Raw genomic sequence first — 56,381 nt, forward strand, 5'->3', positions numbered from 1 at the left:
GCGAGTGCTGGCGCGCTGGATCGTCGGTATTGCGACCATGGTGATGCTGGTGGCGATTGTCAGCGGGGTGATCACCCACAAAAAAATCTTTAAGGAGTTCTTCACTTTTCGTCCACGCAAGGGACAACGCTCATGGCTGGACGCGCACAATGCCACTGCAGTGCTGGCCCTGCCGTTTCACTTGATGATCACTTACAGCGGTTTGTTGCTGCTGATGTTTATGTTGATGCCCTGGGGCGTTGAAAGCGCCTATCGCGGTGATACCCAAAAGTTCTTCAACGAAAGCGGCGGACGCGGTGCCCGTACTGCGCCAGCAATGGGTGCAGGCGATCAGCCATTGGGCGAGCAGGTGCCACTGACGGACGTTGCCCCCCTGCTGGCCCAGGCCGAGCAGCGCTGGCCCCGAGGAGTCAGCAGCATCAGCGTGACCCGGCCCGGCACATCGGATGCCGTCATCGAGCTGCGTGAACGCGGTGGCGACAGCCTGATCGACCGGGGCAACAGCGAACGGCTGCGTTTTGACGGTGTGAGTGGTGCTTTGTTGAACAGCCCACCCGCCCCTGCGATCAGCACGCCCAACGCGATCTATAACGTGTTTTCCAGCCTGCACCTGATCCGCTTTGCCGGTGCTCCGCTGCGCTGGTTTTTCTTTATCAGCGGGGTCGTGGGTACGGCAATGATTGCCACCGGGCTGGTGCTATGGGTGGTCAAACGCCTGCCGGAACGGCAGAAACTGGGGCGCACACCCATCGGCCATCGTCTGGTCGAGGTGCTCAATGTCGGCACTGTTGCGGGTCTGCCGCTGGCCATTGCCGCCTATTTTTGGGCTAATCGGTTATTACCCGTGGACATGACCCAGCGCAGCGCCTGGGAAATTCGCAGCTTCTTTATCATCTGGTTGCTGTGCCTGGTTCATCCACTGCTGCGCAGCCACAAACGAGCCTGGCTTGAACAGCTCTGGGTAGCTGCAGGGTTATTTGCAGCCTTGCCGCTGTTCAGTTTCGGCCTTGCACACAGCCATCTGCTGGCCAGCCTTGCACAGGGCCAATGGTTGCTGGCGGGCATGGACCTGACCTTGCTCGCCAGTGCAGCGCTGCTTGGCTACGCGGCCTGGAAACTCAACCGCCATCAACCGCTGCAACGGCCACAGCGCCAACCGCGTACGGTCAACACCCGACAAGAGAGCGCAGCATGATCTGGATATGCCTGGCGTTGAGTTTCAGTGGTTTCAGCGCACTCAGCCTGAGTACCGAGCGCCATCATGGGCAGGTGTTTGCAGACAAAGGCAGCCCGTTCAAGCGCCAGCTATTGCGCCTGCTGGGCTGGCTGCTGCTGGTTGGCGCGGTGATCCCCGGCGTTATCGAACTGGGCCCGTCAGTGGGTATCGCCTTGTGGGCGGCAGTGCTCAGCGTTGCGGCTGGCGGGCTGGTGATATTGCTGACATACCGGCCGCGCCTGATCGTGCCGCTGGCCGTTGCAGGGCCTTCAATGGCATTGGCGGTTTGGGTATTTTAGAACGCGTTATTTGTGCGCGAAGTTTTCTATTTTTACCTGACCATCCGGGAAAGTCGCGATGATTTCCAGCTCGCCACCCATGGCTTGAATGTAATTACGCAACGTACTGATATACATGTCAGTGCGCCGCTCCATTTTGGAAACTGCCGCCTGGTTGATATTCAGCGCTTTGGCCAGTGTCTCCTGGCTCAGCGCCTGAGCTTTGCGCAACTCGTGCAAAGGCATTTCCTGCAAATGCTGATGGTATAAAGCCTGGGTTTGCTCACGCGCCTCTGGGGACATGCGCGCTTCAAGCTCGGCAAATTTTTTAGCCATTTTCCTGGCCCTCTTCAATCAGTGTCTGCAAATGGACTTCGTAGAGAATTTCCGCCAAAGGGACATTCTCTTCATACCATCGGTCGTGACCGGTCTTGTGACCGCCCGTCAACAGCAAGGCGCAGCGGCGTGGGTCAAAGGCATAAGCACCCGGTAGGGGTGACCTCCATGCTGCACGTGTAGTTCGCGAAGGTTACCGTAGCGCGCCCCCTTGATATCGCTGCAATGGGGGAAGCGCAGGGCCGGACCGAGCAGCTCTAGCAATTTGACACTGGCCGCCACGCTGACCTGTTCCTTTTCACTGAGCGTTTCCCACCATAGGCCAAATTCGTCGGTGTACTCAACGTTCCATGTCATGCTCAAAATATGCCACCAAAGGAATATAATCTCAAGGGAATAATCTTAAACACTTCCGATAATGGCCAACTAGTTCTCGGTCCAACCCAAGTGTGAGTGATGGTTTCATCCGGATGCGTTCCTCACGCCGCGGTTAATCGCGGCCAAAAAAAACGCCCCGAACCAGTCGGGGCGTTTTTATTCAGATGTCCAACCTGTTCAACAGGTCGGTAGCATCAGAAAATGCTGATCGGGTAATCAACAAATACACGTACTTCGTTGCCGCCCACGTTGTACTCGCTGGCGTTGTTCGATACGCGCAACCACGAGCCACGCAGACGCACGCTCAGGTCTTTGACCGGGCCGCTTTGTACGACGTACTTGGCCTGGTTGAAGATTTCGCGCTCGGTACCACGGCCACGGTCGGAACCGTCGTCGATGTTGGTGCCGCGCACGTAGGCGATGTTGTAGGTCAGACCCGGAATACCAACGGCACCGAAGTCGAAGCCATAACCCAGCTGCCACGAACGTTCGTCCTTGGCATTGAAGTCGGACCAGTAGGAGTTGGCCAGCAGGATGGTGTTGCCACCGTCGCCCACGCCGCCTGCGTTGCGATAGCCGCCGTACGGGTAGCCGATTTCGCCGGTGCTGCTCTGGTACGCCAGGGTCACCGTGTGCGCGCCGAAAGCGTAGGTGCTTGCCAGGCTCCAGATCTTGTTGTCCTGGCCGTCAACCTTCAGCACGTCACGGGCGTAGTCTTCTTTTACGTGAGTACGGTAGCCGTTGAAATCAAACGTCAGGGACTGTTTGTCTTGCAGCGGGATTGCGTAGGTTACGCCCACGTATTGCTTGTTCAGCTCGTCTTCCATCTCGGAGCCGTACAGGGACGCCGACAGGTTGTCGGTGAACTTGTAGCTACCGCCGAACACGTTGATGCTTTTCAAGTCACCGCTGTCGCGTGCTTCAGCACTTTTACGCGACTCTGCAGTGAAGCGACCGACGTTGATTTCCAGACCGTTGATCTCCTTGGAGGTCAACAGGGTACCGGTGAAGCTTTCCGGCATCAGACGCGAGTTGTCATACATCAACACCGGCAGCGCAGGCATTTGATCGCCGTACTTGAGCACAGTGTTGGACACGCGAACCTTCACCGCAGCGCCAGCCTTGGCGATGTCGTCAGCCGCTTTACCGCTGGCGCCCTGCTTGAAGAAATCGATACCGCCCGCGCCGCTGTTGCCGCGACCGCCATCCAGACGCAGTGCGTAGATGCCGAAAGCATCCACACCCACACCTACGGTGCCCTGGGTGAAGCCCGAAGTGAATGTGCCGAGGAAACCCTGGCCCCATTCAGCTTTGTCTTGTTGGTGGTTTTTGTAGTCACGGCTGATGTAGGCGTTGCGCGCCAGTACATTGAGGTGGCTGTCTTCTACAAAACCTTTTGCGTCAGCTTGATCGTTAGCCATAGCCTGGGTAGCACTGAGTACGCCCAGAGCGAGAAGACCTATCCGTTTGTTCAACATATTATTTTCCTTATTTCTGAATAGAAGCGCGCTGTGGGGTTCAAGCTGAAACATTGAGTGGTGGTTGCTTCACATAAACAAAAAGACCCGCACGAAGACTGTGTGCAGGTCTTTCGAAAAGTTGGTGTATGGCTTATCGCCACAGGCGTTGGCAGGGATCCTAGCTGCCGTGAAGGCGAGGTGTCAATTTCGTGAAAAATTTGTTAATTGCCAAGGCTTTTCAAAGCTTTGACCGAAGTGTCAGAAATTGTTACTGACAACCATCCAGGCCACAGGCTGGCGCTGAAACGATTGTGTCTGTACCGGTGACGCCAGCGCACTGGCGCAACCAGGCAGCAAAAGCTTCAGGCTTGCCCAAATACTCCCCAAGGTCGATCACCTGATACTGGCCGGACTGCTCCAGTACAACAGTCGGAAAGCCCTGCCCAGCAACCCGGGACAACAATGCCCGGCTGGCCTTGAAGTGGGCCTGCGTTACATCGCCGCTCATCGCAGCGTAAGCGGCGCGGAATGCATCGACATCCAGGCCCATTTCGGTCGCCACTGCCAGCAATACGTCTTTATCGGCAATCCGCCGCCCTTCTGCGTAATGCGCCGTTTGCAGGCGCCCCAACAGCTCCAGGCCGCGCCCGGCCAATTGTTCGGCAACCAGCACGGCGGTGGTCGGCGGCGCCGAATCGAATACTGCCGTGGTGTCGCGCAGCAAGCCTTCGAAGTACCCCTCGCCAAAGGGTTGCCCGGTGCATTGGGCAATGCGCTGGTCATGGGGCATCACGTAATCGCGCAGTTGCGCCGACACAGCTCGGCGATGTGCGCCTGCCATCATCCCGCCACCGTGGGCCACGACCGGCAAAATATCGCGCGCGGCGTCGATCAGCGGCTTGGCGCCATAGCACCAGCCGCACAGGGGGTCGTAGATGTAATGCAGGACAGGTGTAGCGGTCATGTAGGGCTCCGGGTCATCACTAAAACAGAACGCCAGCCTAGTCTTGCAGGGCCAAGGGAAAAACATCGGTATGCCTTTTAGTGTGTTGCGCGAACCGGGCGAATCAGGTGCTGTAAGGGCTGCAGGGCAGAGAAACAAACAGAAACATATTTGCAGGGCGCGCTATTGGTAATTCTTAACATAAGGCAACAAGAACCATTACCATTCACGCCCTAAAAATATAACGACCCTCTCAACCGCCCGGACACCCCTCAACCATGCTCTCCCCCTGCCGTTTAACACCCTTGAATCTGGGGCTGTGTGCCTTGCTGTACGCCGGATTCAGTAACGCCACCACTGTGCTCCCGGAGCTGTCGATCAGCGCCAGCGAAGCTGAGGCCGATGACCCACGGGTCAAGGATGTCACCACCGCGACTCGCACCTCGACTCCGGCGCGTTATGTGCCGCAAGCCATCGACTCGGTAAAAACCAGCAACGTCCTTGATTACGGCATCAACAGCATCGGCGAAGCCCTGAGCGGGATTCCCAACGTCAGCAGCACTGCCGATACCCGTTTTGACAGCCTGCGCATCCGCGGCTTTGACGCCAGCAACGACTTTTATCTGGACGGTATTCGCGACGACAGCCAATACGTACGCGACCTGCACAATATCGAACGTATTGAAGTGCTCAAGGGCCCGGCGGCCGTGCTGTATGGCCGTGGCAGCCAGGGCGGGATCATCAACCGCGTCAGCAAGATGCCCCAGTCCGGCCGCCAGTCGAGCATTCAGGCCCAGGGCGGCAGCGAGGATTTGCGCAGCCTGTATGCCGACCTTAGCGCTGACCCGAGTGACACCGTGAGCCTGCGCCTGAACATGGGCAACGAAGACAAAAACAGCTTTCGCGATCACGTCAGCGGTAACCGTCAGCTGTTCGCGCCATCGATAAGCTGGCAAATTACCCCCGACCTGAACTGGCTGGTGCAATACGAATACAACCGCTACAACCGTACCCCGGATCGCGGCATTCCGAGCATCGACGGGCGCCCGGCGGATGTCAGCCGTGGCACCACCTACGGCGGGCAAAACGATTTTATCGACGATAAAGTCCAGAACCTGCGCTCGCGCCTCAGCTATGAACTGAGCGACAACTGGCAACTGCGCCATACCCTGGGCGTGTTCAAGCTCGACAGCCAGTTCGAAAACACCTACCTGACCGGCTACGACCCGAAAATCAACAAGGTGAACCGCCAGAGCTGGCAGCAGGACATGACCACCCGCAATATTTTCAACAACCTCGAAATCGAAGGCGGCTTTGACACCTTTGGCCTGGAGCACCGCCTGCTGACCGGGCTGGAACTCGGCAGCCAGCGCCGCGACCCCAAACTCTACAAAGCCGGGGGCGTACCGCCAGTAGATGTGTACAACCCCGATCGTAGCCTGCGCCCGACCGGGCCGATGGTAATTTCCAGCGACAACCACACCGAAGTCGAGAGCCAGGGCCTGTATGTCCAGGACCAGCTTCGCCTCAACGATCAATGGCAGGTACTGGCCGGCTTGCGTTACGACCGCTTTAACGTCGAGACCACCAACCATCTCAGGCCCTTGATCCCGACCGAAGAACGCCAAAGCCACAGCACCAGCCCGCGCCTTGGCGTGGTCTGGACGCCGCTGCAAAACCACTCGTTCTACGCCTCGTGGACCAAGACCTTCTCACCGGTGGGCGGCGGCCTGATCGGCATCACCCCCGGTGCTGCAGGCAACACCAACGACCTGAGTCCGGAGCTGACCAAGCAAAAGGAAATCGGCGTCAAAAGCGACTGGCTGGATGACCGTCTGAGCACCACCCTGGCGGTGTATGAGCTGGAACTCTACAACCGCCGCACCAAGGATCCGGACGACCCGACCATCACCCTGCTCTCCGGCCTGCAACGCTCACGCGGCATCGAACTGACCGCCAGCGGCAAGCTGGGCGGCAACTGGTACATGCGCGGCGGCGTGGGTGTGCAGGATGCAACGGTGGTCAAGGACAACAACGGGCTTGAGGGCAAACGCATCAATGGCGTGGCCAAGCACAATGGCAGCCTGTTTATTACCTGGAAGCCGGAGATGGGCTGGTACGCCGAAACGGGCCTGACCCTGGTGGGCCAGCGTTATGCCGATAACCAGAACACCGTGGTATTGCCGGGCTACGGGCGCTGGGATGCGTTGGCGGGGTATCGCGAAAAAGACTGGGATGTGAGCGGTGCGCTGACCAACCTGACCGACCGTTACTACTATGCGTCGGCCACCAGCGCCGCGCAGATCATGCCGGGCGAGCCGCGCAGCCTGGTGATGACGGGGACGTACAAGTTCTGAATAAGTACTGACCCTGTGGGAGCGGGCTTGCTCGCGATTGAATCACTGCGGTATGTCAGACAGACCGCAGCGCATTTATCGCGGGCAAGCCCGCTCCCACATCCCTCAGATTTTGTACGGCGCAGGCTGCTGCTGGGTCAGGCAATGGATATTGCCACCACCCAGCAGCAACTCACGACCCGGCACCATCACCACTTCGTGCTGCGGGAAAATTTTCTGCAGAATGTCTTTTGCCTGCGCATCCATAGGGTCATTAAAGCTCGGTGCGATGATGCCACCGTTGACGATCAGAAAGTTCACATAGGAACCGGCCAGACGCTCAGTCGGATTACGGTCCTGGCTGCCAGCCACTTTATCAACACCGTCACACTCTTCCTGGGTCGCGTACATCGGCCCCGGGATCGGCATTTTGTGCACCACAAACGGCCGCCCCTTGGCGTCAGTGCTGGTCGCCAACACCTTCATCGCCGCATGGCAGCGCACGTAGTTAGGGTCACGCTCGTCGTCAGTCCAGGCCAGCAATACCTCACCCGGAGCAACGTAGCAGCAGAAGTTATCCACATGGCCGTCGGTTTCGTCGTTGAACAGGCCGTCCGGCAGCCAGATGATCTTGTCCACAGCCAGATGCGAGCGCAGCACGTCTTCGATTTCTTCACGTGACAGATGCGGGTTGCGGTTGCGGTTCATCAGGCATTCGGCCGTGGTGATCAGCGTGCCTTCACCATCGACGTGGATTGAGCCGCCTTCAAGCACAAAACCTTCGGTGTAGTAACGCGGGCAGCGTTCGATTTCCAGTACCTTGCTGCCCACTTGCTGGTCACGGTTCCACGGGAAGTACAAACCACCGTCGAAGCCGCCCCAAGCGTTGAAATCCCAGTTTACGCCGCGCACTTCGCCACTGCGGTTGATCACGAAGGTCGGACCGCTGTCGCGTACCCAGGCATCGTCGCTGGATATTTCGACCACACGAATATTCGGCACATCGAGCTGAGCGCGGGCGTTTTCGTACTGGGCTGCCGACACCCCGACGGTCACCGGTTCAAAACGCGCAATGGCCTTGGCCACAGCCGCGTGCGCCGCCTGTGCCGGCTTGCCGCCCAGGCGCCAGTTGTCCGGACGTTCAGGCCAGATCATCCACGTCTGGGTCTGCGCAGCCCATTCGGCAGGCATGTAAAAGCCGTCAGCGCGCGGCGAACTGTGCAAAGTGGTCATCTGGACTCCTGGAAAACGTCTTGGGTTTTGAGTGCGAAACAAACAGGACAGTGGACGCAGCTCAGCTTTGCGTCAACGGCGAGCACACTTATAGCCGATAAATATCGGCAACAAAAACACTTTATAAGTTTTAACGCTTATTTAAACCGTGAATAAACAGATATTAATCTGCATTTTTATCCCTACCGCTATTTTCCCGACAGCTCCCACTTGCACCCCCCGCCGCATCCCCACAAGCTATACCTCATACGTTTAAGTGCCTTCAGGGAATAAGGAATCACCACATGCGCATTTTAGTCACCGGCGGCGCCGGTTTTATTGGTTCAGCGTTGATCCGTCATCTGATCAAAAATACCGGGCATGAAGTGCTCAACCTCGACAAGCTGACCTACGCCGGTAACCTGGAATCGCTGCAAAGCATTGCCACCGATACCCGCTACGAATTCGTGCAGGCCGATATCGTCGATCAGGCAGCGGTCAGCGCGATCATTGCGCGTTTCCAGCCGCAGGCGATCATGCACCTGGCGGCCGAGTCCCACGTTGACCGCTCCATCGATGGCCCGTCGGACTTTATCCAGACCAATATCGTCGGTACCTACAGCCTGCTGGAAGCCACCCGCGCTTACTGGTTGACCTTGCCTGAGCCGGAAAAAAGCGCATTTCGCTTCCACCATATATCCACCGACGAAGTGTATGGCGACCTGCACGGCGTCGACGATCTGTTCACCGAGACTACCCCCTACGCGCCAAGCTCGCCGTACTCGGCCAGCAAGGCGGCGTCCGACCATCTGGTCCGCGCCTGGAACCGTACCTACGGTTTGCCGGTGTTGCTGACCAACTGCTCGAACAACTACGGGCCGTTCCACTTCCCGGAAAAACTGATCCCGCTGGTGATCCTCAACGCCCTCGCCGGCAAGCCGCTGCCGGTGTATGGCAATGGCCTGCAAGTGCGTGACTGGCTGTTCGTCGAGGATCACGCCCGCGCCCTGCTGAAAGTCGTGACCGAAGGTGTCGTAGGCGAGACCTACAACATCGGCGGGCATAACGAGCAAAAGAACATCGACGTGGTGCGCAGCATATGCGCCCTGCTCGAAGAACTGGCGCCCGAGCGTCCGGCGGGCGTCGCGCAGTTTGCCGACCTGATCACCTTCGTCCAGGACCGCCCGGGCCACGACCAGCGCTACGCGATCGACGCCGGCAAAATTGAACGCGAGCTGGGCTGGGTGCCCGAAGAAACTTTCGCAACCGGCCTGCGCAAAACCGTGCAGTGGTACCTGGACCATCTGGAGTGGTGCCAGCGCGTGCAAGACGGCAGCTATCAGGGCCAGCGCCTGGGCTTCACCGAGCCCAGGGACCTGATCGCGTGAATGACCTTAAAACCCCGCTGAAAATCCTTATCAGCGGCAAAACCGGCCAGGTTGCCGTTGAGTTGCAAAAGCACCTTGCCGGTCTGGGCAACCTGATTGTGCTGGGCCGCGATGTACTCGATCTGAGCCAGCCCGAGCAAATCCGTGCCCAGGTGCGGGCGCACAAGCCGGACTTGATCATCATTGCCGCAGCTCACACTGCCGTGGATCAGGCTGAAAGCGAGCCGGAACTGGCCTTTGCCATCAACGCCACCGCACCGGGTGTGTTTGCTGAAGAAGCGGCGGCCCTGGGCATCCCCTTGATTCACTACTCCACCGACTACGTGTTTGATGGCAGCAAACCTGCGCCCTACACCGAAGACGACGCCACCAACCCGCTCGGTGTATACGGCAAAAGCAAGCTGGCGGGAGAACTGGCCATCGCGGCGAGCGGTGCCCGACACTTGATCCTGCGCACCAGTTGGGTGTACTCGACCCATGGTAAAAACTTCCTGCTGACCATGCAGCGCTTGCTGCAAGAACGCCCGGAATTACGCGTAGTGGCTGACCAGATCGGCGCACCGACCTGGGCCGGCACCATAGCCCGAAGCACGCTGGCATTGATCGAGCGCTGGCAAGCCGGTGAAACCGGGGCATGGGGCACCTACCACCTGACTGCTCAGGGTGAAACTTCGTGGTTTGGCTTTACCCAGGCCATCGCCGCGCACCTGAGCGCCCAGGGCAAGGCCTGCGCGACGCTGGAACCCATTCCTGCCAGCGCCTACCCGACACCCGCAGCACGGCCGCAAAACTCGCGCCTGGATTGCAGCAAGCTGGCCCGCGAATGGCAAGTCACCCAACCCGAATGGACCGCCGCGCTGAGCGATTGCGTGGCCGAGCAACCACGCTAACGCCAATCCCCTTGTGGGAGCGGGCTTGCTCGCGATGACATCACTTCGGTCTGCCTGACAAACCGCGCCGTTTGCATCGCGAGCAAGCCCGCTCCCACAGGGTTCGTTGGGTATACTGCAACGTATTCTTGCAGCGCAGCTCAACGATGATCACCTCTTCCTCAGTTCCTCGCAGACCCCGCTGGCGTAGCCTGGCCTTATTGGCGCTGTGCCTGGCGCCTTTGCTGTGGCCGCTGCAACACCTGGCCGAGCGCTATTACCGCAGCGAACTGGCCGGGCAAAACCGCCAGACGCTCGACCTGTACGTGGCCAACCTGCTGGGCACGCTGCATCGCTATGAGGTGCTGCCGCAGATTCTGGGCCAGTTGCCTGACCTGCGCGAGCTGCTGGCTGACCCGGAAAGCCCGCAAGCCCTGAGTAAAGCCAATCAGTTGCTCAGTGAAATCACCAGCCAGACCGGCGCTGAAGTCATGTACCTGGTGGATGCTCATGGTGACACTATTGCGACGTCGAACTGGAATAAAAGCGATAGTTTTATCGGACGTAACTTTGCCTTCCGCCCCTATTTCAGCGAAGCGATGCAAGGCAAGCTCGGGCGCTTTTTCGGCCAGGGCACGACCTCCGGAAAACGCGGCTACTACTTTGCCGCACCGGTTGAGGTAGACAACCAAAAGCTTGGCGTACTGGTGGTCAAGGTCGACCTCGACCACACCGAGCGACTCTGGGGCAAAACACCGGAACAACTGTTGCTGACCGACAGCAATGGGGTGGTCATTCTCACTTCGCGCCCTGAATGGCGCTTCAGGTCCACCCGTGATCTGTCTGAGGAAGAACGTCAGGCCATTTTCGCCATTCTCCCCTACCCCACCAGCGACCCCAAGCCCCTGGCGCTCGACCCCAGTGCCTGGCTGGTACAGACGCAGACCATCGACGAAACCGGCTGGCAGGCGAACATTCTTGCCCCTCGCACATTGATCGACCGCTCGGTGCGCACCGTGCTGGCCATCGGCGGCGCCACCTTGCTGGTGGTCATGCTGTTGATCGGTTTAATGATGCAGCGTCGGCGTCATTACCTGGATCGCATTGCATTTGAAGCCAAGGCCCGCCGCGAGCTGGAAATGCGTGTGGCAGAGCGCACCAGCGACCTTGAAGGGCTAAACCGGCGTCTGCGTGAAGAGGTACTGGAGCGCGAACATGCGCAACAGGAACTGGTGCGCGCCCAGGACGATCTGGTGCAGGCAGGCAAGCTGTCGGCGCTGGGCACCATGTCGGCCAGCATCAGCCACGAACTCAACCAGCCGCTGGCGGCTATCCGCAGTTACGCCGAAAACGCCGAAGTGTTGCTCGACCACCAACGTATCGACGATGCCCGCGGCAACCTCAAGCTGATCAACGAACTGACCGGGCGCATGTCCTCCATCATTGCCCACCTGCGCGCCTTCGCCCGCCGCGATCGCCACGCACCGGAAAGCGTCGCCCTGCAACCGGCGCTGGACGATGCCCTGGCGTTGCTGGCCAAGCGTCGACGCAGCATGGAAGTCGAACTGATCCGTGACTTGCCCGCCGCCACGCTCTGGGTTGAAGCCGGTGAAACACGCCTGCGTCAGGTACTGGGTAACCTGCTGGCCAACGCCCTCGATGCCTTGACCGAAAAAGGCCCGCCCCGGCGCTTGTGGCTAAGTGCCCAATCCACGCCGGAAGGCGTCACTGTGTACATTCGCGACAACGGCCCGGGTTTTTGCATGGAAGCGCTGGGCCGCGCCGGTGAGCCTTTCTATACCACCAAGACCCGTACTCAGGGGCTGGGCCTGGGGCTGGCCATTTGCGACACACTGATCCGCGCCTTTGGTGGCGAATTGTTGTTCGCCAACCACAAAGAAGGCGGCGCCTTAATTACCTTACGCCTGCGCGCAGGTGCGCCAGGTGTGAGCTTGCAAGCTTCAGAGGACTCCAGGTCATGAGCCAGCCCATCGATCCGCACGTTCAGGTCATCCTGATCGATGATGACCCGCATCTGCGCCAGGCTTTGTATCAGACCCTGGACCTGGCCGGGCTCAAGGTGCTGCCACTGGCCGAAGCCAACGGCCTGGCCGAGCGTATCGGCCGGGACTGGCCGGGTGTGGTAGTCAGCGATATCCGCATGCCGGGCATGGACGGTCTTGAGCTGCTGGCGCAACTGCATGGCCAGGACCCGGAACTGCCGGTGCTGCTGATTACCGGTCACGGCGATGTGCCGCTGGCGGTGCAGGCCATGCGTGCAGGTGCCTATGACTTTCTCGAAAAGCCCTTTGCCAGTGACGCCCTGCTCGACAGCGTGCGTCGTGCTCTGGCCTTGCGCGCCCTGGTTATGGACAACCGCAGCCTGCGCCTGGCTCTGAGCGATCGCCAGTTGCTGAGCTCGCGGCTGGTGGGGGTATCACCGGCGATGTTGCGCTTGCGCGAGCAAATCGGCGCTCTGGCCGCCACCAAGGCCGATGTGCTGATCCTCGGCGAGACCGGCTCGGGCAAAGAAGTGGTTGCACGGGCGCTGCATGATTTATCGGCGCGGCGTAACGGCCCGTTTGTGGCGATCAATGCCGGGGCCCTGGCTGAATCCGTGGTTGAGAGCGAACTGTTCGGGCATGAGCCGGGGGCCTTTACCGGCGCGCAGAAGCGGCGCATTGGCAAGTTCGAGTTCGCCAATGGCGGCACCCTGTTCCTCGACGAAATCGAGAGCATGAGCCTGGACGTGCAGGTCAAATTGCTGCGTTTGCTGCAAGAGCGCGTGGTCGAGCGCCTGGGTGGGAACCAGCTGATCCCGCTGGATATCCGGGTGATCGCCGCCACCAAGGAAGACCTGCGCCAGGCCGCCGATCAGGGCCGCTTCCGCGCCGACCTGTATTACCGGCTCAACGTAGCGCCCTTGCGCATCGCCCCCCTGCGTGAGCGGGGTGAAGATGTGCTGATGTTGTTCGATTATTTTGCCGGCGAAGCCAGCGTGCGCCATGACCTGACGCCCAACGTGCTGCAACCGGCGCAGCGGGCTTTATTGTTGCGCCACAGCTGGCCAGGCAACGTGCGCGAACTGCAAAACGTCGCCGAGCGCTTTGCCCTTGGCCTTGAATTGGCTCTGGATAACTCCGCTGAAGGCCAGCCAGCTGCGGGCAATGAAGTAGCTGGCGGCTTGAGCGAGCAGGTCGAGCACTTCGAGAAAAGCCTGATCGCCGCCGAGCTTGAACGCACCCACAGCTCCATGCGCAGCCTGGCCGAAGCACTGGGTGTGCCGCGCAAGACCCTGCACGACAAGCTGCGCAAGCACGGGCTGAACTTCGACAGCGCCAGCCATCCACACCCAGATGAACTTGATTAAAGAGGCCGCAGCATGAACCGCGACAGTCGTTATCTGGAGTCAGTTCTTCATCACGACATCCCGTTGACCCAGGAAATGGGTCTCAAGGTACTGGGCTGGCAAGACCGGCAGTTGCGTCTGCAGTTGCCGCTTGAAGCCAATATCAATCACAAGAGCACCATGTTCGGCGGCAGCCTGTACTGCGGCGCAGTGCTGGCGGGCTGGGGCTGGCTGCATTTGAGCCTGCGCGAAGCGGGAATCGAAGACGGGCATATCGTGATTCAGGAAGGTCATATCAGCTACCCGCTGCCCGTGACCGAGGACGCCATTGCGGTATGTGATGCGCCAGATGATGCGCAATGGAACAGGTTTTTGGCCATGTACAAACGCTACGGCCGCGCGCGGCTGACCCTGGAAACGCGGGTAGTCAATGTTCAGGGCGGGGAAGATGCGGTGAGGTTTAGCGGGCAGTACGTGTTGCACCGCTAACTCGATTTTTGTGGGAACGGGCTTGCTCGCGATGGCCGCAGCGCGGTCTGGCTGAAAGACCGCAGCGCTTGCATCGCGAGCAAGCCCGCTCCCACAGGGTTGGGCTAGCGTTGCGCCAGATCCAGCAATTTTTCGCGCCAGGGCGCCTGCGCCGGCAACGCCAGAAACGACTGATTGAGCAGCGACTCACGGGCCGGATAACTGAACGGTTCACCATCCAGTTGCAGCACCACACCACCAGCCCCTTCCAGCACACCCTGTGCCGCTGCCGTGTCCCACTGCGAAGTCGGCGCCAGGCGCGGATAACAATCAGCCGCTCCTTCAGCCAGCAAACAGAACTTCAAGGAACTGCCCACGCTGACCAACTTCAATTCGCCCAGATGCTCACTCAGCCCGGCCAGCAAGTGCTCCTGCTCAGGGCTGGAATGGCGGCGGCTGGCGACTACGGTCAACGCCTCACCCGCAGGCGGTGTGTTTCGCACGCTGATGGGCACAGGTTCATCACCCTCCGCCCGCCAGGCCCCCAGGCCCGCGCCGCCGTAGTAGCAACGACCGCTGGTGGGCATGGATACCACGCCAAACACCACACGACCCTGCTCGATCAACGCAATGTTGACGGTGAACTCTTCACTGCCGCAAATGAATTCCTTGGTGCCATCCAGCGGGTCAACCAACCACCAGCGCGTCCAACCCGCGCGCACGTCTTGCGCGATATTGGCGTCTTCCTCCGACAGTACCGGAATACTCGGGGCCAGCGCGGTGAGGCCATCAAGCAGGATGTGATGGGCGGCCAGATCAGCGGCCGTGACTGGCGAATCATCGGCCTTGGCACTGACTTCAACGCCCGCTCGCCAGAACGGCAAAATCGCGTCGCCAGCGGCATGGGCCAGTTTGATCACGCCTTCAAGCAAAGGATGGGGCAAGACACTCACGGCTGGAATGCTCCACGCTGGGTCAGCAGATCGCGGGCCAGATACAGCGCGGCCAGGGCACGACCTTCGCTGAACTGCGGGTTAAGCACCAGGCTCGACAGCTCACGCAGGTTGACCCGATCAACGCGCATCGGCTCAGGTTCGTCGCCTTCCAGATGCTCTTCGTAAAGATCGGTAGCCAGGACCACCTGAATTTTTTGACTCATATAGCCGGGGGACAGGGACAGCTCGGTCAAATGCTCGAGCTGGCGAGCACCGAAACCGGCCTCCTCCTTGAGCTCTCGTTCAGCCGCAGCCAACACATCTTCGCCCGGCTCGATCAGGCCCTTGGGCAGCGAAACTTCGTATTCATCAGTGCCGCCGCAATATTCTTCAACCAGAATCGCGTGCTCAGCATCGATCATGGCCACAATCATCACTGCGCCATAACCGTTGCCGCGCCCCACCAACCGTTCGTAAGTGCGCTCTACTCCATTGGAGAAGCGCAGTTGCACTTCTTCAACCCGAAACAATCGGCTACTGGCAACAATTTCACGGGCAAGTACGGTGGGTTTTTGGCGCATAGCGGCTCCTCAATATGAACGGGGTACTATACCCCGGCTTTTCCGATTGTCTGTGTCGGAAATTTTTACCTGTGGGAGAAGTTTTGCATGACCGTTTTACCTTGGCGCGACATTGATACCGTGCTGCTCGACATGGACGGCACGCTGCTCGACCTGCACTACGACAACCATTTCTGGCTGGAGCACCTGCCCCAACGCTATGCCGAGCTGCATGGCATCAGCCGGGCGATGGCGGATCTGGAACTGACGCCGCTATTTGAAGGCAACGCGGGCCAGTTGAAATGGTACTGCCTGGATTTCTGGAGCCGCGAGCTGAAGATCCCGGTGCGCGAACTCAAACTCGAAACCGCTCATCTGATTGCCTTGCGCCCCGATGCCGATACTTTTCTGGCAGCCATCAACAAAGCTGGCAAACGGGTGATCATGATCACCAACGCGCACCGTGATTCGCTGTCGTTGAAAATGGAGCGCATTGAGCTGGCCCCGTATTTCGAGCGGCTTATCAGCTCCCACGACTACGGTTACCCCAAGGAAAGCCCGGCGTTCTGGGATGCCCTGCAAGCGGATATCGGTTTTGACCCAGCCCGCAGCCTGTTTATCGACGATACCCTGCCGATCTTGCGCAGTGCCCGTGATTTTGGGGTGGCTCACTTGCTGGCAGTGAAACAGCCCGACAGCCAAAAAGGCCCGAAAGACACTGCAGAATTTGCTGCGCTGGGGGACTATCGCGAGTTGCTGGAAGGGCTGTGAATCTCTGAACCCGTGGGAGCGAGCCTGCTCGCGAAGTGCATTCGCGAGCAGGCTCGCTCCCACAGGGTAAAAACGGTTTACTCAGGAATACGCAGCGTCTGGCCCGGATAGATTTTGTTCGGGTCCTTGAGCAGCGGTTTGTTGGCTTCGAAAATCTTGTTGTACAGATTGGCGTTGCCGTACACCTGCAGCGAAATTGCGCTCAGGGTGTCGCCCTTTTTCACCACGACAAAACGCGAAGCCACAACAGCCGGGCCGGTCACGGTGATCTTGTCTTCAACACTGGCCACGCCTGCGATATTACCCGCCGCCAGGATGATTTTTTCTTTCTCTTCCTGGGTGGCCACTTCACCGCTGACTGTCACTTTGTCGCCTTCCACGGTAGCGGTGATGTTCGGATTGCCCAAGCCCACTTCCTGTACGTGCTTCTTGAGCTCCTCGCCCGCATTGGCGTTGCCCGGTGTCAGCAGGTCGATCAATTTTTCGCCGGCTTCTTTCACAAAGCTGAAAATACTCATACATCACGCTCCTAGGTTGGAAGATCCAGACTCAAGAGCGTAGACCATCTACGCCATGTGCAAGCGCGCTAGAATCGCCCGCTGAATTGCACCCGGAGCGACGATGGACATCAAACAGCTGAAATTCCTCATTGCCCTCGACGAAACCCGACATTTCGGTCAGGCCGCCGCGCGTTGCCATATCACGCAGCCCACCCTGTCCATGCGTTTGCGCAGCCTTGAACAGGAACTGGACTTGCAACTGGTCAATCGCGGACAGCGCTTCGAAAGCTTTACCGCACCTGGCGAGCGGGTGCTGGCCTGGGCCCGTACCGTGTTGGCCGCCTACGACGGTTTGCAGGCCGAAGCCGCTGCCTGTCGCGGTAACCTGATCGGTACTCTGCGCCTGGGAGTGGTGCCGCTGTCGAGTTTTGACCCCCTGCCGCTGTTGCAGCGTCTGCATCAGGAACATCCCGATCTGCGCTTCGAATTGTCAGCACTGAGCTCGGAACAAATCCTTGAGCAACTGGCCAGCAACCGGCTGGACGTGGGTGTCTCCTATCTTGAACGCCTTGACCAGGAACGTTTTGACTCCCTGGCCCTGGGCGAAACCCGCATGGGCCTGCTATACGACCAGCGGTATTTCAACTTCGGTGACCAGCCGCTTAGCTGGGAGGCGCTGACCAGCTTGCCGCTGGGCCTGCTCAGCAGCGGCATGCACTTTCGCCAGTCCATCGACCACAACTTCCACAGCCGGGGCCTTACGCCACAACCCCTGTTGCAAACCGATGCCGTTCATCAACTGTTACAAGCTGTCCACGGCGGGCTTTGTTGCGCGGTGATGCCCCTTGAGGGTGGGCTGGAAGCCCTGACCGACCACCTGCGCCTGCACCCCATAGAAGATGCACGCACCTTGGCCCGCCTGGGTTTGATCATGCGTCGTGAGGCACCGCGCTCAGCGCTGGCCGAAGCCTGTTTCGCGCTTTATCAGAAATCACCAAGCACTTCTTGATCGACGCCATCTATCAATAGATCAGCACTAGCGATTAGACGCGACACTGTGTCGCGCCTAGGCTTAGAGCTCAATTGATTGTCGGTACTGCCTTATGAACGCCAAGCGCCCTCTGTGCGCGGCGCCTGCTTCTGTCACGCCCGCGCCTGCTGCCAGCCAGAGCTATGACTACGTCAACCTGGACCACAGTGGTGGTGCGCAAACTGCACTGGCCGAAGAGGTCGCCCTGGCGATTGCCTATAACGGCATCAGTCAGGCCGTGATGCTGGTCACACCCACTGACCTTGAGGACTTTATCGTCGGCTTCAGCCTGGGCAGCGGCATCATTCAAGACGCCAGCGAAATCTACGACCTCAAACTGACCGGTGCAGGGTCTGCCCAATACGCTCAGGTCGAAATCGCCAGCCGGGCGTTCTGGAACCTCAAGCAGCAACGCCGCCAACTGGCCGGCACCAGTGGGTGCGGACTGTGTGGGGTGGAAGCGGTGGAACAGGCCTTGCCCGATCTCCAGGTATTGCCCGGCGCGCCTTTGCCACCGGCGCAGTGGCTGGAAGGCTTGCGCCAGCGCATCAGCGACTTTCAACCCTTGGGCCAGCACTGCGGCGCCGTACACGCTGCAGTCTATATGGACGGCCAGGGCCAACTGCTGCTGGGTCGTGAAGACATCGGCCGGCACAACGCCCTCGATAAATTGATCGGTGCTCTGGTACGCCAGCAAATCGATCTGACGGGTGGCGCAGCAATCGTCACCAGCCGTTGCAGCCTGGAACTGATTCAAAAAGTGCTGCGCGCCGGCATCCAGACCCTGATCAGCCTGTCCTCGCCCACGGGCCTGGCGCTGCAATGGGCGCGGCGGCACAACCTCAACCTTATTCATCTGCCACAAAAAAGCGCGCCCAGGGTCTACAGCCCCGCGCAGGAGAAACAACCGTGAGCACACACCATCAAGCCGACAAAACCCCGACTCCCCGCTACAAGCCCTACAAAGGCCCGGCCGGTGGCTGGGGCGCGCTGATCAGTGTGGCGCAAGCCTGGTTGACCAGCGACAACGCACTGAAAAACCTGCGCATGATGCTCAAAACCAACCAGAACGGCGGCTTCGACTGCCCGGGCTGCGCCTGGGGTGATTCGCCGGAAAGCGGCCTGGTCAAGTTTTGCGAGAACGGCGCCAAGGCAGTGAACTGGGAAGCTACCAAGCGCCGGGTCGATGCGGCGTTTTTCGCCAAGCACAGCGTCAGCGCGCTGCTGGAGCAAAGTGATTACTGGCTCGAATATCAGGGCCGCCTGACCGAGCCCATGAGCTATGACCCGGAAACCGACCGCTACGTCCCCATCAGCTGGGATGCCGCCTTCGCCTTGATCGCCAGGCACTTGCTCAACCTGGCCAGCCCCAACGAAGCCGAGTTCTACACCTCAGGCCGGGCCAGCAACGAAGCGGCGTATTTGTACCAACTGTTTGTGCGCGCGTTTGGCACCAACAACTTCCCGGATTGCTCGAACATGTGCCACGAGGCCAGCGGCGTGGCCCTGGCGCAAAGCATCGGCGTGGGTAAAGGCACCGTGACCTTTGATGATTTCGAGCACGCGGATGCGATTTTCGTATTGGGGCAAAACCCCGGCACCAACCACCCGCGCATGCTCGAACCACTGCGCGAGGCGGTCAAGCGCGGCGCCCAGGTAGTGTGCGTCAACCCGCTCAAGGAGCGCGGGCTGGAACGTTTCCAGCACCCGCAGCATCCGTTGGAAATGCTCACCAACGGCGACCGTCCGACCAACACGGCCTACCTGCGCCCGGCACTGGGCGGCGACATGGCGCTGTTGCGCGGCATGGCCAAGTTCCTCCTGCAGTGGGAGCGCGATGCCCAGGCCGCAGGCGAACCGGCCGTGTTCGATCATGCATTTTTGAATGAGCACACTGCGGGCATTCTCGATTACATCTCCAGCCTCGACGACACCTCGTGGGACCATATCGTGGAGCAATCGGGCCTGACCCTTGTTGATATCGAACGCGCCGCACGCATGTACCTCAAGGGCAAGAACGTAATCATGTGCTGGGCGATGGGCATCACCCAGCATCGTCATTCGGTGCAGACCATCCAGGAAATCGCCAACCTGATGCTGTTGCGCGGCAATATAGGCCGCCCCGGCGCCGGCCTGTGCCCGGTACGCGGCCACAGCAACGTACAGGGCGACCGCACGATGGGCATCAACGAACGTCCGCCGGTGGCCTTCCTCGATTCGTTGGAGCGTCGCTTCCAGTTCAAGGTGCCCCGTGAAAACGGCCACAACGTGGTTGAAGCCATCCACGCCATGCTTGAAGGCCGAGCCAAGGTGTTTATCGGCCTGGGCGGCAACTTCGCCCAGGCCACTCCGGACAGCCCGCGCACCGCACAGGCCCTGCGCAATTGCGCCCTGACTGTACAGATCAGCACCAAGCTCAACCGCAGCCACCTGATGCACGGCAAACAAGCGCTGATCCTGCCATGCCTGGGCCGTACCGATATCGACATTCAGGCAGAAGGCCCGCAAGCGGTGACCGTGGAAGACTCGTTCAGCATGGTCCACGCCTCCAATGGCCAGTTGCAGCCACTGTCCAGGCAGATGCGCTCGGAGCCCGCAATCATTGCCGGCATTGCTGCGGCCACACTGGGCACCCACCCGATTGACTGGAACTGGGTCGTCGCTGACTACCGACGCATTCGCGACTTGATTGCCGACACCATTCCCGGTTTCAAGGACTTCAACACGCGCATCGAACACCCCGGCGGCTTCTATTTGGGCAACTCGGCCGGTGCGCGACAGTGGAACACGCCGTCCGGGCGCGCCAACTTCCGCCCCAACGCACTGCCTCAAGACCTGGTAGATGCCCGCACCCGCGCTACAGGCCGGCTGCCCGACCTGATCTTGCAGTCCATGCGCTCTCACGATCAGTACAACACCACTATCTATGGCCTCGATGACCGCTATCGCGGGGTCAAGGGCCAGCGTGATGTGCTGTTCGTCAACGAAGCCGACATCATCCGCCTGGGCTTCAAGCCGGGGCAGAAGGTCGATATCGTTTCGATCTGGGATGACCGGCACGAGCGCAGGGTGAAAAATTTCACCCTGCTGGCGTTTGATATTCCTGCCGGGCAAGCTGCGGCGTACTACCCGGAGGTTAACCCGCTGGTGCCTCTGGAAAGCACGGGCGATGGCAGCCATACGCCTACGTCCAAGTTCGTGGCGATTTGCCTGGAGGCAGCCAGCCCGTCAACGCTGATCATGGCTAAGGCCAGCTGAGCACTTTTTGTTCGTTTGTGGTGGGAGCGGGCTTGCCCGCGATGGCATCTCCGCGGTTTGACCGTCATCCCGCGGTGCCTGAATCGCGGGCAAGCCCGCTCCCACATTCAAGCAGCGCGCCTCTGAACTGCGGCCACAAAAAAGGCCGTTTTCCTACGAAAACGACCTAACCGAACTAGCTAACAGACCCTCGAAAACAGATTAAGTTCCCTAGTAAAAACAACAACTTATAGAGTTGTGTACAACTCGTGCTACTCGTCGGATTTCGATTGTCACCAACCGCTTGCAGCCTCAGGATCGCGCCGTCATCTCTTTGAGGCTCATCCATGAAGCTCACCTCGATTCTCTTGTTGTCCCTTGGCCTGGTCAGTGGCGTAGCCTCGGCCGGTGGCACCACCGAAGCCGGTGTAGGCGGCGCATTAGGCGGGGTTCTTGGCGCCGTTGTTGGCCAACAGCTCGGCGGCTCGACCGGTTCTGCGATTGGTGCAGGTGTGGGTGGTGCGGCAGGTAGTGCCGTAGGTGCCGACAAACGCAGCCGTGGTGAAGCCGCCATTGGCGGCGCACTGGGTGCTGCAGGCGGTAACGTGCTGGGCCGCAGTGTCGGCGGCAGCACAGGCGCACTGGTAGGCTCGGCCGCTGGCGGTGGTGCCGGTGGCGCGCTGGGCAACTATATGGGCAATAAAAGCGACAGCGACGATCGCCGCTATCGTGACCGCGATAACCGTCGCTACTACCGCGACGACCATCGCGGCCGTGGCCACGCGTATGGGCATCGCAAAAACAAGCATCGTCACGACTGATGCGTACAACGGGAGCCGAAAGGCTCCCGTTTTTTTTACCTGCGCCTGCTCCGGGCAAATTGTTTCAATGCATTACGCCCGCCTGTTTTGCCCCTGATCATGCAATCTGCATGCACCGAAAAAACCAACCATTTGCAAGCCATTGAAAGATATGGAATTACCTGCAACACAGGGTTGGCACATCCCCTGCAATTACCTGAATGAACGCTGCACTTCCTACCATTCAGGAGCACAACAACAATGATCGGGACAACTGAACACTATCCCGCAGCCCTGCAAGATTCCTCCGGTCAATCCGGTGTTTCCTGGGCCGCCATCTTTGCCGGCGCCGCCACTGCTGCCGTCCTCTCTCTGCTGCTGCTGATGCTGGGGGCGGGGCTTGGGTTTTCTGCGGTTTCTCCGTGGGCCAATGAAGGGGTGGGCGCCAAAGGCCTGGGTATTACCGCCATCGTCTGGCTGGCCGTTACCCAGATCATTGCTTCCGGCATGGGCGGTTATCTGGCCGGTCGTTTGCGGGTCAAATGGACCAACCTGCATGGCGATGAAGCCTACTTTCGCGACACCGCCCATGGTTTTCTGGCATGGGCCGTGGCCACGCTGGTAACCGCTACCCTGGTTGCAGGCTCGGTCAGCAGCGTGATCGGCAGCGGCGTTCAAGCCGGGGCCAGCGTGGCTTCAGGTGCCGCAACGGCGATCAGCAGTGCAGCCGGCAGTGCCGCAGCCAACAATGGCGACAAAGGTTCGGACTACTTTATCGACAGCCTGTTTCGCGATGACCGCGGCACCGCTGTCAGCGAAGACGCAGCCCATGGCACCGTGGCCCGCATCTTCGCCCACAGCCTGGCCAATGACGGCCAATTGAGCAGTGAAGACCGTACCTACCTGGCCCAAATCATCGCCCAGCGCACCAACCTCAGCCAACCTGAAGCCGAGCAACGGGTTGATCAGGTCTACGCCAAGGCCCATCAGGCTGTTGAAGAAGCCAAGGTAAAAGCCAAGGAAGCCGCTGATACCGCTGCCAAGGTCGCCGCCTGGTCCACCTTGTGGATGTTTATCACACTGCTGATCGGCGCTTTCTTTGCCAGCCTGTGCGCCACCTTTGGCGGCCGTCGCCGGGATGCCGTGACGTATCTGACCCCCACCACCACAACCCCGCTGGTTTAACCCGGGCTATTCGTTGACTGGAGAATAAAATGCGCTCACTTCTGCTGTTTTTCCTCGGTATTCCAATTCCGATCATTATTCTGATTGCGTTGTTTGTTCACTGATAACAGTGCGCAAACCCAGCCGACGGCCTTCCTTGAGAAGGCCGTTTTGTTTTCCGGGATTCAGACCGGCAGGCAGGTGGTGGACTTGATCTCGGACAACGCCACAATCGAATTCACCTCTTGAATGCCCGGCACCATCGACAGTTTCTCAAAGAAAAACCGCTCGTAGGCTTCGATATCAGCCGTCACGATACGCAGCAGAAAATCTACCGCTCCCATCAGCACATAGCATTCCAGCACTTCGGGGAAACCGCGGATCGCGTCAGTAAACTCGGTGAAGTTTGAGCGACCGTGTGCATTGAGTTTGATCTCGGCAAAAATTTGCGTATTGAGGCCGATTTTCTTGCGATCGAGCAAGGTGACCTGGCCACGAATGATGCCCTCGTCCTTCATCTTCTGGATCCGCCGCCAGCAGGGCGATTGCGAAAGCCCCACCTTCTCCGCGATCTGCGCGCTGGACAGCGAAGCGTCCTCTTGCAGCAGCGCCAATATGCGTCGGTCGTAAGCATCCAGCTCGCTTTGCATAAAAATACCCATTAATGAATAAGCTGAGACTTGTTCGAGTCTATTTATCGTCAATTCAAAACATCTTAGATAAAAAAATTCTCCCGCGACGTGTAAATATTTCTCCAGTCTGAACAGGAGCCATTGCATGCCGCATCTTGAAGTCATTACCCACGCCCCTCGCCCCGACGTATGGGCCAGCAATGCAGCCCCTTGCCAGGTGCTTTTCCGTATCCAGGCCGAAGCCGATGCCGACGTGCTGTGCCGGGTGCTCAATCTGTTTGCCCTGCAGCAACTGATCCCGCAGCAAGTGGATGTGGTACGTGACGGGGACACCTTGAGCATTGACATCCGCAGTCACGAACAGAGCTGGCACCGTGCCCGGATCATCGGCGAAAAACTGCGCAGCCTGATCAGCGTCTTCGACATGCAGCTGCAACCCGTGCAGGCCGCCAAGGACCCGGCAATGCAAGCTTGCGGGTAATAGTTCGCAACCATTGGTGGCAGGCGGGCCAACACGGCGCAACTAGGCTTTATCAGGTACATGGCCAGACAAGGACCTGTCTGCGCCGATGCCTCAAGGAGCCGTTATGCGCATCACCCCGTCCCATGACCGGTGGCTGAACCTCAACAATCTGTTATCCGCGCTGTTGGCGCAAAACCGTATCCAGCAAAGCTGCGCCACGCAGGCAATGGTACGCAGTCGCGAAGCGTCCAGTGCCACCCTCCACCCCCTGGTATTTCTTGCGCAGCAACAATTCTGCGATCCCGATCGGGGAGGCAGGATTCTCGATCTTGAAACCCTCACTGCCTGGCTCGCCAACCATGCAGGGCAACCCTACCTGCGCCTTGATCCGCTCAAGGTCGATGTCGCCACCGTGACCGGAGCAATGTCCTTTGCCTTCGCCCAGCGGCATGGAATCATCGCGGTGGCGGCCGATGCCTCAGCCATCACAGTTGCCAACACCCAGCCCTGGGTCAGCAGTTGGGAGGCCGATTTGCGCCAGTCGCTCAAGCGCCCTATCAGACGTGTCATTGCCAACCCCCTGGAAATCCAGCGCCTCAACGTAGAGTTTTTCCAGCTGGCCAAATCGGTCACTGGGGCTGTACTCAACGATCAGAAGACCAGCCCGCCGGCCAATTTCGAACAACTGCTGACCTTGGGCGCAGGCGAGCGGGAACCGGATGCCAACGATGCTCACATCGTCAATATCGTCGACTGGCTGTTTCAGTACGCCTTTGAACAACGCGCCAGCGATGTCCACCTGGAGCCCCGCCGTGAGCAGGGTTGCGTGCGCTTTCGGATCGACGGCGTGCTGCATGATGTTTACCACTTCCCGCCACAGGTAACGATGGCCGTTGTCAGTCGCCTCAAGAGCCTGGGCCGGATGAATGTTGCCGAAAAACGCAAACCCCAGGACGGCCGGATAAAAACCCGCCTGCCCCAGGGCGCTGAAGTGGAACTGAGGCTCGCCACCCTGCCCACCGCCTTTGGCGAAAAAATGGTGATGCGTATTTTTGACCCGCAGGTCCTGCTCAAAGATTTCGACCAGTTGGGCCTCTCCCCGAACGACTTGCAACGCTGGCAGCACATGACCACCCGGCCCAACGGCATTATTTTGATTACCGGCCCCACCGGCTCGGGCAAAACCAGCACCCTGTATGCAACGCTCAAGCAACTGGCCACCCCCAAAATCAACCTGTGCACCCTCGAAGACCCCATCGAAATGATCGAGCCGGCGTTCAATCAAATGCAGGTTCAGACCAACATTGACCTGACCTTCGCCAACGGTGTGCGGGCGCTGCTGCGCCAGGACCCGGATATCATCATGCTCGGTGAGATACGTGATCTGGAAACCGCCGAAGTGGCTGTTCAGGCTGCACTCACCGGGCATCTGGTGCTCTCGACCCTGCATACCAACGACGCTCCCGGCGCCATCAGCCGCCTGCAAGAACTCGGGGTTGCCCCCTATCTGATAAAGGCCACATTGCTGGGTGTCATGGCCCAGCGACTGGTCAGAACCTTGTGCCCGGAGTGCAAGACCGAACATCCGCCGGCTCCCGACGAATGGCAGGATTTTGCCCCGGCCTGGGCCGGGGCAGCACCGGACACAATCTGCCGGGCCGTTGGTTGTGCGCAGTGCCGCGAAACCGGTTACACCGGGAGGGTCGGTGTTTACGAAGTCATGGTCATAAGCGAAAAACTCAGGGGGCTGATTGGCCGCGAAGCCGACCTCAACGCCATTCGTCGCCAGGCGGGTGCACAAGGAATGCTCAGCCTCAGGCTTGCCGCGGCCCTAAAAGTTGCAGACGGGGTGACCTCACTGCAAGAAGCACTGCGAGTCACCCCGCATGCTTGAGTTGTTTTGACTAAAATCCAGGGAGTTGGACAATTTTCTAGATCGCTACGCTTCACGCTCGTTTGTTTCTTACACCTCAAAAACAAGGAATGGTTATGCAAGTGGGTACTGTGATCCTGTTATTTGTCGCCCTGGCCATTGCCGTGCTCTTTATGGGCTTCAAGGTGGTGCCGCAAGGTTATCAATGGACGGTGGAACGCTTCGGGCGATACACCAATACCCTCAAGCCGGGCCTGAACATCATCATCCCTGTGATGGATCGTATCGGACGCAAGATCAACGTCATGGAAAGCGTGCTGGATATCCCCCCACAAGAAGTGATTACCGCCGATAACGCCACGGTACAAATCGATGCCGTGTGTTTCTTCCAGGTGGTCAACACGGCGCAAGCCGCCTATGAGGTCAACAACCTCGAGCATGCCATTCGCAACCTGCTGCAAACCAACATCCGCACCGTGCTGGGTTCCATGGAGCTGGATGCCATGCTCAGCCAGCGTGACGGCATCAACGAAAAACTGTTGCGCACCGTTGATGAAGCAACGGCACCGTGGGGCATCAAAATCACCCGTATCGAGATCAAGGACATCAGCCCGCCGGCCGACCTGATGGCCGCCATGTCCGGGCAAATGAAAGCCGAACGTATCAAGCGTGCGCAAATTCTTGAAGCTGAAGGGCTAAGGGCCGCAGCAATCCTCACCGCCGAAGGCAAAAAACAGGCACAGATCCTCGAAGCCGAAGGGGGCCGCCAGGCAGCGTTCCTCGAAGCCGAAGCCCGCGAACGCCAGGCCGAAGCCGAAGCCCGCGCCACACAAGTGGTGTCGGAAGCCATTGCCTCAGGCAACGTGCAGGCGATCAACTATTTTGTTGCACAAAAATATATCGATGCGCTGGGCAAACTGGCTTCTGCCAACAACAGCAAGGTCATCCTCATGCCGCTGGAAGCCAGCCAGGTGATCGGCGCCGTGGGAGGCATCAGCGAAATCGTCAAAGCCACCTTTGATACCAGGAAGGCCTGATACATGTGGGAGTTTCTGCAAGACCTGAACTTCTGGGACTGGCTGGCTCTTGGCACGGTGCTGCTGATTCTGGAGGTATTCGGCGCCGGTGGTTATCTGCTGTGGGTGGGCCTTGCCGCCCTGATTGTGGGCGGCTTGACGTTCCTGGCCCCGGAGCTGCCCTGGACACTGCAATTGCCGCTGTTTGGCGTGCTGGCGATCCTCACGGCGGTATTCTGGTGGCGGCGCCAACGTGGCACTGGGGAGAGTGGCGACCAGCCGAACCTGAACCGCCGCGGTCATGAGCTGATCGGCCGTACTTTTATCGTGCAACAGGCGATTGTCGAAGGGCGGGGCAAAATCAAGGTAGGGGACAGCGTATGGATGGCAGTAGGGCCTGACGCTCCGGTGGGAACATCGGTACGCGTAACCGAACAAAACGGAGCCGTGTTGAGCGTAGAAATTGTGCCGTAACGTTACGGAACTCCTGCGCACTATTGGCAATCAAATGCTATAGCTAATCTATCCGGAGTCACCGTCATGCGTCTCAAATATGCTGTTGCCGCTATCGCCTTGCTGTCCCTGCCTGTTGGTTCGGCCATGGCCGACAGCTTCTGGCGTAATGTGCTGTCTTCCGGCGCAACCACCGGGTCCACTTACCTGACCTTCAAAAAAGACCGCAAAGTCATCGCAGCTCAAGATGACGCCGGCAGTTTTGTCGCCAGTAACGGATCAATTCGTGGCCCGTACCTGGAGTCGGCCATGCAACAAGTGCGCGCCGATAACCCGAACCTGAAAGTCAGCGATATGGACCTGGCTAACGCGATTCTGGTTAAAAACGCCACGGCTGAGTAAACACCTCCATCTGTAGATTCTCTGTTGCAGGTCAAGCCTTATTGTGGGAGCGAGCCTGCTCGCGAACGACCTTCGCGAGCAGGCTCGCTCCCACAGTTGCAGTTTTTCTGTAGCAGCTGCCGAAAGCAGCTGCTACGCAATACGGCCCTTGCTCATTCAGCCGCCATACAGAATTTTCACCAGCTGTGAGTGATCCTGCGGGTATGATCTTGAGCGCTATGCTGTTGCTCTTTGGTTACTCAAATTCACTCACATCGGACGTCATGCCTCTATGAGCTCGCTGCCTTTCCTGCCGTTTTCCAAACCCACCATTGATGAAGCCACCATTGCTGCCGTGGGCGACGTGTTGCGCTCGGGCTGGATCACCAGCGGGCCCAAGGTGCAGGCATTCGAAGCACAATTGTCCGAGTATTTTGGCGGGCGCCCGGTGCGCACTTTCAACTCCGGCACTTGCACCATGGAAATCGCTCTGCGCATTGCCGGAATCGGAGCCGGCGATGAAGTCATCACCACGCCTATTTCATGGGTCGCTACTGCCAATGTGATTATCGAAGTCGGTGCCACGCCGGTGTTTGCCGATATCGACCCGGTAACCCGCAATATCGATCTTAACAAGCTCGAAGCAGCCATTACCCCGCGCACCAAGGCCATCATTCCGGTGTACCTGTCGGGCCTGCCAGTGGACATGGACGCGCTCTACGCAATTGCCAAAAAGCATAACCTGCGCGTGGTTGAAGATGCGGCCCAGGCCCTGGGCTCCAGCTGGCAAGGTGAGCGCATTGGCGCACGCGGCGATTTCGTTTCTTTCAGTTTTCAGGCCAACAAGAACATCACCTCATCCGAAGGTGGTTGCCTGGTACTGAACAATGAAGAAGAAGCGCGGCTGGCCGAAAAATACCGCCTGCAAGGCGTTACCCGTACCGGTTTCGACGGCCTGGATGTCGACGTGCTGGGTGGCAAGTTCAATATGACCGACATTGCGGCTGCGATTGGTCTGGGCCAGTTCGCCCATATCGAAACCATCACCGCCCATCGTCGGGCGCTGGCCAAGCATTACTTTGAGTGCTTCGGGTCGGATTTTGAAGCGGAATACGGCGCGCAACTGCCGGTGGCGGATTTCAACAACACCAACTGGCATCTGTTCCAGCTCGTGCTGCCTGAGCGCAAGGATGGTCAACCGGCGCGGGCGACCTTTATGAAAGAAATGCAGGCATTGGGCGTGGGCATCGGTTACCACTACCCGCCAATTCACCTGCTCAGCCTGTACCGCGCGCAGGGCTTTAAAGAAGGGATGTTCCCGGTGGCCGAACGTGTCGGGCGCCTGATCGTATCATTGCCGATGTTTACGGCGATGACCAAGGCCGATGTAGAGCGTTCGGTGGCAGCGGTGAAAGCAGTTCTGCAAAACGCCTGACCTCCCTGTGGGAGCGAGCCTGCTCGCGAAGCTTGTTCGCGAGCAGGCTCGCTCCCACAGTTGAGAATCTTTTGCTCGTTACTCGCCGATGGCAGCCTTGTAGCCGGCAGCGTCCAGCAGTTTTTCCAGCTCGGCGGTGTTGCTTGGCTTGAGCTTGAAAATCCAGCTGGTGTACGGCTCGCTGTTCAGCGACTCAGGGCTGTCAGCCAGCGCTTCATTGACGGCAATCACTTCGCCCGACACCGGCGAGTAGATGTCGGAAGCGGCTTTTACCGACTCCACAACACCCGCGGTATCGCCAGCAGCGAACACTTTGCCAACTTCAGCCAGCTCAACAAACACCACATCCCCCAAGGCTTCCTGAGCGTGATCGCTGATGCCTACGGTTACCGTGCCATCTGCTTCCAGACGGGCCCACTCGTGACTTTCAGCAAAGCGCAACTCGGCAGGGATCAGGCTCATATTCAGTGTCCTCAAGTATAAATGTCAGCGGCATGCACTCTGTGCACGCCCGCCAGTAAACGTTAGATCAAGGCTTTGCCAAGACGAACAAAAGTCGGTTTGACTACGCGAACCGGGTACCACTTGCCACGAATCTCAACCTCGGCACGGTCAGCCGTTGCCATCGGAACTCGCGCCAGAGCGATCGATTTGCTTAGCGTGGGAGAGAAACTACCACTGGTGATCTCTCCTTCGCCAACATTGGCGATGCGAACCACCTGATGGGCGCGCAAAACACCCCGCTCTTCAAGCACCAAACCCACCAGTTTGAGCTGCACGCCACCGGCCTTTTCGGCCTCCAGCGCTTCGCGCCCCACGAACTTGCGTGAAGCAGGCTCCCAGGCAATGGTCCAGGCCATATTGGCGCAAAGGGGGGACACCGACAGGTGGATATCCTGCCCGTAGAGGTTCATGCCGGCTTCCAGGCGCAAGGTGTCGCGGGCGCCAAGGCCGATCGGTGAAATACCGGCGCCGACCAGATCGTTGAAAAAAGCCGGGGCCTGATCGGCCGGGAGCACGATTTCAAGGCCGTCTTCGCCGGTGTAGCCGGTGCGGGCAATAAACCAGTCGCCACAGCTCTGCCCTTCAAAGGGCTTGAGCTGCTGGATCAGTTGGGCACGGGCCTGGCTCACCAGTTCGGCGACCTTATGTCGCGCCTGTGGCCCCTGAATGGCCAGCAGGGCCAACTCTGGACGCTCCTGCAGTTGCACGTCATAGCCCTTAAGCTGAGCCTGCATCCAGGCCAGATCCTGATCGCGGGTGGCGGCGTTGACGATAAGCCGATAACCGCCAGGCATCAGGTAGACGATCATGTCGTCGACCACGCCGCCCTGCTCGTTGAGCATGGCGCTGTACAAGGCGCGACCGGGTGTGTTCAGTCGTTCGACATCGTTGGCCAGCAAATACTGCAACCATTGCTTGGCCTGAAGCCCGGTGATGTCGATCACGGTCATATGCGAGACATCAAAAACCCCACAGTCGCGGCGCACCTCATGGTGCTCCTCAACCTGCGAGCCGTAATGCAAAGGCATATCCCAACCGCCAAAATCGACCATCTTCGCGCCTAGGGCGAGATGCAGGTCATACAGAGGCGTACGCTGTCCCATGGGTTTCTCCTTCCGGGCTTGGCGAAGGTGCGGACAGGCTGCGGAGCATTTCAAGCCAAACAAGCGGCTTTTTTACATCACGCAGAAACCTGGCCTGACAGACAGACCGCACCGAATGCCGCGCATTGTAGCCGCATGCAGGAGGACTGACACCTAACCGATGCGATGGGCCGAGCGTCGAATCAAACCGATGACCGGTAACAAACCGACCAGTACCAGGGTCAAGGCCGGCAGCGAAGCCCGCGCCCACTCACCCTCGCTGGTCATCTCGAAGATGCGTACGGCCAGCGTATCCCAGCCAAACGGGCGCATCAGCAAGGTCGCCGGCATCTCCTTGAGCACATCAACAAACACCAGCAGTGCAGCGCTCAAGGTGCCCGGCAGCAGTAATGGCAGATACACCTTGAAAAACAGTCGCGGGCCACTGACGCCCAAACTGCGGGCGGCTTCAGGCAAAGAGGGACGAATCCGCGCCAGGCTGTTTTCCAGCGGCCCATAGGCCACGGCAATAAATCGCACCAGATACGCCAGCAACAGGGCCGACAGGCTGCCCAGCAGCAACGGTTTGCCCGCACCGCCCAGCCACCCCGAAACAGGGATCACCAGTTCGCGGTCCAGATAACTGAACGCCAGCATGATCGACACCGCCAGCACCGAACCCGGCAAGGCATAGCCCAGGTTCGCCAGGCTGACCCCGGCACGGATAGCCGGGGTTGGCGCCTGGCGTCGGGCAAAGGCCAGCACCAGCGCCACGCTGACGGTAATCAGCGCCGCCATTGCCCCCAGATACAGGGTATGCACGATCAAACCGACATAACGCTCGTCCAGATCAAAGCGCCCGCGCTGCCAGAACCACACCACCAGTTGCAACATCGGGATCACGAATGCACAGGCAAACACCAGCAGACACCAGCCACTGGCCAGCCATGCCTTGGGCCCGCTCAGGTGGTAAAGGGCAGTGACCCGTGGTCGCTCGTTGCTGGCACGGCTGGCCCCCCTGGCGCGGCGCTCGCCGTAGAGCACCAGCATGACCACCAGCAACAGCAAACTGGCCAGTTGTGCTGCCGTCGACAGACTGAAAAAACCGTACCAGGTCTTGTAAATAGCCGTGGTGAAGGTGTCGAAGTTGAACACCGACACAGCACCGAAATCAGCCAGGGTTTCCATCAAGGCCAGCGCTACGCCGGCACCAATTGCCGGGCGCGCCATCGGCAATGCCACGCGCCAGAATGCCTGCCACGGGCTTTGCCCCAGCACCCGTGCCGCTTCCATCAGGCCTTTGCCCTGGGCCAGAAACGCCGTGCGCGCCAGCAGGTAGACATAGGGGTAGAACACCAGAATCAGCACGGTGATCACCCCCCCGGTTGAACGCACCCGAGGCAGCCGCAAGCCCATGCCGAACCACTCGCGCAGCAGGGTCTGTATGGGCCCGGCGAAGTCCAGCAAGCCCACAAACACAAACGCCAGCACATAGGCGGGAATCGCAAACGGCAGCATCAACGCCCAGTCCAGCCAGCGCCTGCCAGGGAACTCACAGAGGCTGGTCAACCAGGCCAGGCTTACGCCCAACAGCGTGACGCCGATGCCCACACCGACGATCAGTGTAAGGGTGTTGCCCAGCAGGCGCGGCATCTGCGTGTCCCACAAGTGGCTCCAGATCTGGGCATCAATGCTTTGCCAGGACAGCAGCAACACGCTCAGCGGCAGCAGCACCAGGGCAGCAATGACAAAAACCAGCGGGTACCAGCGACGTTGGGCAGGATGGGCCACGAAAAACTCTCGGAGGTGGATGGGACGACGTGAAAACAAATGTGGGAGCGGGCTTGCTCGCGATGCAAACACCGCAGTTTCCAATGAAACCCCGGCGATGCTATCGCGAGCAAGCCCGCTCCCACAGGTATTACTTCAGATTTTGATCAGTTCCAGCCAGCACGGTCCATCATGCGGATCGCTTCAGCCTGGCGCTTGCCTGCCACTTCAACCGGCAGTGCATCGGCCTTGAAGCTACCCCAGCTCGCCACTTCCGCCGAAGGTGGAACGCTTGGGTTGGCCGGAAATTCCTGGTTTACGCCAGCGAAAATCGATTGGGCTTCAGGGGTGGTCATCCACTCCACCAATGCCTTGGCCGCTTCAGGATGCGGCGCGTACTTGGTCAGGCCAATACCCGACAAGTTGACGTGAACGCCACGATCCGCCTGGTTGGGCCAGAACAGTTTCACCGCCAGATCGGGCTTCTGCTTGTGCAGGCGACCGTAGTAGTAAGTGTTGACGATGCCCACGTCGCACTGCCCGGCGTTGATGGCTTCGAGCACGGCGATGTCATCCGAGAACACGTCTGTGGACAGGTTGTTGACCCAGCCCTTGAGGATTTCTTCGGTTTTATCGGCGCCATTCACTTCGATCATGGTGGCGGTCAGCGACTGGTTGTAAACCTTCTTGGCAGTGCGCAGACACAAGCGACCTTCCCAGTTCTTGTCGGCCAAAGCCTCATAGGTCGACAGTTCTTCTGGTTTAACCCGGTCCGTCGAATAGGCGATAGTCCGTGCGCGCAGGCTCAGACCAGTCCACTCGTGAGAAGAAGAGCGATATTGCGGCGGGATATTTTTGTCGATCACCTCGGAGGTGAACGGTTGCAGGATGCCCATTTGCTCAGCTTGCCAAAGGTTACCGGCATCCACGGTTAGCAACAGATCGGCTGTGGCGTTTTGCCCCTCGGCCTTGATGCGCTGCATCAGCGGCGCTTCCTTGTCGGTGATGAACTTGACCTTGACCCCGGTTTTCGCGGTGTAGGCATCAAATACCGGTTTGATCAGTTCGTCGATACGCGAGGAGTAAACCACCACCTCATCGGCAGCAGAAACACCGCTCGCAAAAACGGTCAGGGCCAGGGCAGTCAGTAGACGCTTGCGTGCCAACATGAGGGGCGGTCTCTCTTAATGCGAATCGGGCGTAAATGGTAGTGAATCACATTTGCCATCTCAACCTAACTCGCCCCGGAGGAGTTACCAGATGTTACGGCCTGGCCAACGGCGGCAGGTCGCCACTCAGGCCCAGTGCCTGACGCACAAACAAGGCCTTGGCCTCGGGCATTTTATCCACCCATTTCAAACCGGTGTTGCGCAACAGGCGGGCGGTCAGGGAGTCGGCCTGGAACAAGCGTTCAAAGCCCTCCATCGCCGCCATCAGCGCCAGGTTGTGGGGCATGCGCCGCCGCTCGAAACGGCTCAGCACACGCACATCCGCCAAACGTTCGCCACGGTCCACCGCGTGCATCAGCACATCGGCCAGCACTGCTGCATCCAGGAAGCCCAGGTTCACGCCCTGCCCGGCCAGCGGGTGGATGGTGTGCGCCGCATCACCGATCAACGCCAGGCCTTCGGCGACATAGCGTTTGGCATGGCGCTGGCGCAGTGGCACGCATACCCGTGGATCGGCACTCAGCACACTGCCAAGACGACCTTCAAAAGCCAGCTCCAGCTCACGACTGAACGCTGCGTCATCCAGCGTCATCAGGTATTGGGCTTGTTCGGGGGTGGTCGACCATACGATCGAGCACCACTCCTGCTGACCGTCACGCTCGAGCGGCAAGAATGCCAGCGGCCCCTGGTCGGTAAAACGCTGCCAGGCGGTCTGCTGGTGCGGTTCTGCACACCGTACGCTGGTGACGATAGCGTGGTGCTGGTAATCCCACTCACGGGTTTCACAGCCGGTGAGGCGACGTACGGCCGAGTTGGCGCCATCAGCGGCAATCACCAGCGGCGCCCGCAAGGTGCGGCCATCGGCCAGGGTCAGCAGCCAGTCGTCGCCGGAACGGCGCATCTGCTCCAGGCGTGAATTGGCCAGCATTTCAATACAACTGCCCTGCAGGCACTCCAGCAGTGCGTCCTGCACCACACGGTTCTCGACGATATGGCCCAGCACGTCCGCGTGCACGCTGGCTGCCGAAAAGTGGATCTGCCCGGTGCCGCTGCCATCCCACACGTGCATATGCGAGTACGGGCTGGCACGGCGGTGGATGATGCCGTCCCAGGCGCCCAGACGCTGCAAAATGCGCTGGCTGGCCGCCGACAGGGCACTGACCCGAGGCTCGAACGGCGCTTCGCTGGCAAACGGCTTGACGCTCAGCGGGCCACCGTCGAGCAGCAGGATTTTCAGCCCGCTGTCCTTGAGCGCCAGCGCCAGTGCGCTTCCGACCATTCCGGCCCCAACAATCAGCAGATCTGCGCGCATTTCCATGCTTTAAGCCTGTCTCGCTAGCGGCGTACGCCGCACCTGAAAAAATGGATCGATACGGGGCAAGCTCGCCCCGGTCGTCATCAACTGTCTGCGCGGGTGCCCAGGCCCATTGCCTGACGGGCAAACCAGCGCTTGGCCGGTGGCAACAGGTCAAGGCCTAGAAGGCCCAGGTTGCGACCAAAGGACACCAGTGGCTGCTCACTGCCAAACACCCGCGTCACCTTGTCGGAGAAGCCGATGGTCAGTTGCTGGTCGAGTTGCTGCGCCTGTTGATAACTCAGCAGGGTGGCGAAATCCCCGGGTTGCTTGTCACTGCCCAACAAGGCATCGGCCAGCGCCCGGGCATCGCGCAGGGACAGGTTGAAACCCTGTCCGGCAATCGGGTGCAGGCTGTGGGCCGCATTGCCCAGCACCGCCAGATGAGGACGTACCTGCTCCTGCGCTTCAATCAGCGTCAAAGGATACAGGTGCCGCGCCCCCACTTGTTTGAGGGTGCCCAGACGATAGCCAAATACGCCCTGCAACTCGCTGAGAAAGCTGCGCTCATCCAGGGCTGCCAGACGCTGCGCGTCCATCCCCAAACGCGTCCACACCAGCGCGCAGCGGTTGTCAGGCAATGGCAGCAGAGCCATCGGGCCTTCTTCTGTAAAACGTTCGAACGCCATGCCAGCATGGGGCTGGCTCGGCGTGATATTGGCTATCAGCGCGCTCTGGTTGTAGGGCTGCTGACGCACATGGATGCCCAGTTTCTCGCGCAAGCCCGAACGCCCACCATCAGCCAGGACGGCGAGATCGCAGTCCAGCGTGGTTTCGTCGTTGAGGGTCAGGCGATAGCCATCATCCAGCGGTTGCATGTGGATAACTTCAGCCGGGCAACGCCAGCTGATCACGTCCGGGTCCAGGCTTTTCCACAGGCACTGGCCCAGCCAGGCGTTTTCGACCACATACCCCAGCGCCGGAACGCCTTCTTCACTGGCCGACAAGCGAGCCGTCGAGAAGCGCCCGCGATCGGATACATGAATATCCTTGATCGGCTCACCGCGTTCAGCAATAGCCTGCCACAGGCCCAAGTGTTCATAGATCAGCCGGGCACCATAGCTGAGCGCCGAAGAGCGGGCATCGTAGCTTGGCTGATAGGCGTTGCCGGGGGCGAACGGCTCGATCAATACGATTTTCCAGCCACGGGCCCTGGCCCCGGCCTGCAACGCCAGCGCCAGGCTCGCCCCCACCAGACCGCCACCGATGATGGCCAGATTGACGCGGCTCATGCCGCGCCTGCCATCAACGCTTCGATCTCGGCGACAGTTTTTGGCACGTCGCCCGTCAGGATTTCACAGCCATGTTTGGTGACCACTACGTCGTCCTCGATTCGCACGCCGATGCCGCGCCATTTTTTCGCGACATCGAGGTTGCCGGGGCTGATATAGATACCCGGCTCGACGGTCAGGGTCATGCCCGCCTCCAGCACGCGCCACTCACCCTCGACCTTGTATTCCCCCACGTCATGCACATCGAGCCCAAGCCAGTGGCCAGCACGGTGCATGTAAAACGGCTTGTAGGCCTCGCTGGCGATCAGTTCGTCAACGTCACCCTGCAATAGCCCCAACTCCACCAGCCCGGCGGTAATTACCCGGACTGTGGCTTCATGGGCCTGATTCCAGTGTTTATCAGGGGCAATTTCGGTAAATGCCGCCTCTTGTGCAGCCAGAACCAGCTCGTAGATCGCTTTCTGTTCCGCTGAAAAACGGCCGTTGACCGGGAACGTACGGCTTATATCGCTGGCGTAGCAGTCGATCTCGCAGCCAGCATCAATCAACACCAGATCGCCGCTTTTGAGCAGTGCATCATTCTCCTGGTAATGCAGGATGCAGCTGTTATCGCCAGAGGCGACGATCGAGCCGTAGGCTGGCATTTTTGCCCCGCTTTTACGAAATTCGTAATCCAGCTCTGCCTCCAGGCTGTACTCATGCAAACCGGCGCGGCTGGCCTGCATTGCACGCACATGGGCGCGAGCCGAAATTTGCGCCGCATGGCGCATGACCTTGAGCTCTGCCGCCGATTTATACAGGCGCATGTCATGCAGCAGATGATCCAGAGCAACGAATTCGTTGGGCGGCTGGGCACCGAGGCTGGCCTTGGAGCGGATCGCGTTGATCCACTCCATCAGATTGCGATCGAATTCGGGATTGCCGCCCATCGCCGAATACACCCGGCTGCGGCCTTCGATCAGGCCCGGCAGGATGTCGTCGATATCGGTGATCGGGAACGCGTCGTCAGCACCGAAGTCGCGAATTGCGCCTTCCTGCCCGGCCCGCAGGCCGTCCCACAATTCACGCTCGGCGTTGCGCTCGCGACAAAACAGCACGTACTCGCCATGTGCCCGGCCCGGAATCAGGACGATCACGGCCGCAGGCTCGGGAAAGCCGCTCAGGTACTGGAAATTGCTGTCCTGGCGGTAAACATGTTCGACATCGCGATTGCGAATGGCCACCGCCGCAGCGGGCAGGATCGCAATGCTGTTGGGCTCCATCTGCGCCATGAGTGCCTTGCGGCGACGTGCGTATTCCGATTTCGGGATATGGATCATGGGCAGACGGTTTCCCTCTTGTCGATCAATCAGTGCAGCGAAGGCTTGGCTGGCGCGGCGTCAGCAGTTTTTTTGGTTTCGGTGAACAGCAACAGCGGCGCGACGCGCAGGTATTCCATCACTTCCATATAGTCGCTTTCGCCGTCTTCAGACTCTTCCAGGGCATCTTGCACCTGAGCGATGGCGGCCAGGTCGCGCAGCACTTCGTTGGCTTCATCGCTCAGCGAATAGGCGCGGCGGGTCAGACCGAAACCGGACAGGAAACCCTGGCACCACTGGCCCAGGGCAGCAGCGCGCTCGGTCAATGGTGCGTCGTCGGTCGGCAGCAACAGCACGACGGTCATGTCGTCACTGGTCAGCTCGCCCTTGACCATCTCTTGCAATCCGATCAAGGCATTGCGTACGTTGTCTTGTGGCTCACCAGCCAACAGTTCGGCAGCTTCGACCAGCCAGGCGTCGGCATCGAAACCGGCACCGGCACAGCTGCGACCCAGCAGGTGGCCATGCAGTTCGGCAGGCGAGACGGAGTGGCCGTTGGCGGTCAGCAGGGTTACAAAGGCTTGATACGGGGAATTCTGAATAGGCATGGTCAGCTAGGCGCCAAGCGGCGCTATGTCTAGAATGGAGGGCTTGTATCCTAGCATCGGCAGCCGTGCCAGACCATCGAGGCGTCAACTCGTTTGACAGTCACCGCCCATCAGAAAATACACAGTAGGACACAATGGAAGACACCGACCTGCATGCACTGATGGCTAGACTCGAGTTGCTGATTAGCCGAGTCGAGCAACTTAACCGTCAAAACGCACTCTTAACTGCTCAGGAAAAGACTTGGCGCGAGGAACGCGCGCACCTCATTGAAAAAAACGAAATCGCCAGAAACAAGGTGGAATCGATGATTTCGCGCCTCAAAGCCCTGGAGCAAGACTCATGAGTTCAAGCAGTAGCGTCACCGTGCACATCCTCGATAAAGAGTATTCGATCATGTGCCCCCAGGAAGAACGCAGCAACCTGGTGAGCGCCGCCCGCTACCTGGACGGCAAAATGCGCGAAATTCGCAGCAGCGGCAAAGTCATTGGCGCCGACCGTATCGCCGTAATGGCTGCACTGAATATTACCCATGATCTGCTGCACAAGCAGGAAGTCGCCGAAGTTCAGACCAGCAGCACTACCCGAGAACAGGTACGCGACCTGCTCGATCGCGTTGATCTGGTGCTGGCCACTGATCCGAACGAACGCCAAAGCTGATTCAAATCGTTACTTTGGGGTATACTCGCGCCACTCCCTGGAGTATTCGCCAGTTAGCGATGTCCCTGAGCCGATTCGCACTACCCTGGAGCTTGCACGTTGGGCCGGTGTGCATGTCCGCTAGACGGAAAGCCTTAAGGTCTACTGCAACTTCCACCTTGAACTTTCGGGTTCAAGGGCCAAGCCGACAGCGGTACGTCGGGGAGCCTGATTTCCTAGCGCAATGCCAGCCAACTGCTGGCATTGGCTTGCACGAGCCACCACCCGGTGTCTCGATCCTGAACAGCACGCCATATGAACGAACCTGCGCCGCCTTCCCGCCCGCAACTTCGCCGAATCCTGCGCAAAGCCCGCCGCGACCTGTCGCCCTGCGAGCAACGCCAGGCAGCCCGTGGCCTGTACCGGCAACTGGCGCAACACCCGCTGTTTCGCCGCGCCAAACACATTTCGCTGTACCTGCCCACTGACGGTGAAATCGATCCGCGCCTGCTCCTGCGCGAAGCTCAGCGTCGGGGCAAAATCACCTACCTGCCGGTTCTCAGTGCCTGGCCGAAAACTAAAATGGTCTTTCAGCGGGTCGCCCCCGGCGAAAAGCTGATCCCCAACCGTTTCCGCATTCTTGAACCCCGTATCAACCGCGCACGCCAACGCAAGGTCTGGGCGCTGGACCTGGTGCTGCTACCACTGGTGGGGTTTGATGCGAAGGGGGGACGGCTGGGCATGGGCGGCGGTTTTTATGACCGCAGCCTGGCCTATCAGGCAAGACGCCAAAGCTGGCGCAAGCCGACACTGTTGGGGCTGGCCCACGAATGTCAGAAAGTGGCGTGCCTGGACCAGGCCAGTTGGGATGTCCCTTTGCAGGGCACGGTCTCGGACAGGCAGTGGTACGTCGCCCACTGACAATCAAGGCATCACTGACAAAGCGATGCCCAGGAATCAGTTTTTAGCGTTTGAAGGGTTGTACTTGCTGTTGCGCCAGCTCAATCGGCGCGTCTGTCGAGTTTGACCAGAGACTTTGCGCGTAGCCTGTTGTAACCACACCCAAACCGAACAAAATAACCAGCATCCACAGTAAATCCGGTTTGCGTTTCATCGATTGCCCTCCTTCAGGCAAATCAACACGATGACAGCAACGGTTTTTGTTATAGGCCGTGCAGCAGCGTCAAGCTTAAAAGGCGGGCATTTTGCGGCAACACGCACACGCAAGCAAACGCTGACGTCAACCGACTGTCGGTTTAGCAAAATGTTGCCGGACAAAATAATCACAGCATGTTTCTGGAGTATAGAAGATGGCTTATTGGCTGATGAAATCCGAGCCTGACGAATTTTCGATCAAGGATTTGCAAAAGCTCGGCGAAGCTCGCTGGGACGGTGTGCGCAACTATCAGGCGCGCAATTTCATGCGAGCCATGGCGGTGGGTGATCTGTTCTTTTTCTACCACTCCAGTTGCCCCGAGCCAGGGATTGCCGGAGTAGGCCGAATTGTCCAGGCCGCTTATCCGGACCCGACGGCCCTGGACCCTGAAAGTCATTACTTCGACCCCAAGGCCAGCGTCGAGAAAAACCCGTGGAGCGCACTGCAGGTCGCCCATGAGCAGACCTTTCCCCGGGTGATCAAACTCGACTACCTCAAACAGCAAAGCGCCCTGGCCGAAATGCCGCTGGTGCAAAAAGGCAGCCGCCTCTCGGTGATGCCCGTAACGGGTGAGCAATGGGCTGTGGTGATGGGGTTGCTGTAAAGCGAATCGCTGTGGGAGAGGGCTTAGTGTGGGAGCGGGCTTGCTCTCGATTCAGACGGTGTGGTTTATCAGGTGATCCGCAGCGATCCCATCGCGAGCAAGCCCGCTCCTACAACACTCCGGCTCTGCACCTGACAAGCAGCATCCGATTTTAGCGTCTACGCTCTGGACTTCCTTTGACTGGCATCAAGTCGCAATCGGCTTGAAACCGTCAAACTAGAGCGCTCTGTGACACAGGATGTCGGCATGTCTAGCAATCACCGTATTTCCCATTATTTCGTTATCCCTTTGGCTGTCTTGCTGATCGCAGCAGGCGGGTTCGGTTATTGGAAATCCCAGCACGACCGCCTCCCCGAAGGCATCAGCATGGGCAACGGCCGCCTCGAAGCCACAGAAGTGCAAATCGCAGCAAAAATCCCCGGGCGTCTGGCTGAAGTGCTGGTTGACGAAGGCGACCGGGTAACCCAGGGCCAACTGCTGGCCCGCATGGACACCCGCACCCTGGAAGCCAGTCGTGCGCAAGCTGAAGCCGAAGTGCTGCGCGCCCGCCAGACCCTGGCCGCCAACGAAGCCAACGTGCAACTGCGCCAGAGCGAAAAACTGCTGGCCAGCCAGGAACTCAAGCGCTTTCGCCAACTGTCCCAGCGCGGTTTTGCCAGCGGTCAGCAACTGGATCAGCAACAAGCCCGATTCGACACCAGCAACGCAGCAGTAGTCGCCGCCCAGGCCCAGGTAGCGGCTGCCAAGGCCGCGATTGGTTCATCCCAGGCTCAGGTCGCACAGCTGACCAGCGAAATTGACGACAGCAGCCTGCGCGCACCGATCAACGGCGTGATCCAGCTGCGCCTGGCCGAACCTGGCGAAGTCCTCGGCTCGGGCGGCCGGGTATTTATGATGATTGACCCCGGCGACCAGTACATGAACCTGTACATGCCCGCTTCGGTGGTCGGCAAATTGACTGTGGGTTCTGAGGCACGCATCGTGCTCGACGCCCTGCCCGACCGGGCGCTGCCGGCAAAAATCACTTTTGTCGCAGCCAAATCCCAGTTCACCCCCAAAGAAGTTGAAACCCGCGACGAGCGGCAAAAACTGGTATTCCGGGTAAAGCTGCGCCTCACCGACCCGGGTGCCGTGCCCCAGGCCAAACCGGGCATGCCGGGTGCCGGTTATGTGCGAACCGCCGATGTACCATGGCCGGCTAATCTGCAATGAGTGATCTGGCGCTAAACGCCAGTGGCATCAGCCACAGGTACGGCAGCCAGCAGGCGCTGCTGGACATCACGTTCAGCCTGCCCAAAGGCACGCGCTGCGGGTTGATCGGCCCTGATGGCGCGGGCAAGTCGAGCCTGCTGGGGCTGATTGCCGGGGTCAAGAAGCTCCAGGAGGGCACCCTTGAGGTGCTCGGCGGCCCGATTGATAACCGCCGACATCGCAACACCCTGTACCCACTGATCGCGTTTATGCCCCAGGGCCTGGGTGGCAACCTTTACCCGGAACTGTCGATCAGCGAAAACATCCGCTTTTTCGGCACCCTGTTTGGCCTGTCGAAAGACGACTGCGAGCAACGCATGGCCGAACTGCTCAAGGCCACCGACCTTGAGCGTTTTGCCGAGCGCCCGGCGGGCAAGCTCTCGGGAGGCATGAAACAAAAACTTGGGCTGTGCTGCGCATTGATTCACGAGCCCGACCTGCTGATCCTCGACGAGCCCACCACAGGTGTCGACCCGCTGTCACGCCGACGCTTCTGGGAGCTGGTGGAAGATGTGCGCCGCCAGCGCCCGCAACTGACGCTGCTGGTGGCGACGGCCTACATGGAAGAGGCCGAGCAGTTCGAACACTGCCTGATGCTTGATCGCGGCAAGTTGATTGCCACCGGTCTGAGCCAGGAACTGGCGGCAGTCACCACAACCGGCAAGCTCGACGAGGCCTTCACCCACTATCAGGGTGACAGCGGCCACAGCAGCGAGCCACTGGTGATTCCGCCACGCACCAGCGACAACAGTGATATCGCCATTGAAGCCCACGACCTGACCCTGAAATTCGGCGATTTCACCGCAGTGAACAACGTCAGCTTTGCCATTGGCCGGGGCGAAATTTTTGGCTTTTTGGGCTCTAACGGTTGCGGCAAAACCACCACCATGAAGGTCCTCACCGGGTTGATGCCGGCCACCGAAGGCAGCGCCAAATTGCTGGGCAACCCGGTGAACGCCAAGGATCTGGCCACCCGCAAGCGCGTGGGTTTCATGTCGCAAAGCTTCTCGCTGTACGGCGAGTTGAGCGTGCGCCAAAACCTGGTGCTGCACGCACAACTGTTTGACTTGCCCAAGGCCGAAAGCGAGCCGCGTATCGAAGAATTGATCGAGCGTTTCGATCTCGGCGACGTGGCCACACAACAGTCCGGCGAGTTGCCCCTGGGTTTGCGCCAGCGTCTGTCTCTGGCGGTGGCTGTGCTGCATCGCCCGGAAGTGTTGATCCTCGATGAGCCCACTTCGGGCGTGGACCCGGCCGCCCGCGATGATTTCTGGCGCTTGCTGATCGAGTTGTCCCGCGAGCAAGGGGTGACCATCTTCCTGTCCACACACTTTATGAACGAAGCCCAGCGCTGCGACCGTATCTCGTTGATGCACGCCGGCAAGGTGCTGGCCTGCGACACGCCCGATGCGCTACAACACCAGTTCCACGGCGATACGCTGGAAGCAGCGTTTGTCACCTGCCTGGAACAGGCCCAGAACGACCAGGACGCCAGCGCGGCCTCTTCTCCCGAGCCTGTCGCCACGCCTGCGGTCAATTCGCCGCCACCGGTCAGCAAAAGGGGTTTCAGCCTGACCCGGCTGATTGCCGTGGCCAGTCGCGAATCCAAAGAGTTGCTGCGCGACAAGGTGCGCATGGCCTTTGCCTTGCTGGGCGCGCTGTTCATGATGGTGATTTTTGGCTACGGCATTTCGCTGGACGTGGAAAACCTCGCCTTCGCCGTCTACGACCAGGATCAGAGCCCGCAAAGCCGTGCCTATCTTGAGGCATTCCGTGGCTCGCGGTATTTCGAAGAACACACGCCGATCCGCAGTGCAGATGAGTTGCACAAACGCCTGCAACGCTCGGAAATAAAAATTGCCCTGGAAATCCCCCCGGGGTTCGGCCGGGATTTGTATGCCGGGCGCCAGCCCACGGTTGCCGCATGGCTTGATGGCGGCATGCCGTTTCGCGCCGAAACCAGCCGCAGTTATGTGCAGGCCGTGCATCAGGCCAACCTGGAACAATTGGCCACATTGAGTAGCCAGGCACAAAACCGGCAAGCCTCAGTCAAACTGGAAACCCGTTTCCGCTACAACCAGGATGTGATCAGCGTCAATGCCATCGGCCCCGGCGTCATGGCGCTAATCCTGGCGTTTATCCCGGCCATGCTGACCGCGCTGGGCATCGTGCGTGAAAAAGAGCTGGGCTCCATCACCAACTTCTACGCCACACCCCTGACACGCCTTGAATTCCTGCTGGGCAAACAGGCGCCTTATCTGGCGGTGAGCCTGGTCAACCTGGCGTTGCTGGTGGCCATGAACCGCTGGCTGTTTGGCGTACCGTTCAAGGGCAGCGGCTTGACCCTGGCGCTGGGCGGGCTGCTGTATGTACTGTCGACCACCAGCATGGGCCTGCTGATTTCCGCCTTCACCCGCACCCAGATCGCCGCGATCCTGGGCACCATGATCATCACCAGCCTGCCGACCATTCAGTTTTCCGGGTTGCTGGTGCCGCGCTCCTCACTCGAAGGAGCCTCGGCGGTAATGGGCATGCTGTTCCCGGCCGGGCATTTCCTTGATATCGCAGTAGGCACCTTCACCAAAGCGCTCGACCTGCGCCAACTGTGGCCGCAATGCCTGGCGTTGTTCGGCTTTTTTGTGGCGTTTACCGGGTTGAGCCTGATCATGCTCAAGAAGCAGGAGGTTTGATGCACAAGTTCTCGCACATCCTGCGCCTTGGCCTTAAAGAACTCACCAGCCTGCGCCATGACAGCGTGCTGCTGATGTTCCTGCTCTATGCCTTTACCGTGGCGATTTATATGCCGGCATCGAGCTCGATCATCGGCGTGCACAACGCCAGCGTTGCCATCATTGATGAAGACCATAGCCCTCTGTCACGCAAGCTCAGTGAGTCGCTGCTGCCCCCGGAGTTCAAAACCCCACAAGCCTTGCCTTATGACCAGCTCGATCAGGCCATGGATAACGGCCAATACACCTTTGTGATCAATGTACCGGCCAACTTCCAGGCCGACTTGCTGGCAGGCCGCCAACCCGGCCTGCAGGTCAACGTCGATGCCACCGCCATGAGTCAGGCCTTTATGGGCGCAGGGTATATCGGGCAGATTTTCCAGCGTGAGCTGCTCAACTATGCCGGCCAGGGTGACGCAGCGGCGAAAGCCCCGGCGTTGATCTCCAGCCGGGCATTGTTCAACGCCAATCTGGAAGGCGGATGGTTTCTGGCGGTGATACAGATCGTTAACAACATTACCATCCTGGCCATTGTGCTGACGGGCACCGCGTTGCTGCGCGAGCGCGAACACGGCACCCTCGACCATTTGCTGGTACTGCCGCTGACGGCGCTGGAAATCATGCTGGCAAAAATCTGGAGCAACATGCTGGTGGTGGTGCTGTGCACCTGGGTGTCGCTGGAAGTCATCGTGAAATGGGCGCTGGGCGTGCCACTGTCGGGGTCGCTGACCCTGTTTTTGCTGGTTACCGCGCTGTACCTGTTTGCCAGTACCGCACTGGGGATATTCCTTGCGACCCTGGCCCGCTCAACACCGCAGTTCGGTTTGCTGGCCATCCCGGTGATCATCCCGATGCTCTTGCTCTCGGGCGGCAGTACGCCGCTGGACAGCATGCCCGTGTGGTTGCAATGGGTGATGCAGTGCTCGCCGTCGACCCACTTTGTAAGCCTGAGCGCAGCGATACTGTTTCGCGGTGCGGGTGTGAACGTAGTGTGGCCAGACTTGCTGGCCCTGGCCGGCATCGGCCTGGTGTTCTTCGCCATTGCCCTGGCGCGGTTTCGCAAGAGTCTGGCGTCGTAAGTACGGGCACGGGTTATGTGGGAGCGGGCTTGCTCGCGACAGCTTCACCTCGACGCACCTGAAGTACCGAGGCGCTTGCATCGCGAGCAGGCCTGCTCCCACACAAAAGCCAAGCCCGTAGCTGCGCCTTTACTGAACGATCAAATTGTTGAACAACAGATCGTCCACCATCGGCTTGCCGGTTTCATCGCTCATCACCTGCCGGATCTGCTTCAAGGCTTCCTGGCGCAGCTTCTCCTTGGCCTCGACACTGCCCAGGCTTTCGCTGGTCTGCTGGGTAAACAACCCCACCAGTTGATTACGAATCAACGGGTCATTGGCTTTGACCGCCCTGGCTGCATCGGCACCCGTCACGCGCAAGGAAATATCAGCCTTGTACACCTTGAGCCTGGAACTGCCATCCAGACCGTAGTTACCCACAAATGGCGGGCTAAGACTGATGTAGCTGACCTTGTCGCCACCTTCCTGCGCCTCTTCCCCGACCGCCGCCATCGGCAAAGCCAGGGCCAGCATCAACATGATCCACGCTTTCACAATTCGCTCCTTCATTCGGTGTGGAGGCAAGCATACGGGGCTGCTTGAGGGCCTATCTAGCGTTATCGGCCAGCGGGTGACTTACTTGTGCCTCTGGTTGACATCAGCAGTTTCTGAACGCTCGCGGGCAACATGTCCACAAATGGACGACTGCCTATGCGCCGGCAGGTCTTGACCACCTTTTCCACATCCCTCGATAGCTCGTACATGGCAGTCGATAGCTGGTCGCGTGAATACAGCCCGTCCTCAAACCCTTCAATCAACCGGTTGCGGGTTTGCCTGAACAGCGTCAACTCAGCCAGAGGCAGGTCGACCCCGCGACGCATATAGCCCCTGATTTCCCGGTTTAACTTCAGGCAGGTGACACTGTTGATATCTGGCGCAGGTTCGCCAGCCCACGCAGTAAACGCCACAAACCCCAGCACAAGCTTCATAGCCTTCCCCCGGCGGCGCACCCCCATAGGGCTGCAAAGGGGAAATTCTATTGATGTGCAGGCCAATAGCTCAGTCCTGGAGCTCCGATTCCAGCGTGGGATTGTTCCTATTGAACTTGCATTTAAACCCTACGAAAACATTTGTTGCCGCTGTATTCGCCGAGCCTGTGGATGGTTTTCAGATAGACCAGAGCAGCGAAGCCAGCCTGCTTAGGGTTTTATACCCAGGCGACATGTTCATAAGCGAAAATCGCATGTGGGATTATTCCTTCAGTTCTAAAGGGCAAGGCCTGTCATTTTCAGTAACGAAAATGTAACGTTCGGCACCGCCGATATAACAAGAAATTTGGAACTCTTGAATGTTTGCTTTTTTCCGACCTGCCGTACACCAGGCGCCTCTGCCTGAAGAAAAAATAGACAGCACTTACCGACGACTGCGCTGGCAAATCTTTGCCGGTATCTTTTTTGGCTATGCGGGTTACTACCTGCTGCGCAAAAACTTCTCTCTGGCCATGCCCTACTTGATCGATGAGGGCTACACCCGAGGTCAACTGGGTGTCGCAATGTCAGCGATTGCCATTGCCTACGGCTTATCCAAGTTCCTCATGGGGCTGGTGTCCGACCGCTCTAACCCGCGCTTCTTTTTACCCTTTGGCTTGATGATCTCAGCGGGAGTGATGTTCATTTTCGGTTTCGCACCTTGGGCAACATCCAGCGTGACCATGATGTTCATTTTGCTGTTTATCAACGGCTGGGCGCAGGGCATGGGTTGGCCTCCCAGTGGCCGTACCATGGTGCACTGGTGGTCGCAGAAGGAACGCGGCGGTGTGGTATCGGTGTGGAACGTGGCCCACAACGTGGGCGGTGGTCTGATCGGCCCGCTGTTTTTACTGGGTATGGCCTGGTTCAACGACTGGCACGCGGCCTTCTATGTACCTGCCACGGTGGCGCTGCTGGTGGCGCTGTTTGCGTTTGTCACCATGCGCGACACCCCACAGTCCGTTGGTTTGCCGCCGATCGAGCAGTACAAGAATGATTACCCGGCGGGTTACGACGCCAGCCACGAAGACGAATTCAGCGCCAAAGAGATCTTCGTCAAATACGTGCTGCGTAACAAAATGCTCTGGTATATCGCCCTGGCCAACGTGTTCGTCTACCTGCTGCGCTACGGCGTGCTGGACTGGGCGCCGACCTATCTGAAGGAAGCCAAGCACTTCACGGTGGACACCACGTCGTGGGCTTACTTCTTCTACGAGTGGGCGGGAATTCCGGGCACGCTGCTGTGCGGCTGGATGTCAGACAAGATTTTCCGCGGCAATCGCGGGCTGACCGGCATTGTCTTTATGTCGCTGGTGACCGTCGCAACCCTGGTTTACTGGCTTAACCCGCCAGGCAACCCGACCGTGGACATGATCGCGCTGTTTTCAATCGGCTTCCTGATTTACGGGCCGGTAATGCTGATCGGTTTGCAGGCACTGGAACTGGCACCGAAGAAAGCCGCAGGTACTGCCGCAGGCTTTACAGGGCTGTTCGGCTACCTGGGTGGCTCGGTGGCGGCCAGTGCGGCCATGGGCTATCTGGTTGACCACTTCGGTTGGGATGGCGGCTTTGTGCTGCTGATCAGCGCGTGCCTGCTGGCCATCGCATTCATGATCCCGACACTGCGCCACAAGAACCAGGCCAGCGAAGAACGTGCGGTAACCGCTCCCGCTTAAGGCGCAATCGGTACGCAGCGCTTGAGCCGCGCCTCCAGGTTTCGATCTGGCATGGCGTGGCTGCGCAGGGCACTTACGGTCTGCTCGACATAATCGCGAGTAGTGCCGTAGCGCCCGCTGGCGTTGGCCAACACCTGGCTCAACACGTCATCCGGCAGGTTGCCCGCATAGCTGGGCAAATGCCGCTCCAGCACAAAGCCCAGGGCCTGCACCTGGCTGCCATCGTCCAGTCTGCACGTCAGCCAGTGCGGGCGATACGAGGGCACCGGCATTTCGCGAAGCCACAAGGCATGCAGTGAGGCGTCCAGGTTTTCTTCCGGCAAGCGATAGGCAAAGCCACTGCACGACCCCCCTCGATCCAGACCAAAAACCAGACCTGGCCACTGCGGTGTGCCGCGATGCTCGTGAGACCACAGATACAGCCCGCGATGGTAGCCATGCACCCGCCCACGCACGCGCTCGACCGCCGTGCACTCAGGGCGCCAGATCAATGAACCATAAGCAAATAACCAGACCGGCCCGCCCTGATGGCGCGCCATGGTGCTGTGCACGGAGTTGAGCAGTTGCTCTGGAGTCAACGGTGCCCCGAGATCAAGCTGCGGGGGGTAGATCGAGTTTAAACCAGCAGATTCAATAACAGTCATAACGGGGAAATGGATCCTGCAAACATGACGTAACAGAAACTAATCCACCAATCTTATATCACTGCACACTCAATGATCTGACCAACCGGACAGGCTGCTGACAGGCGCGAAACAGGATAATCAAGCCAGCGACTCAAACCAGGCGAGAATCGGTTACGCGCCAAATAAGCACAAACACCCAATAAGAAAAAGAAAATCCCTACAAGCATATATGACATTGCTTAGGTACTGCCTACACCAATTAAAACAGGATAGGTACCTCTGGATAGCTGTGCACCCTACGCACACTTCAAATAACCACCAGAAGGTGCAAAATGCGAAAAAAAGCTCTCTGCTGCTGTCTACTGATACTCGCATACGCCAGCACAACCCTGGCGCAAGACAATACAACACAGGACGACAAAGGGTTCTGGTACCTGCAAACCAGCGTATATACCCGACACTTTTCACCTGACTCCGAGCACAACAACAATCAGGATTTGATTGGTATTGAACGCAATGAAGCTTCGGGGCTGGTCTATGGAGTGGCCACCTTTCGCAACTCATTCAGCCAGCGATCGTTTTACACCTACGCGGGCAAACGCTTTGATAGCGACACTTATCCTGTTTACTTGAAGTTGACGGGCGGCCTGCTGCAAGGTTACCGCGGCGAGTACAAGAACAAGATTCCCCTCAATCGCTTCGGCGTTGCGCCGGTGATCATTCCCTCAGTCGGCGCCCACTACGGCCCGGTAGCCGCCGAGCTGGTGTTGCTCGGCTTCAATGCCGCCATGATTACCACTGGCGTGCGGTTTTAAGGTCGCGGGCAGTAGGCAAACACGTCGGCACGCATCTGGTGCGCATCCATGCCGGCCGCCACCAGCGCGTCAAGGGTGCCGTAGATCATCGCCGGCGAACCGCTGGCATATACATGCACACTGGCCAGATCGCTGATGTCTTCGCACACGGCTTCATGCAGCATGCCGCAGCGCCCTTCCCAACCACACAAATCACTCACTACCTTATGCAGGAACAGGTTGGGGGTTTTCTCCCATTCAGCCCATTCATCCAGGGTGTAGAAGTCTTCCGGGCGACGCACGCCCCAGTACAAATGCACCGGATGCTTGAAACCCTTGGCACGGCAATGTTCGATCAGGCTGTGCATTTGCGCCATGCCGGTGCCCGCCGCGATCAGCACCAACGGCCCGTCCGGCAATTCAGACAAGTGCGTGTCACCAAACGGCAGCTCCAGGCGAACCATCCTGTTGCGCTGCAACTGCTCGATCAGCTTGCGGGCGCTGTCTTCACGCACCAGTACATGCAACTCCAGGTCGCGCCCCGAGTGCGGTGCGCTGGCCAGCGAGAATGCCGACTTGTCACCGTTTTCACGCTCCAGCATCACGTATTGCCCGGCGTGATAACGCGGCGGCTTGCCCGCAGGTGCGCGCAAGCGCACCCGCCACACATCGCCACCCATATCGACACACTCGGTCAACTGACACGCCAGGCTACGCACCGGTAATTCTCCCAACGCAAGCACGCCATCCCACAACACCACACAGTCTTCAAGCGGGGCCGCCAGGCAGGTATAAAACTCGCCATGATCACGCACGTCTCCCGCCTGCTCGACCTGGCCTTCAACCAGCAAGGCCGCACACACGTGGCAATTACCATTGCGACAGCTCTGCGGGCATTCATAGCCCAGACGCTGCGCCGCATCCAGAATTCGCTCGCCAGGCAAGGTTTCCAGTACCGCACCTGAAGGCTGCAAGGTTACACGCATCAATCTATTCCTAATTGATTCCAGATGTCATCGATGCGGCGAGTGACCGCCTCATCCTTGACGATGACCCGACCCCATTCACGGGTGGTTTCACCCGGCCATTTGTTGGTTGCATCCAGGCCCATCTTCGAACCCAGGCCGGAAACCGGTGAGGCAAAGTCGAGATAGTCGATTGGCGTGTTGTCGATCATTACCGTGTCGCGCTTGGGGTCCATACGCGTGGTAATGGCCCAGATGACGTCGTTCCAGTCGCGGGCATTGATGTCGTCGTCAGTCACGATAACGAATTTGGTGTACATGAACTGGCGCAAAAACGACCACACACCCAGCATTACGCGCTTGGCGTGCCCCGGATACTGCTTTTTCATGGTCACGATGGCCATGCGGTACGAGCAGCCTTCGGGCGGCAAGTAGAAGTCGGTGATTTCAGGAAACTGCTTTTGCAGGATCGGTACAAACACTTCGTTGAGCGCCACGCCCAAAATTGCCGGCTCATCCGGTGGACGGCCGGTGTAGGTGCTGTGATAGATCGGTTTGACCCGATGAGTGATGCGCTCGACAGTAAACACCGGGAAGCTGTCCACTTCGTTGTAGTAACCGGTGTGGTCGCCGTACGGGCCTTCGGGCGCCATCTCGCCAGGGTGGATCACGCCTTCAAGGATGATCTCGGCAGTGGCCGGCACTTGCAGGTCGTTGCCGCGGCACTTCACCAGTTCGGTACGATTGCCCCGCAGCAAGCCGGCAAAAGCGTATTCCGACAGGCTGTCGGGCACCGGGGTCACGGCGCCGAGAATGGTCGCCGGGTCTGCGCCCAGGGCCACGGATACCGGGAATGGCTGGCCGGGGTGTTTTTCGCACCAGTCACGGTAGTCCAGTGCACCGCCTCGGTGGCTCAACCAGCGCATGATGACCTTGTTGCGGCCAATCACCTGCTGACGATAGATACCGAGATTCTGCCGGTCCTTGTTAGGGCCTTTGGTCACGGTCAGGCCCCAGGTAATCAGGGGCGCCACGTCGCCCGGCCAGCAATGCTGCACCGGCAGCATGGCGAGGTCTACGTCATCCCCCTCAATGACCACTTCCTGGCACACCGCGTCCTTGACGACTTTCGGGGCCATGGCAATGATCTTGCGGAAGATCGGCAACTTGGACCACGCATCCTTCAGACCTTTAGGCGGCTCGGGCTCCTTGAGGAACGCCAGCAGCTTGCCGATTTCCCGCAGCTCGCTGACAGACTCGGCGCCCATGCCCATTGCCACGCGCTCTGGCGTGCCGAACAAATTGCCGAGCACCGGAATCGTGTGGCCAGTCGGGTTTTCGAACAGCAAAGCCGGGCCTTTGGCACGCAGCGTGCGGTCGCAGATTTCAGTCATCTCCAGGACTGGAGAAACGGGAATCTGGATGCGTTTCAATTCTCCGCGCTGCTCTAGCTGCTGCACGAAATCCCGAAGATCCTTGAATTTCATTGACGGTGGCACCCCTAAAATAGGCGTACATCCTACCTGCTATGCCGGCCGCTGGCAGCTTATCGCTGCTCAGCGGGCGGTATTGGCCTGCTCCGGGGCACGCAACGCCAGATCATCGAACAGCGGGGCCAATGCCGGGAGAACCAGGCGAGCGCCGATTTCGGACAAGTGATTGTCATCGGTATACAACGAATGACCGTCCTGTTCGGCCCGGCACAACCCCGAGGCATCACACAACTGCGGGGTCGGGTCCAGTACCTGCACATTGGAATCAGCAGCCGCGATATCGGCAAACAGCCGGTTGATAAACGCTTTTTGCCTGAGGTGGTCTTCAACCGGCATGCCGACTTCGGCGGTTGGCTGGTGCAGCATCGCCAGGCGGCTCAGGCGGTACGGCGGATTGAACGGTTGCAACGGCGCCTCCTTCATCAGCCATACGCGGTACCCGGCCTTGCGCAATTGCTCGACCCTCGCCCGCAAGGCATCGGCCAACCGTTGTTCGGCGACCGCGCGGTCATAGTGGCCATTGCCATCGCGCAACGCATGGCCGTGATCGCCCTTGGCATCGCCATACAAGTACAGGCTCCAGCGGGCTACCAGCAGGATGTCGCGCACTGGCTCGGTCGCCAGGGTGCGCTCGACACGACGATTGTAATCGGCGCACCGCGTACCGTGCTCCAGCCCCTCAAGCGGCAGGCAACCGGCCGAACTGGCCAGCATCACATTGACGCCATGCTGGCGGGCGCTTTCTTCCAGTGCCGGGATCAGGGCCGTGGCGTGGCTGTCGCCCCACACCAGCAACTGAGCCGGCGCGGCGGGCGATAGTCCGTAACGGCAGAACGGCGTGTCGGCCGGGCTCTTGTCATCGGTGATGCAGGCCATCAGCTCAGGTCGCCATTCGCTGGCCCGCGCATATTGCAACGCCTGCTCGGACAAACGCGACGGCAGGCCATCGGTCCAGCGCAGCGCCTGGCCGGCGATACCCAACACCAGAATGCCCAAGCCCGCCGCGATGAGAATCTGACGACGGCCAGCCAATATTCGACGCTCACGAAACGGCGTTTCGACAAAACGCCAGGACAGATAGCCGAGGATCAACGTCAGCGCAATCAACCCGCCCGTCAGCACGGGACCAAACTCCTCCGCGCCGGCATAACTGCCAAACACGAAAACCGGCCAGTGCCACAAATACCAGGAATAGGAAATCAGCCCGAGCCCGACCATTAGCCGCGTGCTCAACACACGCCCGACCCAGGTGCTCTGATGCTCATTGGCCCAGATCAGGGCCACCACGCCCAGCACGGGCAGCAACGCCGCTGCACCCGGGAACGGTGTGCTGTTGTCATAGCCGAACACGGCAACAAGAATCAGCCCCATGCCCAACAGGCTGATAGCTTGCGCTGCCGCCGGGGTCAGACGCTTCTGGCTGGCAGGCGCAATCGCCAGCATGGCACCGGCCAGCAGTTCCCATGCCCGCATCGGCAACAGGAAAAACGCTTTCTCGGGATGCTGGGCCACGGCCCAGACGCTGAGCCCGAACGACACCAGCAACAGGCTGAACAAAGCCAGCCGCCAGTGCTTGAATCGGCTGGACAGCAGGGTCAGCAGCAAGGGAAAGACAATATAGAACTGTTCCTCAACCGCCAGCGACCAGGTATGCAGCAGCGGTTTTAGATCGCTGGCCGCATCGAAATAGCCCTCCTGGCGCATAAACAGCAGGTTGGAAACGAACATCACCTGGTAGCGCACCGAACGCCCCAGCTCTTCGTAGTCCTTGGGTGCCATCAGGAACCAGCCCACAGCCAGCACGGCGGCCATCATCACGAACAAGGCCGGCAGGATTCGCCGCGCGCGACGGGCCCAAAACTCGACAAAACTGAAGCGTGCCGCCTCACGCTGGCGCCAGATGATCGAGGTAATCAAATAACCGGAAATGACGAAGAACACATCGACGCCAACGAATCCGCCTGAAAAGCCCGGCACACCAAAGTGGAACAGTACTACGGCAATCACGGCAACAGCTCGCAGGCCATCAATGTCCCTGCGATAAACAAGAGAAGTCATATACGCTCAATTTCGCTAATACATTGTTTTTATTGACCGAAGTTAAGCACAAACCTTCCTTTTTTTTTGGCATAAAAAAGGCGCCCTCGCGGGGCGCCTGATTTTTGTGCGAGAAACCGTGTTACTTGCGTTTCATCGACAAGAAGAACTCATCGTTAGTCTTGGTCTGCTTAAGCTTGTCGACCAGGAACTCGATGGCTGCAACTTCGTCCATCGGGTGCAACAGCTTGCGCAGGATCCACATGCGTTGCAACTCGTCGTCTGCAGTCAGCAACTCTTCACGGCGGGTACCGGAGCGGTTGATGTTGATCGCAGGGAAGACGCGTTTTTCAGCGATCTTGCGGTCCAGAGGCAGTTCCATGTTGCCAGTGCCTTTGAACTCTTCGTAGATCACTTCATCCATCTTCGAGCCGGTTTCAACCAGCGCGGTAGCGATGATGGTCAGCGAGCCGCCTTCTTCGATGTTACGCGCAGCACCGAAGAAACGCTTTGGCTTCTCAAGGGCGTGAGCATCGACACCACCGGTCAGTACCTTGCCGGAGCTCGGGATAACGGTGTTGTAGGCACGGGCCAGACGGGTGATGGAGTCGAGCAGGATCACCACGTCCTTTTTGTGTTCGACCAGGCGCTTGGCCTTCTCGATCACCATTTCGGCAACCTGCACGTGGCGGGTTGGTGGCTCGTCGAAGGTGGAAGCAACCACTTCGCCGCGAACGGTACGCTGCATTTCGGTTACTTCTTCAGGGCGCTCGTCGATCAACAGAACGATCAAGTGCACTTCAGGATTGTTACGCGAAATGTTCGACGCGATGTTCTGCAGCATGATGGTCTTGCCCGCTTTTGGCGGAGCAACGATCAGACCACGCTGACCTTTACCGATCGGAGCACAGAGGTCGATCACGCGACCGGTCAGATCTTCGGTGGAACCGTTACCGATTTCCATCTTCATGCGTACGGTCGGGAACAACGGGGTCAAGTTCTCGAAGAGAATCTTGTTTTTCGCGTTCTCGGGACGATCGTAGTTGATCGTGTCGACTTTCAGCAGTGCGAAGTAACGCTCGCCTTCTTTTGGCGGGCGGATTTTACCGACGATGGTGTCGCCGGTGCGCAAGTTGAAGCGTCGAATCTGGCTAGGCGAGACGTAGATATCGTCAGGGCCTGCCAGGTACGAGGCGTCAGCGGAGCGAAGGAAGCCGAAGCCGTCCTGGAGAATCTCCAGCACGCCATCACCGGAGATTTCCTCGCCGCTTTTCGCGTGCTTTTTGAGCAGGGAGAAAATCACGTCCTGCTTGCGCGAACGGGCCATATTTTCTATGCCCATCTGTTCGGCCAATTCGAGCAGTTCGGTAATCGGCTTTTGCTTGAGTTCAGTCAGGTTCATATAGGAATGACGTAATCATTTATGGGGAGGGAAATTAAGCTTTGGGCTTAATGAGGCCGCGCCGCAGAGAAGGCGACAGGATCGCGTACTAATTCGATAAGGAGTGCGTCGGCGACGGCTTGCAGGGGGCAATGGAGAAACCAGTGCGGGGCCGAATGTACCACTTGAGTTTCATAGCGTCTAGTCCTTGAGCCATGAAAAAGCCCCGCATTTAGCGGGGCTTTTATCGACGCTTAGATATTGGCGTCGAGGAATGCAGCCAACTGCGACTTCGACAGCGCACCGACCTTGGTGGCTTCAACGTTGCCGTTCTTGAACAGCATCAGCGTAGGAATACCGCGTACGCCGTGCTTGGCCGGGGTTTCCTGGTTTTCATCAATGTTCAGCTTGGCAACAGTCAGCTTGCCTTTGTAAGTCTCTGCGAT

54 protein-coding genes, 1 other RNA gene and 1 pseudogene (2 of these 56 cut by a window edge) are annotated in these 56,381 nt (G+C 59.1%); 30 read left to right on the plus strand and 26 right to left on the minus strand.

Features of this window, described 5'->3' with window-relative positions; all coding sequences use genetic code 11:
• Both ACP7BE_RS20485 and ACP7BE_RS20490 read left to right on the plus strand, forming a co-directional pair.
• Positions 1–1,195, plus strand: the 3' portion of a protein-coding gene (locus ACP7BE_RS20485) for a PepSY-associated TM helix domain-containing protein (protein ID WP_153379214.1). It extends 416 nt beyond the left edge of the window; 1,195 of the gene's 1,611 nt are visible here — the last part of the coding sequence; its start codon lies beyond the left edge, outside the window; it ends in the stop codon at positions 1,193–1,195.
• Entirely contained in the window at positions 1,192–1,515 is a 324-nt protein-coding gene (locus ACP7BE_RS20490; protein ID WP_095000750.1) for a DUF3325 domain-containing protein, read from the plus strand. Before ACP7BE_RS20485 ends, ACP7BE_RS20490 begins: the two co-directional genes overlap by 4 nt.
• Before the next feature lie 6 nt (positions 1,516–1,521).
• On the opposite strand, the gene ACP7BE_RS20495 is transcribed toward ACP7BE_RS20490, so the two are convergent.
• The 4 genes and pseudogenes from ACP7BE_RS20495 to ACP7BE_RS20510 form a co-directional block, all read right to left on the minus strand.
• Entirely contained in the window at positions 1,522–1,830 is a 309-nt protein-coding gene (locus ACP7BE_RS20495) for an XRE family transcriptional regulator (protein WP_095017778.1), read from the minus strand.
• A pseudogene (locus tag ACP7BE_RS20500) lies at positions 1,823–2,187 on the minus strand (type II toxin-antitoxin system RelE/ParE family toxin). Before ACP7BE_RS20500 ends, ACP7BE_RS20495 begins: the two are co-directional and overlap by 8 nt.
• Positions 2,188–2,402: 215 nt before the next feature.
• Positions 2,403–3,686, minus strand: a complete 1,284-nt coding sequence (locus ACP7BE_RS20505) for an OprD family porin (RefSeq protein WP_095000747.1) — start codon at positions 3,684–3,686, stop codon at positions 2,403–2,405.
• A 250-nt stretch (positions 3,687–3,936) separates the two neighbouring features.
• Positions 3,937–4,632 (minus strand): DsbA family protein, encoded by a 696-nt coding sequence (locus ACP7BE_RS20510; RefSeq protein ID WP_095000746.1) that lies wholly within the window; start codon positions 4,630–4,632, stop codon positions 3,937–3,939.
• Between the two features lie 257 nt (positions 4,633–4,889).
• On the opposite strand from ACP7BE_RS20510, the gene ACP7BE_RS20515 reads away from it, so the two are divergent.
• Positions 4,890–6,968 carry a TonB-dependent receptor gene (locus tag ACP7BE_RS20515; protein ID WP_095000745.1) on the plus strand — a complete coding sequence of 693 codons (2,079 nt, stop codon included), beginning with the start codon at positions 4,890–4,892 and terminating at the stop codon, positions 6,966–6,968.
• 105 nt (positions 6,969–7,073) lie between these two features.
• Here ACP7BE_RS20515 and aguA read toward each other — a convergent pair whose 3' ends face one another.
• The gene (gene aguA, locus ACP7BE_RS20520; RefSeq protein WP_095000744.1) at positions 7,074–8,180 is read right to left on the minus strand and encodes an agmatine deiminase; all 1,107 of its coding nucleotides are present in this window, start codon (positions 8,178–8,180) and stop codon (positions 7,074–7,076) included.
• Positions 8,181–8,464: 284 nt separating this feature from the next.
• Here aguA and rfbB point away from each other — a divergent pair, with 284 nt between their 5' ends.
• The 5 genes from rfbB (at position 8,465) to ACP7BE_RS20545 (ending at position 14,254) form a co-directional block, all read left to right on the plus strand.
• The gene (gene rfbB / locus ACP7BE_RS20525; RefSeq protein ID WP_095000743.1) at positions 8,465–9,547 is read left to right on the plus strand and encodes a dTDP-glucose 4,6-dehydratase; all 1,083 of its coding nucleotides are present in this window, start codon (positions 8,465–8,467) and stop codon (positions 9,545–9,547) included.
• A gap of 17 nt (positions 9,548–9,564) precedes the next feature.
• Positions 9,565–10,437 (plus strand): dTDP-4-dehydrorhamnose reductase, encoded by an 873-nt coding sequence (rfbD, locus tag ACP7BE_RS20530; protein WP_426107118.1) that lies wholly within the window; start codon positions 9,565–9,567, stop codon positions 10,435–10,437.
• 146 nt (positions 10,438–10,583) lie between these two features.
• A complete protein-coding gene (locus ACP7BE_RS20535) occupies positions 10,584–12,398 on the plus strand; it encodes a sensor histidine kinase (protein ID WP_095017781.1) in 1,815 nt (604 codons plus the stop codon).
• Positions 12,395–13,786 (plus strand): sigma-54-dependent transcriptional regulator, encoded by a 1,392-nt coding sequence (locus ACP7BE_RS20540; RefSeq protein WP_426107058.1) that lies wholly within the window; start codon positions 12,395–12,397, stop codon positions 13,784–13,786. The genes ACP7BE_RS20535 and ACP7BE_RS20540 overlap by 4 nt, the downstream gene beginning before the upstream one ends.
• 12 nt (positions 13,787–13,798) lie before the next feature.
• On the plus strand, positions 13,799–14,254 hold the full coding sequence (locus tag ACP7BE_RS20545; protein ID WP_095024214.1) for a thioesterase domain-containing protein: 456 nt from the start codon (positions 13,799–13,801) through the stop codon (positions 14,252–14,254).
• Between the two features lie 104 nt (positions 14,255–14,358).
• Here ACP7BE_RS20545 and cysQ read toward each other — a convergent pair whose 3' ends face one another.
• Both cysQ and nudE read right to left on the minus strand, forming a co-directional pair.
• Positions 14,359–15,186 carry a 3'(2'),5'-bisphosphate nucleotidase CysQ gene (gene cysQ / locus ACP7BE_RS20550; RefSeq protein ID WP_095000739.1) on the minus strand — a complete coding sequence of 276 codons (828 nt, stop codon included), beginning with the start codon at positions 15,184–15,186 and terminating at the stop codon, positions 14,359–14,361.
• Positions 15,183–15,749: an ADP compounds hydrolase NudE gene (nudE, locus tag ACP7BE_RS20555; RefSeq protein ID WP_095000738.1), complete on the minus strand. Its 567-nt coding sequence runs from the start codon at positions 15,747–15,749 to the stop codon at positions 15,183–15,185. The genes cysQ and nudE overlap by 4 nt, the downstream gene beginning before the upstream one ends.
• Positions 15,750–15,836: 87 nt before the next feature.
• On the opposite strand from nudE, the gene yrfG reads away from it, so the two are divergent.
• Positions 15,837–16,499 (plus strand): GMP/IMP nucleotidase, encoded by a 663-nt coding sequence (gene yrfG / locus ACP7BE_RS20560; RefSeq protein ID WP_095000737.1) that lies wholly within the window; start codon positions 15,837–15,839, stop codon positions 16,497–16,499.
• A 77-nt stretch (positions 16,500–16,576) separates the two neighbouring features.
• Here yrfG and lysM read toward each other — a convergent pair whose 3' ends face one another.
• Positions 16,577–17,017 carry a peptidoglycan-binding protein LysM gene (lysM, locus tag ACP7BE_RS20565; RefSeq protein WP_095000736.1) on the minus strand — a complete coding sequence of 147 codons (441 nt, stop codon included), beginning with the start codon at positions 17,015–17,017 and terminating at the stop codon, positions 16,577–16,579.
• A 103-nt stretch (positions 17,018–17,120) separates the two neighbouring features.
• Here lysM and ACP7BE_RS20570 point away from each other — a divergent pair, with 103 nt between their 5' ends.
• From ACP7BE_RS20570 to ACP7BE_RS20590, 5 genes are all read left to right on the plus strand, one after another.
• On the plus strand, positions 17,121–18,008 hold the full coding sequence (locus ACP7BE_RS20570) for a LysR family transcriptional regulator (RefSeq protein ID WP_426107061.1): 888 nt from the start codon (positions 17,121–17,123) through the stop codon (positions 18,006–18,008).
• Between the two features lie 94 nt (positions 18,009–18,102).
• Complete coding sequence (gene fdhD / locus ACP7BE_RS20575) at positions 18,103–18,942, plus strand: formate dehydrogenase accessory sulfurtransferase FdhD (RefSeq protein WP_095027083.1); 840 nt, start codon at positions 18,103–18,105, stop codon at positions 18,940–18,942.
• Positions 18,939–21,287, plus strand: a complete 2,349-nt coding sequence (locus tag ACP7BE_RS20580) for an FdhF/YdeP family oxidoreductase (protein ID WP_095031419.1) — start codon at positions 18,939–18,941, stop codon at positions 21,285–21,287. Before fdhD ends, ACP7BE_RS20580 begins: the two co-directional genes overlap by 4 nt.
• Positions 21,288–21,613: 326 nt before the next feature.
• A complete protein-coding gene (locus tag ACP7BE_RS20585) occupies positions 21,614–22,087 on the plus strand; it encodes a glycine zipper domain-containing protein (RefSeq protein ID WP_095000732.1) in 474 nt (157 codons plus the stop codon).
• A 240-nt stretch (positions 22,088–22,327) separates the two neighbouring features.
• The gene (locus tag ACP7BE_RS20590; protein WP_095000731.1) at positions 22,328–23,251 is read left to right on the plus strand and encodes a hypothetical protein; all 924 of its coding nucleotides are present in this window, start codon (positions 22,328–22,330) and stop codon (positions 23,249–23,251) included.
• A gap of 164 nt (positions 23,252–23,415) precedes the next feature.
• Here ACP7BE_RS20590 and ACP7BE_RS20595 read toward each other — a convergent pair whose 3' ends face one another.
• Entirely contained in the window at positions 23,416–23,880 is a 465-nt protein-coding gene (locus ACP7BE_RS20595; RefSeq protein ID WP_095000730.1) for an Lrp/AsnC family transcriptional regulator, read from the minus strand.
• Between the two features lie 127 nt (positions 23,881–24,007).
• Between ACP7BE_RS20595 and ACP7BE_RS20600 the strand changes: the two genes are divergently transcribed.
• The 6 genes from ACP7BE_RS20600 (at position 24,008) to ACP7BE_RS20625 (ending at position 29,483) form a co-directional block, all read left to right on the plus strand.
• The gene (locus ACP7BE_RS20600) at positions 24,008–24,343 is read left to right on the plus strand and encodes a hypothetical protein (protein ID WP_095000729.1); all 336 of its coding nucleotides are present in this window, start codon (positions 24,008–24,010) and stop codon (positions 24,341–24,343) included.
• Between the two features lie 106 nt (positions 24,344–24,449).
• The gene (locus ACP7BE_RS20605) at positions 24,450–26,219 is read left to right on the plus strand and encodes a GspE/PulE family protein (RefSeq protein ID WP_153379229.1); all 1,770 of its coding nucleotides are present in this window, start codon (positions 24,450–24,452) and stop codon (positions 26,217–26,219) included.
• 95 nt (positions 26,220–26,314) lie between these two features.
• Positions 26,315–27,235 carry an SPFH domain-containing protein gene (locus ACP7BE_RS20610; protein WP_095000727.1) on the plus strand — a complete coding sequence of 307 codons (921 nt, stop codon included), beginning with the start codon at positions 26,315–26,317 and terminating at the stop codon, positions 27,233–27,235.
• 3 nt (positions 27,236–27,238) lie between these two features.
• Positions 27,239–27,688, plus strand: a complete 450-nt coding sequence (locus ACP7BE_RS20615; RefSeq protein ID WP_095017786.1) for an NfeD family protein — start codon at positions 27,239–27,241, stop codon at positions 27,686–27,688.
• Between the two features lie 66 nt (positions 27,689–27,754).
• Entirely contained in the window at positions 27,755–28,069 is a 315-nt protein-coding gene (locus ACP7BE_RS20620) for a DUF2388 domain-containing protein (RefSeq protein WP_095000725.1), read from the plus strand.
• Positions 28,070–28,340: 271 nt separating this feature from the next.
• A complete protein-coding gene (locus tag ACP7BE_RS20625; RefSeq protein ID WP_095017787.1) occupies positions 28,341–29,483 on the plus strand; it encodes a DegT/DnrJ/EryC1/StrS family aminotransferase in 1,143 nt (380 codons plus the stop codon).
• A 78-nt stretch (positions 29,484–29,561) separates the two neighbouring features.
• Here the strand turns inward: ACP7BE_RS20625 and gcvH are convergent, their stop codons facing one another.
• The 8 genes from gcvH to ACP7BE_RS20665 all read right to left on the minus strand — a co-directional run bounded on the left by gcvH (position 29,562) and on the right by ACP7BE_RS20665 (position 38,500).
• Entirely contained in the window at positions 29,562–29,945 is a 384-nt protein-coding gene (gene gcvH / locus ACP7BE_RS20630; RefSeq protein ID WP_095000723.1) for a glycine cleavage system protein GcvH, read from the minus strand.
• 62 nt (positions 29,946–30,007) lie between these two features.
• Entirely contained in the window at positions 30,008–31,090 is a 1,083-nt protein-coding gene (gcvT, locus tag ACP7BE_RS20635) for a glycine cleavage system aminomethyltransferase GcvT (protein WP_095000722.1), read from the minus strand.
• A gap of 153 nt (positions 31,091–31,243) precedes the next feature.
• Positions 31,244–32,860: an ABC transporter permease gene (locus ACP7BE_RS20640; RefSeq protein WP_095000721.1), complete on the minus strand. Its 1,617-nt coding sequence runs from the start codon at positions 32,858–32,860 to the stop codon at positions 31,244–31,246.
• Positions 32,861–33,006: 146 nt separating this feature from the next.
• A complete protein-coding gene (locus tag ACP7BE_RS20645; RefSeq protein ID WP_095024220.1) occupies positions 33,007–34,008 on the minus strand; it encodes an extracellular solute-binding protein in 1,002 nt (333 codons plus the stop codon).
• 94 nt (positions 34,009–34,102) lie between these two features.
• Positions 34,103–35,320 (minus strand): 2-octaprenyl-3-methyl-6-methoxy-1,4-benzoquinol hydroxylase, encoded by a 1,218-nt coding sequence (locus ACP7BE_RS20650; RefSeq protein ID WP_176464258.1) that lies wholly within the window; start codon positions 35,318–35,320, stop codon positions 34,103–34,105.
• An 86-nt stretch (positions 35,321–35,406) separates the two neighbouring features.
• Positions 35,407–36,594: a 2-octaprenyl-6-methoxyphenyl hydroxylase gene (gene ubiH, locus ACP7BE_RS20655; protein ID WP_095017789.1), complete on the minus strand. Its 1,188-nt coding sequence runs from the start codon at positions 36,592–36,594 to the stop codon at positions 35,407–35,409.
• A complete protein-coding gene (pepP, locus tag ACP7BE_RS20660) occupies positions 36,591–37,913 on the minus strand; it encodes a Xaa-Pro aminopeptidase (RefSeq protein ID WP_095000717.1) in 1,323 nt (440 codons plus the stop codon). Before pepP ends, ubiH begins: the two co-directional genes overlap by 4 nt.
• Positions 37,914–37,942: 29 nt before the next feature.
• Entirely contained in the window at positions 37,943–38,500 is a 558-nt protein-coding gene (locus ACP7BE_RS20665; protein ID WP_095017790.1) for a YecA family protein, read from the minus strand.
• 134 nt (positions 38,501–38,634) lie between these two features.
• On the opposite strand from ACP7BE_RS20665, the gene ACP7BE_RS20670 reads away from it, so the two are divergent.
• The 4 genes from ACP7BE_RS20670 (at position 38,635) to ACP7BE_RS20685 (ending at position 40,058) form a co-directional block, all read left to right on the plus strand.
• Positions 38,635–38,844 (plus strand): TIGR02449 family protein, encoded by a 210-nt coding sequence (locus ACP7BE_RS20670; protein WP_095000715.1) that lies wholly within the window; start codon positions 38,635–38,637, stop codon positions 38,842–38,844.
• On the plus strand, positions 38,841–39,158 hold the full coding sequence (locus tag ACP7BE_RS20675) for a cell division protein ZapA (protein WP_095000714.1): 318 nt from the start codon (positions 38,841–38,843) through the stop codon (positions 39,156–39,158). The genes ACP7BE_RS20670 and ACP7BE_RS20675 overlap by 4 nt, the downstream gene beginning before the upstream one ends.
• A gap of 31 nt (positions 39,159–39,189) precedes the next feature.
• A non-coding RNA gene (ssrS, locus tag ACP7BE_RS20680) (6S RNA) lies at positions 39,190–39,367 on the plus strand.
• 85 nt (positions 39,368–39,452) lie between these two features.
• Entirely contained in the window at positions 39,453–40,058 is a 606-nt protein-coding gene (locus tag ACP7BE_RS20685) for a 5-formyltetrahydrofolate cyclo-ligase (protein WP_095024222.1), read from the plus strand.
• A gap of 43 nt (positions 40,059–40,101) precedes the next feature.
• Here ACP7BE_RS20685 and ACP7BE_RS20690 read toward each other — a convergent pair whose 3' ends face one another.
• The gene (locus tag ACP7BE_RS20690) at positions 40,102–40,251 is read right to left on the minus strand and encodes a hypothetical protein (RefSeq protein WP_095000712.1); all 150 of its coding nucleotides are present in this window, start codon (positions 40,249–40,251) and stop codon (positions 40,102–40,104) included.
• 196 nt (positions 40,252–40,447) lie between these two features.
• Between ACP7BE_RS20690 and ACP7BE_RS20695 the strand changes: the two genes are divergently transcribed.
• From ACP7BE_RS20695 to ACP7BE_RS20710, 4 genes are all read left to right on the plus strand, one after another.
• Positions 40,448–40,897, plus strand: coding sequence for an EVE domain-containing protein (locus ACP7BE_RS20695; RefSeq protein ID WP_095000711.1), 450 nt, complete (start codon positions 40,448–40,450; stop codon positions 40,895–40,897).
• A 246-nt stretch (positions 40,898–41,143) separates the two neighbouring features.
• Positions 41,144–42,109: an HlyD family secretion protein gene (locus ACP7BE_RS20700; protein ID WP_095000710.1), complete on the plus strand. Its 966-nt coding sequence runs from the start codon at positions 41,144–41,146 to the stop codon at positions 42,107–42,109.
• Positions 42,106–44,838, plus strand: a complete 2,733-nt coding sequence (gene rbbA, locus ACP7BE_RS20705; RefSeq protein ID WP_153327175.1) for a ribosome-associated ATPase/putative transporter RbbA — start codon at positions 42,106–42,108, stop codon at positions 44,836–44,838. The genes ACP7BE_RS20700 and rbbA overlap by 4 nt, the downstream gene beginning before the upstream one ends.
• Positions 44,838–45,956: an ABC transporter permease gene (locus ACP7BE_RS20710; protein ID WP_095000708.1), complete on the plus strand. Its 1,119-nt coding sequence runs from the start codon at positions 44,838–44,840 to the stop codon at positions 45,954–45,956. The genes rbbA and ACP7BE_RS20710 overlap by 1 nt, the downstream gene beginning before the upstream one ends.
• A 129-nt stretch (positions 45,957–46,085) precedes the next feature.
• On the opposite strand, the gene ACP7BE_RS20715 is transcribed toward ACP7BE_RS20710, so the two are convergent.
• Together ACP7BE_RS20715 and ACP7BE_RS20720 are read right to left on the minus strand one after the other, a co-directional pair.
• On the minus strand, positions 46,086–46,490 hold the full coding sequence (locus ACP7BE_RS20715; protein WP_178102583.1) for a flagellar basal body-associated protein FliL: 405 nt from the start codon (positions 46,488–46,490) through the stop codon (positions 46,086–46,088).
• Positions 46,491–46,552: 62 nt separating this feature from the next.
• The gene (locus tag ACP7BE_RS20720; RefSeq protein ID WP_426107071.1) at positions 46,553–46,924 is read right to left on the minus strand and encodes a hypothetical protein; all 372 of its coding nucleotides are present in this window, start codon (positions 46,922–46,924) and stop codon (positions 46,553–46,555) included.
• 359 nt (positions 46,925–47,283) lie between these two features.
• On the opposite strand from ACP7BE_RS20720, the gene glpT reads away from it, so the two are divergent.
• A complete protein-coding gene (gene glpT, locus ACP7BE_RS20725; protein WP_095017794.1) occupies positions 47,284–48,639 on the plus strand; it encodes a glycerol-3-phosphate transporter in 1,356 nt (451 codons plus the stop codon).
• On the opposite strand, the gene ACP7BE_RS20730 is transcribed toward glpT, so the two are convergent.
• Positions 48,636–49,283, minus strand: coding sequence for a gamma-glutamylcyclotransferase (locus ACP7BE_RS20730; RefSeq protein ID WP_095000704.1), 648 nt, complete (start codon positions 49,281–49,283; stop codon positions 48,636–48,638). The genes glpT and ACP7BE_RS20730 overlap by 4 nt on opposite strands.
• Before the next feature lie 314 nt (positions 49,284–49,597).
• On the opposite strand from ACP7BE_RS20730, the gene ACP7BE_RS20735 reads away from it, so the two are divergent.
• Positions 49,598–50,080, plus strand: coding sequence for a sn-glycerol-3-phosphate transporter (locus ACP7BE_RS20735; RefSeq protein ID WP_150628629.1), 483 nt, complete (start codon positions 49,598–49,600; stop codon positions 50,078–50,080).
• On the opposite strand, the gene ACP7BE_RS20740 is transcribed toward ACP7BE_RS20735, so the two are convergent.
• From ACP7BE_RS20740 to trxA, 5 genes are all read right to left on the minus strand, one after another.
• Entirely contained in the window at positions 50,077–51,045 is a 969-nt protein-coding gene (locus tag ACP7BE_RS20740) for a CDP-6-deoxy-delta-3,4-glucoseen reductase (RefSeq protein ID WP_095000702.1), read from the minus strand. The genes ACP7BE_RS20735 and ACP7BE_RS20740 overlap by 4 nt on opposite strands.
• Entirely contained in the window at positions 51,045–52,511 is a 1,467-nt protein-coding gene (gene ubiD, locus ACP7BE_RS20745; RefSeq protein WP_095000701.1) for a 4-hydroxy-3-polyprenylbenzoate decarboxylase, read from the minus strand. Before ubiD ends, ACP7BE_RS20740 begins: the two co-directional genes overlap by 1 nt.
• A 69-nt stretch (positions 52,512–52,580) precedes the next feature.
• Positions 52,581–54,575: an acyltransferase family protein gene (locus tag ACP7BE_RS20750; RefSeq protein WP_426107075.1), complete on the minus strand. Its 1,995-nt coding sequence runs from the start codon at positions 54,573–54,575 to the stop codon at positions 52,581–52,583.
• A 121-nt stretch (positions 54,576–54,696) separates the two neighbouring features.
• Complete coding sequence (rho, locus tag ACP7BE_RS20755; protein WP_016783019.1) at positions 54,697–55,956, minus strand: transcription termination factor Rho; 1,260 nt, start codon at positions 55,954–55,956, stop codon at positions 54,697–54,699.
• A 233-nt stretch (positions 55,957–56,189) separates the two neighbouring features.
• Positions 56,190–56,381, minus strand: partial view of a thioredoxin TrxA gene (gene trxA, locus ACP7BE_RS20760; RefSeq protein WP_016783018.1) — the 3' portion only. 138 nt of this gene lie beyond the right edge of the window; 192 of the gene's 330 nt are visible here — the last part of the coding sequence; the start codon falls outside the window, past its right edge — the gene reads right to left on this strand; its stop codon occupies positions 56,190–56,192.

Origin of the sequence: Pseudomonas sp. TWR1-1-3 (assembly GCF_049896805.1) — a bacterium.
Classification (GTDB): domain Bacteria; phylum Pseudomonadota; class Gammaproteobacteria; order Pseudomonadales; family Pseudomonadaceae; genus Aquipseudomonas; species Aquipseudomonas bubulae.

Bases quoted from the DNA above. Each gene is read 5' to 3' on its own strand.
- ACP7BE_RS20490 (WP_095000750.1), top strand. From the start codon at position 1,192: ATGATCTGGATATGCCTGGCGTTGAGTTTCAGTGGTTTCAGCGCACTC.
- ACP7BE_RS20495 (WP_095017778.1), bottom strand. From the start codon at position 1,830: ATGGCTAAAAAATTTGCCGAGCTTGAAGCGCGCATGTCCCCAGAGGCG.
- ACP7BE_RS20505 (WP_095000747.1), bottom strand. From the start codon at position 3,686: ATGTTGAACAAACGGATAGGTCTTCTCGCTCTGGGCGTACTCAGTGCT.
- ACP7BE_RS20510 (WP_095000746.1), bottom strand. From the start codon at position 4,632: ATGACCGCTACACCTGTCCTGCATTACATCTACGACCCCCTGTGCGGC.
- ACP7BE_RS20515 (WP_095000745.1), top strand. From the start codon at position 4,890: ATGCTCTCCCCCTGCCGTTTAACACCCTTGAATCTGGGGCTGTGTGCC.
- aguA (WP_095000744.1), bottom strand. From the start codon at position 8,180: ATGACCACTTTGCACAGTTCGCCGCGCGCTGACGGCTTTTACATGCCT.
- rfbB (WP_095000743.1), top strand. From the start codon at position 8,465: ATGCGCATTTTAGTCACCGGCGGCGCCGGTTTTATTGGTTCAGCGTTG.
- ACP7BE_RS20535 (WP_095017781.1), top strand. From the start codon at position 10,584: ATGATCACCTCTTCCTCAGTTCCTCGCAGACCCCGCTGGCGTAGCCTG.
- ACP7BE_RS20540 (WP_426107058.1), top strand. From the start codon at position 12,395: ATGAGCCAGCCCATCGATCCGCACGTTCAGGTCATCCTGATCGATGAT.
- ACP7BE_RS20545 (WP_095024214.1), top strand. From the start codon at position 13,799: ATGAACCGCGACAGTCGTTATCTGGAGTCAGTTCTTCATCACGACATC.
- nudE (WP_095000738.1), bottom strand. From the start codon at position 15,749: ATGCGCCAAAAACCCACCGTACTTGCCCGTGAAATTGTTGCCAGTAGC.
- yrfG (WP_095000737.1), top strand. From the start codon at position 15,837: ATGACCGTTTTACCTTGGCGCGACATTGATACCGTGCTGCTCGACATG.
- lysM (WP_095000736.1), bottom strand. From the start codon at position 17,017: ATGAGTATTTTCAGCTTTGTGAAAGAAGCCGGCGAAAAATTGATCGAC.
- ACP7BE_RS20570 (WP_426107061.1), top strand. From the start codon at position 17,121: ATGGACATCAAACAGCTGAAATTCCTCATTGCCCTCGACGAAACCCGA.
- fdhD (WP_095027083.1), top strand. From the start codon at position 18,103: ATGAACGCCAAGCGCCCTCTGTGCGCGGCGCCTGCTTCTGTCACGCCC.
- ACP7BE_RS20585 (WP_095000732.1), top strand. From the start codon at position 21,614: ATGAAGCTCACCTCGATTCTCTTGTTGTCCCTTGGCCTGGTCAGTGGC.
- ACP7BE_RS20590 (WP_095000731.1), top strand. From the start codon at position 22,328: ATGATCGGGACAACTGAACACTATCCCGCAGCCCTGCAAGATTCCTCC.
- ACP7BE_RS20595 (WP_095000730.1), bottom strand. From the start codon at position 23,880: ATGCAAAGCGAGCTGGATGCTTACGACCGACGCATATTGGCGCTGCTG.
- ACP7BE_RS20600 (WP_095000729.1), top strand. From the start codon at position 24,008: ATGCCGCATCTTGAAGTCATTACCCACGCCCCTCGCCCCGACGTATGG.
- ACP7BE_RS20605 (WP_153379229.1), top strand. From the start codon at position 24,450: ATGCGCATCACCCCGTCCCATGACCGGTGGCTGAACCTCAACAATCTG.
- ACP7BE_RS20610 (WP_095000727.1), top strand. From the start codon at position 26,315: ATGCAAGTGGGTACTGTGATCCTGTTATTTGTCGCCCTGGCCATTGCC.
- ACP7BE_RS20615 (WP_095017786.1), top strand. From the start codon at position 27,239: ATGTGGGAGTTTCTGCAAGACCTGAACTTCTGGGACTGGCTGGCTCTT.
- ACP7BE_RS20620 (WP_095000725.1), top strand. From the start codon at position 27,755: ATGCGTCTCAAATATGCTGTTGCCGCTATCGCCTTGCTGTCCCTGCCT.
- ACP7BE_RS20625 (WP_095017787.1), top strand. From the start codon at position 28,341: ATGAGCTCGCTGCCTTTCCTGCCGTTTTCCAAACCCACCATTGATGAA.
- gcvH (WP_095000723.1), bottom strand. From the start codon at position 29,945: ATGAGCCTGATCCCTGCCGAGTTGCGCTTTGCTGAAAGTCACGAGTGG.
- gcvT (WP_095000722.1), bottom strand. From the start codon at position 31,090: ATGGGACAGCGTACGCCTCTGTATGACCTGCATCTCGCCCTAGGCGCG.
- ACP7BE_RS20645 (WP_095024220.1), bottom strand. From the start codon at position 34,008: ATGTTGGCACGCAAGCGTCTACTGACTGCCCTGGCCCTGACCGTTTTT.
- ACP7BE_RS20650 (WP_176464258.1), bottom strand. From the start codon at position 35,320: ATGCGCGCAGATCTGCTGATTGTTGGGGCCGGAATGGTCGGAAGCGCA.
- ubiH (WP_095017789.1), bottom strand. From the start codon at position 36,594: ATGAGCCGCGTCAATCTGGCCATCATCGGTGGCGGTCTGGTGGGGGCG.
- pepP (WP_095000717.1), bottom strand. From the start codon at position 37,913: ATGATCCATATCCCGAAATCGGAATACGCACGTCGCCGCAAGGCACTC.
- ACP7BE_RS20665 (WP_095017790.1), bottom strand. From the start codon at position 38,500: ATGCCTATTCAGAATTCCCCGTATCAAGCCTTTGTAACCCTGCTGACC.
- ACP7BE_RS20670 (WP_095000715.1), top strand. From the start codon at position 38,635: ATGGAAGACACCGACCTGCATGCACTGATGGCTAGACTCGAGTTGCTG.
- ACP7BE_RS20675 (WP_095000714.1), top strand. From the start codon at position 38,841: ATGAGTTCAAGCAGTAGCGTCACCGTGCACATCCTCGATAAAGAGTAT.
- ACP7BE_RS20685 (WP_095024222.1), top strand. From the start codon at position 39,453: ATGAACGAACCTGCGCCGCCTTCCCGCCCGCAACTTCGCCGAATCCTG.
- ACP7BE_RS20690 (WP_095000712.1), bottom strand. From the start codon at position 40,251: ATGAAACGCAAACCGGATTTACTGTGGATGCTGGTTATTTTGTTCGGT.
- ACP7BE_RS20695 (WP_095000711.1), top strand. From the start codon at position 40,448: ATGGCTTATTGGCTGATGAAATCCGAGCCTGACGAATTTTCGATCAAG.
- ACP7BE_RS20700 (WP_095000710.1), top strand. From the start codon at position 41,144: ATGTCTAGCAATCACCGTATTTCCCATTATTTCGTTATCCCTTTGGCT.
- rbbA (WP_153327175.1), top strand. From the start codon at position 42,106: ATGAGTGATCTGGCGCTAAACGCCAGTGGCATCAGCCACAGGTACGGC.
- ACP7BE_RS20710 (WP_095000708.1), top strand. From the start codon at position 44,838: ATGCACAAGTTCTCGCACATCCTGCGCCTTGGCCTTAAAGAACTCACC.
- ACP7BE_RS20720 (WP_426107071.1), bottom strand. From the start codon at position 46,924: ATGAAGCTTGTGCTGGGGTTTGTGGCGTTTACTGCGTGGGCTGGCGAA.
- glpT (WP_095017794.1), top strand. From the start codon at position 47,284: ATGTTTGCTTTTTTCCGACCTGCCGTACACCAGGCGCCTCTGCCTGAA.
- ACP7BE_RS20730 (WP_095000704.1), bottom strand. From the start codon at position 49,283: ATGACTGTTATTGAATCTGCTGGTTTAAACTCGATCTACCCCCCGCAG.
- ACP7BE_RS20735 (WP_150628629.1), top strand. From the start codon at position 49,598: ATGCGAAAAAAAGCTCTCTGCTGCTGTCTACTGATACTCGCATACGCC.
- ACP7BE_RS20740 (WP_095000702.1), bottom strand. From the start codon at position 51,045: ATGCGTGTAACCTTGCAGCCTTCAGGTGCGGTACTGGAAACCTTGCCT.
- ubiD (WP_095000701.1), bottom strand. From the start codon at position 52,511: ATGAAATTCAAGGATCTTCGGGATTTCGTGCAGCAGCTAGAGCAGCGC.
- ACP7BE_RS20750 (WP_426107075.1), bottom strand. From the start codon at position 54,575: ATGACTTCTCTTGTTTATCGCAGGGACATTGATGGCCTGCGAGCTGTT.
- rho (WP_016783019.1), bottom strand. From the start codon at position 55,956: ATGAACCTGACTGAACTCAAGCAAAAGCCGATTACCGAACTGCTCGAA.